At 54.0% G+C, this 57,671-nt stretch carries 50 protein-coding genes, 2 pseudogenes and 1 riboswitch (2 of these 53 only partly in view); of the genes and pseudogenes, 21 read left to right on the forward strand and 31 right to left on the reverse strand.

What is annotated here, in order from left to right:
* A protein-coding gene (gene dcuC / locus ABK821_RS08815; protein ID WP_343178002.1) for a C4-dicarboxylate transporter DcuC crosses the window boundary here: on the reverse strand, window positions 1-365 show its start. It extends 1,003 nt beyond the left edge of the window; the window shows 365 of its 1,368 coding nt (coding positions 1-365); the start codon lies at window positions 363-365; its stop codon lies beyond the left edge, outside the window.
* Between the two features lie 341 nt (window positions 366-706).
* Between dcuC and ABK821_RS08820 the strand changes: the two genes are divergently transcribed.
* The gene (locus ABK821_RS08820; protein WP_142502674.1) at window positions 707-1,600 is read left to right on the forward strand and encodes a MurR/RpiR family transcriptional regulator; all 894 of its coding nucleotides are present in this window, start codon (window positions 707-709) and stop codon (window positions 1,598-1,600) included.
* 37 nt (window positions 1,601-1,637) lie between these two features.
* On the opposite strand, the gene ABK821_RS08825 is transcribed toward ABK821_RS08820, so the two are convergent.
* Window positions 1,638-3,008: an adenylosuccinate lyase family protein gene (locus ABK821_RS08825; protein ID WP_343178001.1), complete on the reverse strand. Its 1,371-nt coding sequence runs from the start codon at window positions 3,006-3,008 to the stop codon at window positions 1,638-1,640.
* A gap of 413 nt (window positions 3,009-3,421) precedes the next feature.
* On the opposite strand from ABK821_RS08825, the gene ABK821_RS08830 reads away from it, so the two are divergent.
* Window positions 3,422-4,459 carry a porin gene (locus ABK821_RS08830; RefSeq protein WP_343178000.1) on the forward strand — a complete coding sequence of 346 codons (1,038 nt, stop codon included), beginning with the start codon at window positions 3,422-3,424 and terminating at the stop codon, window positions 4,457-4,459.
* Window positions 4,460-4,469: 10 nt separating this feature from the next.
* The gene (locus tag ABK821_RS08835; protein WP_343177999.1) at window positions 4,470-5,246 is read left to right on the forward strand and encodes a DUF4886 domain-containing protein; all 777 of its coding nucleotides are present in this window, start codon (window positions 4,470-4,472) and stop codon (window positions 5,244-5,246) included.
* Window positions 5,247-5,536: 290 nt separating this feature from the next.
* Here the strand turns inward: ABK821_RS08835 and citG are convergent, their stop codons facing one another.
* From citG to ABK821_RS08870, 7 genes are all read right to left on the reverse strand, one after another.
* Window positions 5,537-6,364, reverse strand: a complete 828-nt coding sequence (gene citG, locus ABK821_RS08840) for a triphosphoribosyl-dephospho-CoA synthase CitG (protein ID WP_343177998.1) — start codon at window positions 6,362-6,364, stop codon at window positions 5,537-5,539.
* A 64-nt stretch (window positions 6,365-6,428) separates the two neighbouring features.
* A complete protein-coding gene (citF, locus tag ABK821_RS08845) occupies window positions 6,429-7,952 on the reverse strand; it encodes a citrate lyase subunit alpha (protein WP_138362549.1) in 1,524 nt (507 codons plus the stop codon).
* Window positions 7,953-7,962: 10 nt separating this feature from the next.
* Window positions 7,963-8,838 carry a citrate (pro-3S)-lyase subunit beta gene (citE, locus tag ABK821_RS08850; protein WP_138362548.1) on the reverse strand — a complete coding sequence of 292 codons (876 nt, stop codon included), beginning with the start codon at window positions 8,836-8,838 and terminating at the stop codon, window positions 7,963-7,965.
* A complete protein-coding gene (gene citD, locus ABK821_RS08855; RefSeq protein ID WP_138362547.1) occupies window positions 8,835-9,128 on the reverse strand; it encodes a citrate lyase acyl carrier protein in 294 nt (97 codons plus the stop codon). The genes citE and citD overlap by 4 nt, the downstream gene beginning before the upstream one ends.
* Window positions 9,129-9,145: 17 nt before the next feature.
* Window positions 9,146-10,165 (reverse strand): [citrate (pro-3S)-lyase] ligase, encoded by a 1,020-nt coding sequence (gene citC / locus ABK821_RS08860; RefSeq protein WP_308560612.1) that lies wholly within the window; start codon window positions 10,163-10,165, stop codon window positions 9,146-9,148.
* A gap of 16 nt (window positions 10,166-10,181) precedes the next feature.
* Window positions 10,182-11,045: a fumarylacetoacetate hydrolase family protein gene (locus tag ABK821_RS08865; RefSeq protein ID WP_138362545.1), complete on the reverse strand. Its 864-nt coding sequence runs from the start codon at window positions 11,043-11,045 to the stop codon at window positions 10,182-10,184.
* 21 nt (window positions 11,046-11,066) lie between these two features.
* Window positions 11,067-12,431, reverse strand: coding sequence for a 2-hydroxycarboxylate transporter family protein (locus ABK821_RS08870; RefSeq protein WP_138362544.1), 1,365 nt, complete (start codon window positions 12,429-12,431; stop codon window positions 11,067-11,069).
* A 336-nt stretch (window positions 12,432-12,767) separates the two neighbouring features.
* Here ABK821_RS08870 and ABK821_RS08875 point away from each other — a divergent pair, with 336 nt between their 5' ends.
* Both ABK821_RS08875 and ABK821_RS08880 read left to right on the forward strand, forming a co-directional pair.
* A complete protein-coding gene (locus ABK821_RS08875; RefSeq protein ID WP_142502681.1) occupies window positions 12,768-14,405 on the forward strand; it encodes a sensor histidine kinase in 1,638 nt (545 codons plus the stop codon).
* Complete coding sequence (locus ABK821_RS08880; protein ID WP_343177997.1) at window positions 14,395-15,087, forward strand: response regulator; 693 nt, start codon at window positions 14,395-14,397, stop codon at window positions 15,085-15,087. The genes ABK821_RS08875 and ABK821_RS08880 overlap by 11 nt, the downstream gene beginning before the upstream one ends.
* A 78-nt stretch (window positions 15,088-15,165) precedes the next feature.
* Here the strand turns inward: ABK821_RS08880 and ABK821_RS08885 are convergent, their stop codons facing one another.
* Window positions 15,166-16,851 (reverse strand): family 43 glycosylhydrolase, encoded by a 1,686-nt coding sequence (locus ABK821_RS08885; protein WP_343177995.1) that lies wholly within the window; start codon window positions 16,849-16,851, stop codon window positions 15,166-15,168.
* A 406-nt stretch (window positions 16,852-17,257) separates the two neighbouring features.
* On the opposite strand from ABK821_RS08885, the gene ABK821_RS08890 reads away from it, so the two are divergent.
* Both ABK821_RS08890 and ABK821_RS08895 read left to right on the forward strand, forming a co-directional pair.
* Window positions 17,258-18,613: an EAL domain-containing protein gene (locus tag ABK821_RS08890; RefSeq protein ID WP_343177994.1), complete on the forward strand. Its 1,356-nt coding sequence runs from the start codon at window positions 17,258-17,260 to the stop codon at window positions 18,611-18,613.
* A gap of 680 nt (window positions 18,614-19,293) precedes the next feature.
* Window positions 19,294-21,378: a TonB-dependent receptor gene (locus tag ABK821_RS08895; RefSeq protein WP_343177993.1), complete on the forward strand. Its 2,085-nt coding sequence runs from the start codon at window positions 19,294-19,296 to the stop codon at window positions 21,376-21,378.
* 120 nt (window positions 21,379-21,498) lie between these two features.
* Here the strand turns inward: ABK821_RS08895 and ABK821_RS08900 are convergent, their stop codons facing one another.
* The 3 genes and pseudogenes from ABK821_RS08900 to ABK821_RS08910 form a co-directional block, all read right to left on the reverse strand.
* On the reverse strand, window positions 21,499-22,680 hold the full coding sequence (locus tag ABK821_RS08900) for a PLP-dependent aminotransferase family protein (RefSeq protein ID WP_138362538.1): 1,182 nt from the start codon (window positions 22,678-22,680) through the stop codon (window positions 21,499-21,501).
* Between the two features lie 110 nt (window positions 22,681-22,790).
* Window positions 22,791-24,668, reverse strand: coding sequence for a bifunctional glutathionylspermidine amidase/synthase (gene gss, locus ABK821_RS08905; RefSeq protein WP_308560608.1), 1,878 nt, complete (start codon window positions 24,666-24,668; stop codon window positions 22,791-22,793).
* 75 nt (window positions 24,669-24,743) lie between these two features.
* A pseudogene (locus ABK821_RS08910) lies at window positions 24,744-24,875 on the reverse strand (hypothetical protein).
* Here ABK821_RS08910 and ABK821_RS08915 point away from each other — a divergent pair.
* Together ABK821_RS08915 and yghU are read left to right on the forward strand one after the other, a co-directional pair.
* Complete coding sequence (locus tag ABK821_RS08915) at window positions 24,875-25,435, forward strand: thioredoxin (protein ID WP_308560606.1); 561 nt, start codon at window positions 24,875-24,877, stop codon at window positions 25,433-25,435. The pseudogene ABK821_RS08910 and the gene ABK821_RS08915 sit on opposite strands and share 1 nt — an antisense overlap.
* Before the next feature lie 627 nt (window positions 25,436-26,062).
* Window positions 26,063-26,929 (forward strand): glutathione-dependent disulfide-bond oxidoreductase, encoded by an 867-nt coding sequence (gene yghU, locus ABK821_RS08920; RefSeq protein ID WP_142502686.1) that lies wholly within the window; start codon window positions 26,063-26,065, stop codon window positions 26,927-26,929.
* A gap of 34 nt (window positions 26,930-26,963) precedes the next feature.
* Here the strand turns inward: yghU and ABK821_RS08925 are convergent, their stop codons facing one another.
* The 5 genes from ABK821_RS08925 to exbB all read right to left on the reverse strand — a co-directional run bounded on the left by ABK821_RS08925 (window position 26,964) and on the right by exbB (window position 30,154).
* On the reverse strand, window positions 26,964-27,257 hold the full coding sequence (locus tag ABK821_RS08925) for a DUF2623 family protein (protein ID WP_138362534.1): 294 nt from the start codon (window positions 27,255-27,257) through the stop codon (window positions 26,964-26,966).
* Between the two features lie 77 nt (window positions 27,258-27,334).
* Window positions 27,335-28,222, reverse strand: coding sequence for a YghX family hydrolase (gene yghX, locus ABK821_RS08930; protein WP_138362533.1), 888 nt, complete (start codon window positions 28,220-28,222; stop codon window positions 27,335-27,337).
* Between the two features lie 131 nt (window positions 28,223-28,353).
* Entirely contained in the window at window positions 28,354-28,848 is a 495-nt protein-coding gene (locus ABK821_RS08935; RefSeq protein WP_138362532.1) for a TIGR00645 family protein, read from the reverse strand.
* Between the two features lie 142 nt (window positions 28,849-28,990).
* Window positions 28,991-29,416 (reverse strand): TonB system transport protein ExbD, encoded by a 426-nt coding sequence (gene exbD, locus ABK821_RS08940; protein WP_138362531.1) that lies wholly within the window; start codon window positions 29,414-29,416, stop codon window positions 28,991-28,993.
* 6 nt (window positions 29,417-29,422) lie between these two features.
* Entirely contained in the window at window positions 29,423-30,154 is a 732-nt protein-coding gene (gene exbB / locus ABK821_RS08945) for a tol-pal system-associated acyl-CoA thioesterase (protein WP_395033923.1), read from the reverse strand.
* Window positions 30,155-30,404: 250 nt separating this feature from the next.
* Between exbB and metC the strand changes: the two genes are divergently transcribed.
* Both metC and yghB read left to right on the forward strand, forming a co-directional pair.
* Window positions 30,405-31,592, forward strand: a complete 1,188-nt coding sequence (gene metC, locus ABK821_RS08950; protein ID WP_138362529.1) for a cystathionine beta-lyase — start codon at window positions 30,405-30,407, stop codon at window positions 31,590-31,592.
* Between the two features lie 131 nt (window positions 31,593-31,723).
* Window positions 31,724-32,383 carry a DedA family general envelope maintenance protein YghB gene (gene yghB, locus ABK821_RS08955; protein ID WP_138362528.1) on the forward strand — a complete coding sequence of 220 codons (660 nt, stop codon included), beginning with the start codon at window positions 31,724-31,726 and terminating at the stop codon, window positions 32,381-32,383.
* A 43-nt stretch (window positions 32,384-32,426) separates the two neighbouring features.
* Here the strand turns inward: yghB and ABK821_RS08960 are convergent, their stop codons facing one another.
* Complete coding sequence (locus ABK821_RS08960) at window positions 32,427-33,326, reverse strand: AraC family transcriptional regulator (RefSeq protein WP_308560600.1); 900 nt, start codon at window positions 33,324-33,326, stop codon at window positions 32,427-32,429.
* Between the two features lie 197 nt (window positions 33,327-33,523).
* On the opposite strand from ABK821_RS08960, the gene yqhD reads away from it, so the two are divergent.
* A complete protein-coding gene (yqhD, locus tag ABK821_RS08965) occupies window positions 33,524-34,687 on the forward strand; it encodes an alcohol dehydrogenase (protein WP_308560599.1) in 1,164 nt (387 codons plus the stop codon).
* A 131-nt stretch (window positions 34,688-34,818) separates the two neighbouring features.
* Complete coding sequence (dkgA, locus tag ABK821_RS08970) at window positions 34,819-35,646, forward strand: 2,5-didehydrogluconate reductase DkgA (RefSeq protein WP_138362525.1); 828 nt, start codon at window positions 34,819-34,821, stop codon at window positions 35,644-35,646.
* 128 nt (window positions 35,647-35,774) lie between these two features.
* On the opposite strand, the pseudogene ABK821_RS08975 reads toward dkgA, so the two are convergent.
* The 5 genes and pseudogenes from ABK821_RS08975 to ABK821_RS08995 form a co-directional block, all read right to left on the reverse strand.
* Window positions 35,775-38,046: pseudogene (locus ABK821_RS08975) on the reverse strand (YgiQ family radical SAM protein); the annotation flags it as partial.
* A 4-nt stretch (window positions 38,047-38,050) separates the two neighbouring features.
* Window positions 38,051-39,463: a cell division protein FtsP gene (ftsP, locus tag ABK821_RS08980; protein WP_138362523.1), complete on the reverse strand. Its 1,413-nt coding sequence runs from the start codon at window positions 39,461-39,463 to the stop codon at window positions 38,051-38,053.
* 77 nt (window positions 39,464-39,540) lie between these two features.
* Window positions 39,541-40,278, reverse strand: coding sequence for a 1-acylglycerol-3-phosphate O-acyltransferase (plsC, locus tag ABK821_RS08985; RefSeq protein ID WP_138362522.1), 738 nt, complete (start codon window positions 40,276-40,278; stop codon window positions 39,541-39,543).
* A 183-nt stretch (window positions 40,279-40,461) separates the two neighbouring features.
* The gene (gene parC / locus ABK821_RS08990) at window positions 40,462-42,720 is read right to left on the reverse strand and encodes a DNA topoisomerase IV subunit A (protein WP_395033924.1); all 2,259 of its coding nucleotides are present in this window, start codon (window positions 42,718-42,720) and stop codon (window positions 40,462-40,464) included.
* 173 nt (window positions 42,721-42,893) lie between these two features.
* On the reverse strand, window positions 42,894-43,301 hold the full coding sequence (locus tag ABK821_RS08995) for a YgiW/YdeI family stress tolerance OB fold protein (protein ID WP_395033925.1): 408 nt from the start codon (window positions 43,299-43,301) through the stop codon (window positions 42,894-42,896).
* Window positions 43,302-43,452: 151 nt separating this feature from the next.
* On the opposite strand from ABK821_RS08995, the gene qseB reads away from it, so the two are divergent.
* The 4 genes from qseB to ABK821_RS09015 all read left to right on the forward strand — a co-directional run bounded on the left by qseB (window position 43,453) and on the right by ABK821_RS09015 (window position 46,561).
* Window positions 43,453-44,112 carry a quorum sensing response regulator transcription factor QseB gene (gene qseB / locus ABK821_RS09000; RefSeq protein WP_142502692.1) on the forward strand — a complete coding sequence of 220 codons (660 nt, stop codon included), beginning with the start codon at window positions 43,453-43,455 and terminating at the stop codon, window positions 44,110-44,112.
* Complete coding sequence (gene qseC, locus ABK821_RS09005) at window positions 44,109-45,458, forward strand: quorum sensing histidine kinase QseC (RefSeq protein WP_395033926.1); 1,350 nt, start codon at window positions 44,109-44,111, stop codon at window positions 45,456-45,458. Before qseB ends, qseC begins: the two co-directional genes overlap by 4 nt.
* 105 nt (window positions 45,459-45,563) lie before the next feature.
* Window positions 45,564-46,145: an NAD(P)H-dependent oxidoreductase gene (locus ABK821_RS09010; RefSeq protein ID WP_138362517.1), complete on the forward strand. Its 582-nt coding sequence runs from the start codon at window positions 45,564-45,566 to the stop codon at window positions 46,143-46,145.
* Window positions 46,146-46,246: 101 nt separating this feature from the next.
* On the forward strand, window positions 46,247-46,561 hold the full coding sequence (locus ABK821_RS09015) for a putative quinol monooxygenase (protein ID WP_138362516.1): 315 nt from the start codon (window positions 46,247-46,249) through the stop codon (window positions 46,559-46,561).
* A 44-nt stretch (window positions 46,562-46,605) separates the two neighbouring features.
* Here the strand turns inward: ABK821_RS09015 and parE are convergent, their stop codons facing one another.
* The 5 genes from parE to nudF are packed head-to-tail and all read right to left on the reverse strand — an operon-like array spanning window position 46,606 to window position 51,008.
* The gene (gene parE, locus ABK821_RS09020) at window positions 46,606-48,501 is read right to left on the reverse strand and encodes a DNA topoisomerase IV subunit B (RefSeq protein WP_138362515.1); all 1,896 of its coding nucleotides are present in this window, start codon (window positions 48,499-48,501) and stop codon (window positions 46,606-46,608) included.
* 28 nt (window positions 48,502-48,529) lie between these two features.
* Complete coding sequence (yqiA, locus tag ABK821_RS09025) at window positions 48,530-49,105, reverse strand: esterase YqiA (RefSeq protein ID WP_343177988.1); 576 nt, start codon at window positions 49,103-49,105, stop codon at window positions 48,530-48,532.
* Window positions 49,105-49,932 (reverse strand): 3',5'-cyclic-AMP phosphodiesterase, encoded by an 828-nt coding sequence (gene cpdA, locus ABK821_RS09030; RefSeq protein ID WP_395033927.1) that lies wholly within the window; start codon window positions 49,930-49,932, stop codon window positions 49,105-49,107. Before cpdA ends, yqiA begins: the two co-directional genes overlap by 1 nt.
* 24 nt (window positions 49,933-49,956) lie before the next feature.
* Window positions 49,957-50,379, reverse strand: coding sequence for a DUF1249 family protein (locus tag ABK821_RS09035; RefSeq protein ID WP_138362512.1), 423 nt, complete (start codon window positions 50,377-50,379; stop codon window positions 49,957-49,959).
* Window positions 50,376-51,008, reverse strand: coding sequence for an ADP-ribose diphosphatase (gene nudF, locus ABK821_RS09040; RefSeq protein ID WP_138362511.1), 633 nt, complete (start codon window positions 51,006-51,008; stop codon window positions 50,376-50,378). The genes ABK821_RS09035 and nudF overlap by 4 nt, the downstream gene beginning before the upstream one ends.
* Before the next feature lie 195 nt (window positions 51,009-51,203).
* Here nudF and tolC point away from each other — a divergent pair, with 195 nt between their 5' ends.
* The 3 genes from tolC (at window position 51,204) to ABK821_RS09055 (ending at window position 54,650) form a co-directional block, all read left to right on the forward strand.
* A complete protein-coding gene (gene tolC, locus ABK821_RS09045) occupies window positions 51,204-52,652 on the forward strand; it encodes an outer membrane channel protein TolC (RefSeq protein WP_138362510.1) in 1,449 nt (482 codons plus the stop codon).
* Window positions 52,653-52,821: 169 nt separating this feature from the next.
* Window positions 52,822-53,484 (forward strand): DUF1190 family protein, encoded by a 663-nt coding sequence (locus ABK821_RS09050; protein WP_343177987.1) that lies wholly within the window; start codon window positions 52,822-52,824, stop codon window positions 53,482-53,484.
* A 5-nt stretch (window positions 53,485-53,489) separates the two neighbouring features.
* Window positions 53,490-54,650: a glutathionylspermidine synthase family protein gene (locus ABK821_RS09055; RefSeq protein WP_343177986.1), complete on the forward strand. Its 1,161-nt coding sequence runs from the start codon at window positions 53,490-53,492 to the stop codon at window positions 54,648-54,650.
* Window positions 54,651-54,693: 43 nt separating this feature from the next.
* On the opposite strand, the gene ygiD is transcribed toward ABK821_RS09055, so the two are convergent.
* Together ygiD and ribB are read right to left on the reverse strand one after the other, a co-directional pair.
* Window positions 54,694-55,485 carry a 4,5-DOPA dioxygenase extradiol gene (gene ygiD / locus ABK821_RS09060; RefSeq protein ID WP_138362507.1) on the reverse strand — a complete coding sequence of 264 codons (792 nt, stop codon included), beginning with the start codon at window positions 55,483-55,485 and terminating at the stop codon, window positions 54,694-54,696.
* Window positions 55,486-56,407: 922 nt separating this feature from the next.
* Window positions 56,408-57,061 carry a 3,4-dihydroxy-2-butanone-4-phosphate synthase gene (gene ribB / locus ABK821_RS09065; protein ID WP_138362506.1) on the reverse strand — a complete coding sequence of 218 codons (654 nt, stop codon included), beginning with the start codon at window positions 57,059-57,061 and terminating at the stop codon, window positions 56,408-56,410.
* 105 nt (window positions 57,062-57,166) lie between these two features.
* A riboswitch (FMN riboswitch) is annotated at window positions 57,167-57,318 on the reverse strand.
* 120 nt (window positions 57,319-57,438) lie between these two features.
* Here ribB and ubiK point away from each other — a divergent pair.
* On the forward strand, window positions 57,439-57,671 hold the 5' portion of the coding sequence (gene ubiK, locus ABK821_RS09070) for a ubiquinone biosynthesis accessory factor UbiK (protein WP_138362505.1). The gene runs 49 nt beyond the window's last position; the window shows 233 of its 282 coding nt (coding positions 1-233); its start codon is at window positions 57,439-57,441; the stop codon falls past the right edge of the window.

Below are 57,671 nucleotides of genomic sequence, written 5' to 3' on the forward strand. Positions count from 1 at the left end.
CCCAGCGCCAGAATAAGATAAGGCGCTTTAATGACCTGCAAGGGACGAATACACATATTCACCATCGCATTCGAGGCTTTGATGTGATCCATATAACTGGCGAATCCTCCCGCCGCCATAATAATTAAGCCGATACCCGCGATTTGCGTGGTCAACGACGCTTTTGCAAAACTGAAAATATCCAGCCAGATTGACCCGGTCGATTTTACCTTACCATACAGAATACTGTTTTCTGGGTAAAACAGCGCGGTAACTGTTAATAATGCCAGTCCCGCGAATAATAACACAGTTTGCGGCTGGTAATTTTTTACAATTAACCATGCGGCAATCACTGTTATCACTATTGCTATAATAAATGCAGTCATAACAACAATCCCTATACCCTACAAATCAGAGATATCAGCCTTATGCAAGCAGCGTTTTCACCAACAGGTAAATACTGCCATCCATATTGCCATGAAAAAGCGTAAACATACGGTAATTAAATAATTGTGCTATCGACTTTATCGTAATAAACCACAGGGTTATAAAATAGGGGAAAGGTCTTTTCCCATAATTTTTTGTGAGTGAGATCGCATCTTATCAACATGATATGCGCGCTATCAGAAAATAAGCCATTTTGCTAAATTACCCGCCACGGAATGATTGACGACAGAGGCATCTTTTCATATAACACTCTCAATATAAAATGTCACCGGGACTGCATATGTACAGGAAAAACACATTAAGTCTGGATGAGTATAATTCACTCACCCAAAATATTGGTGACCTGACCGAGTCTGAATGTCGGCTTAATGACTATATTAATAAACACTTCAGCGAATTACCTTATCATGGGATTGTCGATCTTTCCCAGAATGCCGCAGTGAGCAAAGCAACCATCGGACGCTTTTTGAATAAAATCGGCTTTACCGGCTATGCGGCTTTCAGAAGAGCGCTGGATACCACGCTGTCAAAAAACAAAATCGCCGCGCCTTTTGAGAAAAATAGTCGCCAGCGACCTAAAAAAGCCCCCAAAACAGAACAGATTGTTGATACCTTCAATGATAAAGTCACTTCACTATTTAATGGTTTTAAACAGACCATCAGCATTGATAGTCTGAATAAATTCATCGAACTGGTACTCAACAGCCAGCGCCCTATTTATGTGGTTGGCCCTTCCTCCTCCCATGCGATGGCGCTGCATTTTTGTACGTTGTTAAAGTACTTTCGCAGCAACATCACGCTCCTCTCCACCGACATCAGCGAGCTGCCCAAGAGCCTGATAAACATTGAACCAGATGATGTTCTGATCGTCTTCTCCTACTATCGCTTTAACCGGGTCGCGCTCAATATCGCGAAATGGTTCAGAAAGAAAAATGCGACCGTCGTGCTGATCACCAACTCTGATGCCAATCCTTACGGTAAATTCTGCGATCTTCAGTTTGTCCTGCCAAGCGACGTGGAGTCCATTTTTCAAAGCCGAATTCTCGGTTTCTTTTTTATCGAACTGATTCTGCATCTGGCTTATGAGAAGAGTGACAATGAAGGCAACTTTGCCCAACTGGAAGCGTTGTTTCTCTTCTTTGAGACATTTTCCGCTTCTTCACATACTACCTGACCAGCAAAGTCGGGAGGGACGCTCCCGACATAAAGCGCTACGCAATATTGATGACTTTCATTTCATCAAACCGCGCGAGGGTCTCAGCTATCAGCGCATCGTTGCAACCAATATAAGACAACGGCTCGCAGGCATCGGCAATTTCTTCTGCGGATAACGACGCCCGAATTTCCGGGCTGGCGTGGACAATGTCGATAAGACTTTGCTCACCATTCTCCTGACTGAGCAGCGCTTTAACTAAATTATAAGCGGGTTCTCGCCCTATTTTGTTCGCCAGACTCATCGTAATCGATTCCGACATAATGAAAGATTTCGAGCAGTCAAAATTAGCGCGCATTCGGTCTTCATTCACAATAAGGTGGGAAAGCAGGTTTTTGGCCCGGCTAAGGCTGACCGATAAGGCGTTCGACGCCTCGGGGAGAATCGTCCAGTTCAATACTCTCATCGACGCCGCGCGCACATCCTGCTGATCCAGCATCGCAGGTGCGCCGGAGGCGTACATCCAGCCCATCCTCGCCAGCGTCTGAATCATATTGCTGGCGCGCGGATTAGCCTTGTGCGGCATGGTGCTGGAGCCCCCGCCGCCCTCGCCTTCAAGCACTTCCGCGATGGGGGTGCGTCCCAGGGTTTCCACGTCATTCGCCAGGCGGCAGAGCGTACCGTGAATCAGCGCAAAGCATTGAACCACTTCAACAATGGCATCCTGGCTGGCATTGTTTATACCACAGGGAACGTTTAGCCCCAGCGCCCGCATCAACCGCTCACGCGTCGCCATTCCCTGAGAACCGACGGAGGCAAGGTTCCCCACCGCGCCGCCAAACAGACCCGTAATCGCCCGGGGATAGAGCTGTTGCAGCCGGTTCAGATGCCGATTCACCTCCGCCAGATAGCCGGAGACATGCAGCCCCCAGGTCGTGGCGGAGGCATCAACCGAATTGGTGCGCGCAACCATAACGGTGCGGGCATGCTTTAAGGCCATGCCCTTCATCTCTTCCCCTGCCTCAATCAGTTGCTGATATACCCGTTGCAGCGTCTGCTGTAATCGCATCGCCACGCCGGAGTCCAGCAGATCCTGGGTGGTACATCCCCAGTGGAGATAACGGCTAACCAGCGGAGAGCCAGCAGCCGAAATCTGGTCGATCAAGGGTTTAATCGCCATGCCCACCGTTTGCGTTCCCTGAGCTAAGGCAGGCCAGTTTATCTCAATATTCTGACATGCCTGTTCGATTTCAATCGCCGCCTGTTCAGGAATAATGCCCAGTTCGCTCTGCACGCGCGCTACCGTTGCTTCAAACGTCAACCAGCAGCGAAGCAGATTGTCGTCAGACCAGATTTCCCGCATCCGGCTCTCGGTAAAGAGCGATGAATAGAGGTCAGAATCAAATACTGTTGTTTGCTTACCGTACATACTGCGACTCTCCGGCAATATAAAGCATATTAATATAAAAGGTCGTGAATGAATCTTGCGGGATCGGCCAACCGATTAACAGGGGAAAATAAAATTCCCATTCATAAAATACGTCATGAGAATTTTATTTTCCCTTTTTAACACCTGGAAAACACAAAAATGAGATAGCTATCACAATGAGTGACTTTGTCAGTACAGAGCATATTTTGTTTTGCCTTAGCTTTTCGCGAATAATCATCGTTAAATTTAACAGCAGATAAAACAGGGCATCATTATGCGCGAAAAGTCACATTTTGTAATGAGAAAAAATAATTCCCATATCATGACCATCCTTTTATCCAGAACAATTCTCTCTGTGATAAACCACTCACTCGAACAGACAAATAAGCTAACTATTGCTTTCTGGGGAAGCTATGAAAATAAAAATGATTTCACTCATTTTACTGACGGGGATGACAACCTCGGCATATGCGATGAGTATCTATAATAAAGATGGAAATACGCTGGATATTTATGGCCGTGTGGAAGGTAAAATTGCCAGCGGAGAAAACTCTTATGCCGGAAGCGAAACACGAACGAATCTGGGTGGCCGTCTGGGGATTTACCTCACCCGGGATTTGGATTTTATCCCCGAGACAAAGATCGTGGGCCGTCTGGAATGGCAGGTGCGAACCGAAAAAAACGACAGCAATACCGGGGATAGCGATTTAAAAGCGCGCTACTCCTATATTGGTTTGTCCAATAAAACCTGGGGCGAACTGATTGTCGGCAGGACCAAAAACCCGTTGTATCAGGTCATGAAAATGACGGATAAGTATAAAAACTTTACGCCGAATATTTACAGTTACGGTATCACCACCTTCGATAACTCTTACCAGTACAACCGCCAGGACGGCACCGTACAATGGAACGCTAAATTTGCAGGCAATGAGATACAACTGGCGTGGGTCGCAGGTAATGGCCGTGATAATGATGCGCTGGATTATGGCGCGATGGCCAGCTACAGGAAAATGCTCAGACTGGGTGATTTCAGACTCACACCGGCAATTGCCGTCAGCCGCTATAAACGCCAGGATGGCGTAAAAACCACCGATGGTCGGAAGCAAAACGACCAGATCATGGCGGGTTTACAGCTCAGTTATAAGAACATTGAAGCCGCCGTCACCGCATTACGCACCTCCATTGCGCGCGATAACAAAAGCGACAATGACTTTAAAGGTATGGATACACTGCTGTCCTGGAAATACGGTAAATTTAAATTCCTTACCGGTTACAGTTTCCTGGATGAGGAAGATAAGTCCGTCTATGAAAAAGAAGACTGGCGTGTCGAAACTCAAATCACGTTAGCCAGTAACACCTGGTTATCATTTACTTACGATAAAGCTTTTGCCAATAAAAACCAAAAAGTCAATGATGACGCGATCATCGTTGGACTCCGCTATGACTTCTGACAGGTGAATGATGAAAAGAATAATGCAGTTATCCCTGGCCTCGACTTTTTTGTTCAGCAGTTTATGTGTGCATGCTGATGCGCTATTAGCGCCCTCACCCTATGCAAAAATAGAGGGGGATAATAAAATTGTCGCGCTGTATGGCAACTCCTTTACCTTCTATAACAACAATATTAATACCCGCTTACGGGATCTCACGCGCTCCTTACTGCCGAACCACGCGAAAGGGTATAAATATCGAGGGATCACTATCTCAAGCGGTCATTTAGGCTGGCAAATTAATAATCTCGCCTATCAAAATACGTTGCAAAAATGGGACGTTGTTATCTTACAAGGCAACTCCACGGAGACAATTTCGAAGAAAGAGAGTACCCGGCAGAACTTCATTGAATCCGCAACAAAAATGGCGGATATGGCGCATCAGGCGGGTTCAAAAGTCGTGTACTTTATGACCTGGGCAAAGCGCGATAAACCAGAGGATATACAGAAACTTGCTGAGTCTTATATTTCCATTGCGCAGAAAACAGGCGGCTATGTCGCCCCGGTCGGCCTGGCTTTCGAAAAGGCGCGTAAAACCCACCCGGAAATTAATCTCTATTATCAGGACGGCGTCCACCCATCCCTCGCAGGAACCTATTTAGCCGCCTGTGTGTTCTTTGCCACGCTGTATAACCAGTCGCCAGTGGGCGGGGCGCTACCTGTAGACACGGATATGACCCCAGCCACCGCAAAAGCATTGCAGCAGATCGCGTGGGAAACCGTCAGCGAATTTCAGAAATCGTCATAACATCTGTATGGTTGCCCGATAGCCAGGCTTATCGGGCCTGCACTCCCGTCATCCCCATCGCGCGGACCTGATAAAATCCGGCCCGCGCGCGGACTAACAACCCGACATCATTAACAGAAGGTTGCAGGGCAAACTGCCGTTATTTACCGGCATATTGCTAACACCGGCAGGAGCTCAATACTATCGCGGGCGTTACTCAGCCCACCATTCTCGGTGTTTCATCGCCTCACCCGCCCCGGGTGACATGCCTTCCGGTCTGTCAGGCTCTGAGCGATAAAACACTTGTCTGGTTACAGCCCGGCAAGTACCCAGGCGACTGCCAGCAAATCCGCGCTGCCGCCGGGGCTGAGTCGCCGGGCGATAAACGCATTATCCATTTCGCGCAACGCCGCGTTATCCCAGCCCATTGCCAGCAATCTCGTCGCGTAATCCTGCACATAACGCAGCCCGACAATGCCGCCACGCGATACCAGATTGCTGTCGCGGTTAGCGACCATCAGCCGCAGCAGCGCATTGTGCAGCCGTCGCTCTCCCTGCTCCTGATGCCAGAACGGCAATATCGCGCGACGCACCGTATTAAACCCCCGCTCAGCTTCACCGCGCGCTCCCGTCAGCCCATACTGGCGAAACTGTTTTTCCCCCGCCGTCGTCGCCTGCGGACGCCCGGCCAGTTCACGCGCCACCAGCCCACGGCAGATATCACTGACTTCCCGACAGAGCGCATCAGCGCTGACAAACCGCCCCTGCCCCTGCACACGTCCAGCCACGAAGCAGAGCAGGCCAAGAGAAAAAATACCGCCTTTATGGGTATTCACGCCTCCTGTTGCCGCAAACATCGCTTGCTCACAGGCGATGCCCATCGGACGCAGCAACCTCAGTTGGTCGCTGGCCGCCTTCTGCGCATAAGCCTCTCCGGCCCGGAAAAACTCCGTGAACCACGGCGTAATCGCGACAATGCTCTTTACAAACAGTGCATGATCCATATCACGATGCGAACCATTATTCTCCCTGTCCACCAGTCCCGGCTTTGGGGTTAAATCCAGCTCGATGCGCAGCGCCTGCGCAGCAAGCGCAGGCACATCAGTAGTAGAGGATTTAGTCGCGAGCAAACCAGCCATTAGTTAACCTCTCAACGTGAACCAGTCAGCCTGACGCCCGCTCCCACGGGCATCAGTGTGGTCATTAATTTTCCTCTTTGACCTCGCGGACAACGTCAATAACGCTGCCGTCACGATAGCGGATCACCCCGACGATACGGTCGGTAAAGGCGATCGGTTTCGGCTCGCCGGTCAGGGAGATAGCGCGCTGATACAGGGCTTCGATATCCACAATTTTCAGCCCGGCCGCCAGTAAACGTTCGCGGATATCCGGGCGCGCCGGATTGACGGCAATCCCGTGGTCGGTCACCAGCACGTCAATGCTTTCCCCTGGCGTCAGCAGCGTGGTTACGCGTTTTACCACTGTCGGAATACGGCTGCGCAGCAGCGGCGCGACCACAATCGTCAGGTTTGCCGCAGCGGCAACATCGCAGTGGCCGCCGGATGCGCCGCGCATGACGCCATCGGAACCGGTGATCACGTTAACGTTAAAGTCGACATCAATTTCCAGCGCGCTAAGGATCACCACATCCAGCTGATCGCAACTGGCGGCTTTACCTGCGGGGTTGGCGTAAACATTGGTGGAGATCTCGACGTGATTCGGGTTACGACGCAACGAAGCGGCCGCTTCGCCGTCGAAACACTGGGTATCAAGCAGCTTTTCGATTAGCCCTTTTTCATGCAGATCCACCAGGCTGCCGGTGATGCCGCCAAGGGCAAAACGGGCTTTCACGCCGTGGCGCTCCATCTTCTCTTCCATAAAACGCGTCGCCGCCGTGGCGGCCGCACCGGAACCGGTTTGCATGGAAAAGCCATCTTTGAAATAGCCCGAGTGCTCGATGACATCCGCCGCGTAACGGGCGATCATCAATTCACGCGGGTTACTGGTGACGCGCGCCGCGCCAACGCTGATTTTGGCCGGATCGCCGACGCTTTCCACCTGCACGATCAGATCGACCTGATCCTGCCGCAGGCTGGCTGGCATATTCGGGTATGGCACCAGCTCTTCGGTCAGCAACACCACTTTTTTGGCAAACTGCGCGTCCACCATCGCATAACCCAGCGAACCGCAGGCGGATTTCCCCTGCGTACCGTTGGCGTTACCAAACTCATCGCTGCACGGTACGCCAAGGAACGCGACATCAATGTTCAGCTCACCATCCTGCAACAGTTTCACACGCCCCCCGTGGGAGTGAATCTGAACCGGCTCCGCCATTAAACCGTGAGAGATCGCTTCCGCCAGCTTGCCGCGCATCCCGGAGGTGTAGATCCGCGAGATCACGCCGCTGCGGATATGCGCGATTAACGCATCATTGCAGGTCATCAGCGAGCTGGAAGCCAGCGTCAGGTTTTTCAATCCCAGCCGCGCCAGCGTCGCCACCACGTTATTGATCACCCGGTCCCCTTCGCGGAAAGCGTGGTGGAATGAAATAGTCATCCCATCTTTCAGGCCGCAACGCGCGATGGCGTCTTCCAGCGAGGCGCACAATTTACGCGTGTGTTTACTGTTTATGTCCGCCAGCCATGGCGTCGCGGTATGTGCGCTCTCAAAGGGTTTTAAATTACGCAGATGGGGAAAATTAACGTGAAGAAGCTCTGTTTGATTCATTGTTCAGTCCTTAACGACGCACGCCGGACGCAGCCGCACGTTCCAGCACCATCTGCGCGTGATTAATAATGGGGGCATCGATCATTTTGCCGTTCAGCGACACCACGCCGAGGCCGTTGCGTTCGCCCTCTTCTGCCGCTTCGATAACTAATTTAGCGTGGTCGACCTCTTGCCGGGTTGGTGCATAAGCGTTATGCAGCAGGTCGATCTGGCGCGGATTAATCAAAGATTTACCGTTAAAGCCCATCTTGCGCACCAGCTCGACTTCGCGCAGGAAACCCGCTTCGTCATTAACGTCTGACCACACCACGTCGAAAGCATCAATACCTGCGGCGCGGGCGGCGTGCAGCACGGCGCAACGGGCGTAAAACAGCTCCGTACCATCGCCGCGTTCGGTTTGCATATCCATCACGTAGTCGAAAGCGGCCAGCGCGATACCAATCAGGCGCTGAGAACTGCGGGCGATCGCCACCGCGTTTATGACACCGACAGCCGATTCAATCGCCGCCATCACGCGGGTGGAACCCACTTCACGACCGCAGGCCAGTTCAATACGTTCCAGATGGCGTTCCAGTTCGTAGATATCTTCCGGGGTATCGGTTTTCGGCAAACGCACCACATCCACGCCGGCACGCACCACCGCCTCCAGATCCGGCAAGCCAAATGGCGTATTCAGCGGGTTAATACGCACCACCGTTTCAATATCCTGATACATCGGGTGCTGCAATGCATGGAAGACCAGCAGACGCGCGGTATCTTTTTCACGCAGGGCGACCGCATCTTCCAGATCGAACATGATCGAATCCGGGCGATAGATAAAGGCGGTGGAGAGCATGGCGGCGTTAGCGCCTGGCAGGAATAGCATGCTACGACGAAGCTTTTTCATAGCAGTTTCCCCCAGTCGATTTCCGTGGCCTCAGATGCGCGCAGAATGGCGCTTTGCAGACGGGCGCGGATCACGCAATCCAGCGCGCCTTTGTCTTCAATGATGATTAAGCCCTGGTGGACATCCATCGCCCGCAGCGTGGCGTTCACCACCTGGCGGATCTGCTCGCCAAACTGCTTAATTACTTCGCTGCGCACGACGACATCAAGTTCGCCTTCCGCAGGGGCTATTTTTACCATCAGGTCGCTGGACTCCAGGGTCCCTGCCAGCGCCTCCCTAACAATTTTCATAATAATATTCCTGATTTTTAAGCAACTTCCGCGCTGTAATGGGATTCGAGATGCGCGAAAGTGGTATCCGGTACAATTTCCCGAATACGGGAAAACTGGTGTGTTTTCAGTAAACGCCGCACTTCCGATGCGGAGATGGCGCTGCCGGTGGCTTTGATGCGAGGGATCTCCACCACCTCCACGACGCCCGCCAGCAGTTGATGCATAGTCTGGTTGTACTGGCGGGTGATATCGCAGAACGGCTCGCTACCGATAAAGCGATGCGTAATGCCCAGCGCCGGGGCGATATAGTTGCGGAAGATAAGCAGATCGATCTCGCTCCATGCTTGCTGCACTTTTCCGGTCTCTTTCAGGAAATAGGCCGGAAAGGTGGCGCGGGAAATGATGTACTGCGAGCCTTCATGCACGGTGACATTCGTCAGATGCGCCACGCCTGCTTTCACCATCTTTAACCGGGCGGCAAAAGGGAAGAACGAAGCGTCTTCACGCACCACAAACAGATGCAGCCCGTCGCAGGATCGCGCCGCCTGTTCAACCAGATGGCGATGTCCAAGGGTAAAGGGGTTGGCGTTCATCACGATGGCGCCGATCCGTTTTCCCGGCAGGCGTTCAGCCTGCAAAGCGCGGCAGTAACGCTGAATTCCCGTGGGCGTGTTTTCCATCAGAATGGCGTTGTTGCCGCTCTGCGCAATCGGCCAGAAACCGCAGCGCTGAAAGCGCTCCCGGTTGCACGGGCGGGTACACAAGAACAGATGCAGATGACCGCGCGCCAGCGCCAGGTACTCGACTTCCGCCAGCAACTGCGCGCTGAGGTTTTCACCGCGCAGCTGTTCATCCACTGCCACACACTTGATAACGTTGGCGGCAAGGCCAGCACACCCCACCAGCCGGTTTCCCGACCAGGCTTCAACAAACGTGGTGATATCGCTGTCCATACCTAAACCACTGTCTGCCAGCAACGTGCGGACAGCGGCCAGCCGTTGAGTATTGCCGTTGACTTCCGCTACGCGGAAGTCGATGGGAGGTCGTGCTTGCATGGTGTAGCCTTCGTCCTTAGTGCGCCGTCGTCAGCGCGTGGGCTGGCGCATCGATAATCACATTGCTGAGGTGGCCAATATGTTCGATTTCCACTTCAATGCGATCGCCCGCTTTCATAAACAGCGGCGGATTGCGTTTTTTACCCACGCCGCCCGGCGAACCGGTGATAATCACATCCCCTGGCGTCAGACTGGTGAACGTGCTGATGTACTCGATAAGTTCGGCCACCTTGTGGATCATGCTGGCGGTGTTGTCATCCTGGACCATGCGGCCATTCAGCCAGGTGCGGATGGCGAGCGCATGCGGATCCGGGATCTCATCGGCGGTGGTCATCCATGGGCCGAACGCGCCGGTCTGCCGCCAGTTTTTACCGGCAGTAAACCAGGTGTGCTGCCAGTCGCGCGCCGAGCCATCCATATAGCAGCTGTAACCGGCCACATGGCTTAACGCCGTCTCGCGGGAGATGTCCTCGCCGCCTTTACCGATGATCACCGCCAGTTCGCCTTCGTAATCGAACTCACTGGAGTGACGCGGCTTCAGCACCGGCGCGTTGTGCCCGGTTTGCGAGTCGGCAAAGCGCACAAACAGCGTCGGCGCCGGGTTGTGTTGATCAAACTCTTTGCGCTTTTCGGCATAGTTCATACCCACGCAAAGAATTTTCCCTGGGTTTTCGATCACCGGCAGAAATTCGAGATCGTCAAAGCGGATATCCGGCGTTTCGCCAGCTAACCGTTGCGCCTCATTCAGCGCGCCGGCGGCGAGCAGTGATTTCAGATCGCCATAGTGGTTGCCAAGACGCTGCCCCAGATTGATCATGCCATCAGCCTTGACGATGCCGTAACTACGACTCCCCTGATGGATAAAGCTTGCGAGTTTCATATCAGTTCCTGTAATGCTTAATCAGACGAGGAAATTGCCAAGGATCAGCAGCGATACCGACACGTTGATCGCCCCACCAATGCGGGTAGCAATCTGTGCAAATGGCATCAGGCTCATGCGGTTGCCCGCGGTCAGAATGGCAACATCCCCTGTACCGCCCTGACCACTCTGGCAGCAGGAAACGATAGCCACATCAATAGGATGCATGCCGATCTTTTTACCTACGAAGAAGCCAGTCGCAACCAGTGCGGAAACGGTACTCACGATCACCAGCAGATTGTCGATGGTGAAAGCGTGAACCAGCTCTTCCCACGGCGTAATCGCCACGCCAACGGCGAAGAGAATGGGATAGGTGACCGAAGTCTGGAAGAATTTGTACACCACCTGAGAACCTTCCAGCAGACGCGGAGAGACGCCGTGCGCCAGCTTGATCAGCACAGCGACGAACAGCATGCCAACCGGCGCCGGGAGGCCAATCAATTTGTGGCCGAGCATACCAATCATATACAGCAGTACCGCCAGCAGCGCGCCCGCCGCGATAGTGGTGACGTCAGTTTTTCCAGAGTATGCCGGCGCCGCCGAAACCTGAGCGTCGCCGTTATCACGGTTCGGCATCAATTGGCCTTCCCCCGTCAGATGCGGGAAGCGTTTACCCAGTTGATTCAGGCAACCGGAGATAATGATGGCGGTCAGGCTGCCGAGCATCACCATCGGTAAGACACGCCCCAACGCAACGCCCTGATCCATATGCAGAATGGTGGCATAGCCAATGGACAGCGGAATCGCGCCTTCCCCCACGCCCCCGGCCATGATCGGCAGTATAATAAAGAAGAAGATCTGGAACGGCTCCATACCGAGCGCCAGGCCAACCCCCATACCCACCAGCATGCCGACAATTTCACCGCACAACATGGGGAAAAATATACGCAGGAAACCCTGAATCAGGGTGGTGCGGTTCATGCTCATGATGCTGCCGACAATGATGCAGCAGATATAGAGATAGAGGATGTTGGTGGATTTATAGAATTTGGTCGTGGATTCCACAACGACGTCCGGCAGTAGCCCATAATAGACCATCGCCGACGGAATGAAGGTCGCGCAGATCGCCGCCGCCCCCAGTTTACCGACAATGGGCAGGCGCTTACCAAACTCGCCGCAGGCAAAGCCAAAAAATGCCAGTGTGGCGACCATCACCACAATATCACTGGGCAGTTTGCCGCCAAGACAGTCGATGGCAATCAGCGCGCCAGCCAACAGGAATAACGGCAGCGGAATAATCCCGACCTTCCAGCTATCCATAATGTGCCACCACCTGTCCTTAAGTGATCTTTTTTGAATCGTCAGCGATTCAGAGGTAACAGAAAATGAATCGTCAGTTGTGCTCATAATTAAGCCCCTTGGTTATTTTGTACCGACAGAGTAAAGGGCTAAAGGCTCATTAAATGTGAGATTCGGCATAATAAATTTAGAGTTTTAATGGTACCTATGGCTTTTATGGTTTCTTTTATTTTATGTGATTTACACCTTAATTATTGTCGTGGTTTTTATGGTTTTTTAAAAAAGAAACACAAGTTAATAACATTCCCCAAAAAGAATATTTAACAGGTCATTTATTTAGCGCAAATGCTTGCTGTGCAAGGGATCACAGCTTTCCAGCAAACTACGTACAGCAGCAAAAAAAGATGGTACATTGGCGAATCGTTAGCTGCTGTGCGTACCGTCATGAGAGTATCTTTTCAAATTAAACTTTTTATTTCGCTGGTGTTGTTCTTCTCCGGCCTCTTCGTTCTATTGGGCGTTTATTATTATCAGGACATGAGTCGCCAGCTATACCAGGAAATGAGCGCCAGAGCAAAAATTCAGGCTGAGGAAATAGCGATTATTCCGAGCCTGCGCCAGAGCGTGGCGAAAAAAGATATTCCAGCCATCAGCCAATTTATGCAAAAGCTCGTAATACATAGCGATGCCAGTTTTATTGTCATTGGTGATAATAAAGGGCTGCATCTATTTCATTCCGTCGATCCTGACATGGTGGGGAAAAAACTGGTGGGCGGCGACAACGCGGACGTTTTACAGGGGAAAAGCATCACCACGATCCGTAAAGGCGGTTTAGGCATTTCCCTGCGCAGTAAAACGCCCATTTTTGACGATAACGGCCACGTGGTGGGTATTGTGTCGGTAGGATATCTGACCAGCTATCTCGACACCATTACCCTTGGCAAAGCGATCAATATCTTTATTGCGGCCATATTGCTGCTGATCGCACTGTTTGTCTTTTCGTGGTATTTCACCCGCGGGATTAAAAAGCAGATCTTCTCGCTGGAACCGCGCGAAATCGGCCTGCTGGTGCGCCAGCAAAAAGCGCTGATGGAGTCCATTTATGAAGGCGTGATCGCCGTCGACAGCGAGCTGCGCATTGAGGTGATCAACCAGGCCGCGCGCAAGCTTCTTGGCTTAAGCCAGCCTGCCCGCGCGCTGCGTGGGCAGGCCATTAATGAAGTAATCACCCCTGTGCCTTTTTTCACGCGCTCGCTGATGTTGCAAAACGACACTCACGATGAGATTTGCCGCTTCAACGCGTTAACGGTGATCGCCAGTCGGGTGCGCATTATGCTGGAAGAGACGTTACAGGGCTGGGTGATCACTTTCCGCGATCGCAACGAAATCGACACCCTGAGCGCGCAGCTCAGTCAGGTGAAACGCTATGTGGATAATCTGCGCATTATGCGCCATGAGCAGCTTAACCGCATGGCTACGCTCTCCGGCCTGCTGCATATGGCGCGTTACGACGAAGCAATACGCTATATCCAGGCGCACTCAGAGCATGCGCAAGAGCTGCTGGACTTTATCTCGTCGCGCTTTAGCTCGCCAACGTTATGTGGGCTACTGGTAGGTAAAGCGGCGCGCGCCCGTGAAAAAGGCGTCGAACTGGCGTTTGACCCGCTGTGCCGGATGGCGAAACCCTGCCGGTCACTGGGGGAAGCGGAACTGATTTCAAGTATCGGCAACCTGCTGGACAATGCCATTGAAGCAACCCAGAGCGCTGCCCCGCCGCACGCGCCGGTGGAAGTGCTGATCCTGCTCAATGAGCGAGAGCTGATCATTGAAGTGGCGGATCATGGCATCGGTATCGATCCGGCAATCCGTGAACGTATCTTTGAGCGCGGAATAACCACCAAACGCGGGGGCGATCATGGCATCGGCCTGTATCTGATCGCCAGCTATGTTACGCAGGCTGGTGGATCGATTGAAGTCTCCAGCAACGCGCCTCACGGGACGATTTTTTCTTTGTTTATACCTGAAACGGGCAACATACCGCGCCCCGTAACGACCCTGGAAGATCAGAACTATGCAACATGAATTAATAGACGTGCTGATAGTCGAAGATGAAAACGCGCTTGCGCAGCTTCATGCAGAACTGATCGGCAAACATCCACGCCTGCGGCTGGTCGGCATTGCCTCGTCGCTGGACGAAACGCGGGCATTACTGAGCAGCACGCACCCACAACTGGTGTTGCTGGATAACTACCTGCCGGACGGTAAAGGCATTACGTTGATTAGCGATCCGCTTATTGCCCACACCAACTGCTCGGTGATTTTTATTACCGCCGCCAGCGACATGGATACCTGTAGCCTGGCCATTCGCAATGGCGCATTCGACTACATTCTCAAACCCGTCTCCTGGAAGCGATTAAGCCAGTCGCTGGAACGTTTTGTACAGTTTGCCGAGCAGCAGCGGGTATGGAAAATCGTCGACCAGAAAAACGTCGACTCCCTCTATCAACTGCAGGCCAGGAACTACCGCCAGGATAACGGCAGCAAAGGGATTGAAGAGAATACGCTGGCGCTGGTGCAAAAGCTATTTACCGACGAGACGGAACGCTGCTTTTCCGTGGATGAAGTGGTTCATGAAACGGGGCTGAGTAAAACCACAACCCGTCGCTACCTGGAACACTGCGTGGATGCCGGTTTTCTGGTCGTCGAGATGCAATACGGCAAAATTGGCCATCCACGTCGTATGTACCGGCGGGTGATGACGTGAGTTGCCCGTCACGTCGTTATCCTCGCCGGCCAATAAAAATATGCCCCTGACAAAGCGCGCCAAGGAGACCACTCATCCTCACGGAACCCTGTCGTCCGGGCCAGTATACATTCTGACACCGTCATGATGCTGGTCACCGTCTTTTTTCAATACAGAATAACGGTTCATTGACGATCTGGCCGGCGCCACTACCGTGCCATAGCAGCCGTTAGTGGCTTCTGAACTGAGCGTGATGTCTGACACTGTTTTTGAATCAGACAGCGTGAATGGCTGTACTTGCGGTGTGAACGCAACACCGGTTGCCGGGATTCGCCGTCTGACCTCGCTGCCATCCGTGAAGCGAATATCGACATTCAGGGGCGCATTCAGTATCACGCCATTCTGTTTCAGCGGACCTTCATCATCCGTCCTCTGGAACAGGCTCAGCGTAAGCGCGCCGTGATAGCGGTTTAACGATGGCAGCGTCTGCTTCACGACGCTCCCATGTCTGATTTGACAGACCGGTTGCCAGGGCGCCGGCGCCGGCGGACTGACAGCCCGGTTGAGCGGGATATTCACCTGAGCAGGGCAGGTAAATTTCTCAATCTGATGTTTTGCGTTAAAGGTCACCGGAAACCAGTAGGTTGATGAAATGGCCTGGCTGTTGTCACCGTGAACCACCCGCCCTTTCGGCGCATAGCTCGCCGGACCGGTGCGGTATCCCCAGATGGCGCTGAGAATGACCGGGCCGGATAAGGAAGGCAGCGTGTCCGCCCCCTTGTTTTGCCCTGTGCAGCCATCCTGTGTCAGGAGCGAACCCATTTTCAGTTCGTCGCCGGTCTCGCCCTGTTCATTGGTCCATCCGGACGTGACCGACGAAGAGTACAGATAGCGGATCGGCACCTGGCAGTTGCCACAGGTCGGCCCACCGGTGATATACCAGTATCCGTTATGCGTGAATAAGCCGACGGCTTCAAAATCGGCCGCCTTGAGAATACGGGTCGCGCTCCCCGCGACGGTGCCGGTCAGTTCCGGGGTCAACGCCTGTATCCAGAGATCCCACAAAGGTTTATGGCCTCCCGGCGAGGTTTTATCGAACTGACCGGAAAACACATCCGTGACAATATAAGCCTTGCCTTCAGGCGAGATCGTAATATCAAAATCATGAGCAAGATGGGGGCCCGTTGCGATTTTCGGCTGGCTCCATGGCCCCGCGGGGGAATCGGCCAGAGCATAATAGAGCCCGCCGGTTCTGGCAAAATTATCGCCCGCCTTAAACCACATCACATATTTTTTCAGCGGCTGGCTCCACAGAACATGTGGTTTTGCAGCGCTTCCCCGAATGCCTTCCGGCTGATATAGCCCCTGAAATGTCCAGTTCGTCATATCCGGAGAAGAATACGCGGCCAGCCCGCACTGGCCGGCATTTTTCACGGGAGACAATTTTTCTGCCCCCCCTTTCCCCGGAATGCTGCCGCTGAACATCACCAGTTTTCCGCAGCCCCATTTTTCGGCATACATCCAGTATTGATCGTTAAAGTAGGCGACTGAGGCGGCATGTTCTTCCACCGCATTGCCGGCAACATCCAGATGCAGCACCGGCGCACCATATTTTAATGGCGCATGGGGGGACGGCGGTAAACCATCCTGGCCCTGAAGAACATCCCGTGGGGCGAAATTGAAGAGGGTTGCCTGGCCCGGAACGGTTGCGGGCAAACCTGATGAATCTGCGTGCGCGAGTGGGATGATAGACAACAACAAGCAAAGTACCGTTCCTTTGTGCATTACAGTTTCACCATATGAATAATATTACGCCCGGTAACCACCGGATTGATTGTGGCTATCCCTGGCTTACCTACGATAAGTGTATCTTTATCATGCTTTATATTTCCGAATGTCAGCGCCAGTGATATAAAACATTAACCGGGAGAGCAATCACTGGCCGGCAATTTTGTGGCCGCCCATAACGGGCTAAAAAACCACCGCCGGGCAGTACCGTGGCGAAGACGAACAGCGTGGGGCGACACGAATGCCCCCTGCCCAATGCCGGACAATCAGACGCAAATCTGCGTAATACGCGCGTTGTGGCGCGTCGGCATACTGAATATCTGCCGATGCAATCCGCGCATACGGAAAATACCGTGCTGTATGCCGGGATACCCTGACGAGAGCCCTTGCACAGGACGCTACCATGATGTTGAACCAAAAAGAACGGCAACCGGCGTATTTCTTTCTGCTGTGCCGGGCGGCATCCCTTGCGGGTACGTTCGTCGGGCTCGGCTGGCTACTGGTCTTTATACTGGTTGGCTACTGGTCTCTGGCATTTGCCCTTCTGGGACTGGGGGTGGCCATCCTGCCCTGCTGGCTGCTGGCCCGTCGGGGAAATTTTTCCGCCGGACTGCTGGCAGCCCAGTTGGTTTGTCTGCTTTTTGTCTGCCTCTTTAGCCTCCTTTTCGATATCCCGAATAAAGAGGTTCTCCGAACGACCCATCTCTATCTCCTGGTCATTGCCCTGGTCGGATATATCAATTACCAGAGAACCCCGTCACGCCAGCAGGCCGGGATGATCATAGCCAGCCTGCTGATGTTCGTGGTGTTCTGCAGCAGCAGGCTGGTCTTTCCGTTTGCCATCCCTATGCCGACAGCGTTCCGGGAGATCAGTTCATGGGTAAATGCCATGATGGTTACCGTCATGCTGGGTGGCGGAATGGCTGCCCTGCAGGCGGATTTTTCCCGTCAGACAGATATCGGAAGACAACTTCGTCGGGCACTGAAACAGAATGAATTTGTCCTCTACTATCAGTTACAGGTCAGCGCCGACGGTGGATTTACCGGCGCTGAAGCCTTACTGCGGTGGCAGCATCCCGAGAAAGGGCTACTCTCTCCCGATTTTTTCCTTCCGGATGCACAGCGAGCCGGTCTGATGCCGCTGATTGGCGAATGGGTGCTCCGGGAAGCCTGTTTCCGGCTTACACAATGGCAAAGCCGGCCGGAAATGGCGCGCCTGACTCTGGCCGTGAATTTTACGGCGGACCATATTCTGGAGACTGATTTTACGGAAAATGTCATCGAGACGGTGCTGTCCGCCGGGATCAATCCATCACAGCTTAAATTCGAACTGACGGAAAGCGTGTTTGCCACCGATATGCCGGTTGTGGTGACCACAATGGAGACTCTGGCTGCTTCAGGTTTCCGTTTTGCACTGGATGACTTTGGCACCGGCTTTTCTTCCCTGAGTTATCTTCGACAGTTGCCGCTGGAACAGATAAAAATTGACCGTAGCTTTGTAAAAGCCGTCCTGGGAGGAGAAAAAGGGAGAGTCATTGCCCGCAATATCATCCGGATGGGGCGAGAACTGCAGTTGCAGGTGCTGGCCGAAGGGATAGAAGAAGAAGCGCAGTGGTTGATCATGAAGACCCTCGGATGTGATGCCTTTCAGGGGTATTATTTCGCGCGGCCCCTAAGTGCGCCCGATTTTGAGAAAATGTTCAGCAGCGGAGAACAGCCTGAACGGTCTGACCTCGCTGACCAGCTTTTGCAGACATAAAAAAGCGCTCCTCCGCCTGATGCCGGTCAGTTAAGGGCCATTCACCGGTATTCATCCCAGACTTACCGCATGGGGATTGGGCGCATCAGGAAACCAGGCGAGAACGCAAACGCCCATCCAGGACGGGCCGCCTGGATGGCGGTCAGCGCTTCCGGGCGGCAAATGCAGCGGAAGACAACATCGATGACTCGCTGAACCGATCGGCATTCGCCTCTCCGCTACTAAAATTACCTGCACAACGTCCAAATACGCCATGCTCTGCGAGCACCATATTGCAAACCGGTTTCCATGCCACGACCATTCCGGCTGCCCGGCGTTCAGTAACGACTATCTGATTCCCTCCAGCCCCTCGCCATTACCGATTGCCCTTAAAAACACTTAGCAATATTTCATTACACCTTTTCATCCACTGATACGGAACGACGGCCCGTCAGTACCGCCTGCGGTCGCCGAAAAATCACAGATTTATGCTGAAAGCAGGCGCAATAGTGGCGCCGGACAAGAGAAATTATCCCGTCATCATTATTGCCGACGCCGCCAGGCGGCGATTTTAGCGGCTTCCCTTTGTTAAGAAATGTAAATGATATTTATTTGTATTTACATCATCAATTAGATCAATTCATAATAATAAATATTTATCAATAGGATATTACTTATAGGGAGTAAAAATGATTAAAAAAATGTTAATACCTCTTTTAGCGACGACAACCGCCCCTTCCGTGCTGGCAGCAGAAACGGACGACGTTATGGTAGTCACCGCCTCCGGGTATGAACAGAAACTGCGTGAAGCCGCTGCCAGTATTACGGTTATCAGTCAGCAGGAACTCAGCCAGCGCAATTACACCGACCTCGCCTCCGCCCTCAGTGACGTGGAAGGGGTAGACATCAACAGCACAACCGGTAAAACCGGGGGGCTTGATATCAGTATTCGCGGCATGTCCGGCAGTTACACGCTGATTCTGGTGGACGGGATACGCCAAAACGGAACCTCGGACGTTACGCCCAATGGTTTTGGCGCAATGAACACCAGCTTTATGCCTCCCATGTCCGCGATCGAACGTATCGAAATCATCCGTGGCCCCATGTCCACACTCTACGGCTCGGATGCGATGGGCGGTGTTGTGAATATCATCACCAAAAAAATCGCCCCGGAATGGTCCGGAACCGCCACTCTCGAACATACCTTCCAGGAAGATACGACCTACGGGGACAATTCAAAATTCTCACTCTATTCCAGCGGCGCGCTAATAGAGGACAAACTGGGGCTGGCCTTGCGCGGCAATATCTTCCGTCGCGAGGCATCGCATGTGGAATCTTCCACAACCGGCAGCGAACTCAGTAACCGTGGCCCGAACCCGGTCAAATCGGAAAACTATACCCTGGGCAGCAAGCTGCTCTGGCAGGTCGACGACAAGAACACACTCTGGCTGGACGGCGAAATTGCTAATCAGACATACGACAACAAGAATAACCAACTGGGTACTATTGGTTCTTCCGGAGGATATGAAGACACTCTGCGTTATCAGCGCCGAAAACTGACCCTTGGCAGCGATAATTACCTGAGTTTCGGTACTCTCAACTCAACGCTCTCCTGGAACAGAACCGAGAATAAAGGACGCCTGATCACGACATCCTCTGTTCCTGCCGCTTCCGGACTGGCCGGTGAAAAACGGGAGCTGAAAAATACCAATATCATTCTGGATTCAAAACTGGTCGCCCCGCTGGGGGACAGCCATCTGCTGACGGTAGGCGGCCAGTACTGGAATGCGCGCATGAAGGACGGCATTGTCCTTGCCAACGGTGGCGACGAATTTAAACAGGATTCATGGTCCTTATTCAGCGAGGACGAATGGCGTTTACTGGAGCCTCTGGCGCTGACCTACGGCGCCCGCTATGAATATCAGGAAACCTTTGGCAGTCATGTCAGCCCGAGGGCTTATCTGGTATGGGATGCCCTTGACGAGATCACCGTGAAAGGCGGCGTGAGTACCGGATATAAGACCCCCTCGCTGGCGCAACAGCACAATGGGATAAGCGGCGTGACCGGCCAGGGCACCATCAACACCATCGGCAATCCAAATCTCAAGCCAGAAGAAAGCGTCAATACCGAATTAGGCGTCTATTACGAAAACCACAGTGGATTCAGCGCCAATGCCACCCTGTTCCACAACCGCTTCAAAAATAAAATCAGCAGTGAAACAATTGACAGCTCGACCAGCACTTATACCAACGTGGGTAAATCAATTACCCAGGGTCTTGAGCTGGGTACCTCGGTCCCGCTGTGGTCTGATGACTGGTCGCTGAATATGAACTACACCTTCACCGACAGCGAGCAGAAAGACGGCAATAACAAAGGTGCGGCATTAACCAACACGCCAAAACATATGGCAAACGCCCGGTTAAACTGGAACGTAAACGAGAAGTTTTCTACGTGGCTGAAAGTGGAATACCGGAGTAAAACCGCACGCTTTACGCAAAACTACGACAACCTGAGCGCAGCCAATAAAGTGGTGTATGACAACCTTGGTGGCTATTTCAAATCCTGGACCGTCTACAACCTGGGCGGCTCTTATAAAGTCTCGAAAGACGTCACCCTGAACGGCGCGGTGAATAACCTGTTCGACAAGGACTTTACCCGGACGCATGTCTTCCCTGTGAACGGCGGCACCACCACGGCGGGCGATTACTTCACCTCATCCCAGAGCACCACGGGCTATGTGGTCCCAGGGCGTAACTACTGGGTTTCGGTTAATGTGAATTTCTGACGGAATCGATCCACGTTTCTCTCGCCCGCCGCCAGTAGCGACGGGCGAGAGATCGGTGATATCGTCGCGATCAATCAAAGACAGGATCTTCGCGCCGCCCGACGGCGCGAAACAGCGTCATTACAGCGACTTCGCCAGGCGCTCCACGGCGGTCATCAGGCCATCCTCTGACACCGTAGAGTAAGACAGACGCAACGTGCGCGTATCCGGGTCATCGTTATAGAAGGCTTCGCCGGGCACGTAGACCACGCCGTTTTCCAGCGTTTTCTTCATCCATTCCATCGTATCAAACGGATAACGGAAGCGAGCCCACAGGAACATGCCGCCTTTCGGGCGACTAAATTCAAGATGCTCTCCAAGGCGCGATTCCAGCGCATCGGCCAGCGCCACGCATTTCTTGCGATAATCTTCGCGGATCAGGGCAATCTGACTTTCCAGACGATTCATGCTCAGGTATTCCGCCGTGATCACCTGCGACAGCATATTGGTATGCAGATCCGCCGCCTGTTTGACGATCACCGTCTGCTGCGCCAGCCAGTCCGGCATCACGATCCAGCCGATACGCATACCCGGCGCGAGGATCTTAGAGAAGGTGGAGGTGTACACCACCTGATCCTCACATCCCAGCTCAACCGCGTAGTGATACAGCGGACGGCGAACTTCATCGGTGAAGCTGATTTCGCCATACGGATCATCTTCGATAATGACAAAATCGTGCTTCTTCGCCAGCTCAACCAGACGACGACGACGCGCTTCGCTGAGGGTTTTACCGCCGGGGTTGCCGAAGGTCGGCACCAGGTAAACGGCTTTCACGCGGGTGGTTTCCAGCAGGTCGGCCAGTTGTTCCACCAGCATGCCGTCATCATCGGTATCGACGCTGAGAATATTGGCCTGCGCCAGCTGGAATACCTGCAGCGCCGCCAGATAGGTCGGACGTTCAACGACGATCGCGTCGCCCGGATCGAGCAGCGTACGGGCGACGATATCCAGCGATTGTTGCGAACCGGAAGTGATATAGACATGACTTGCCGCACAGGCAACGCCGCGCGCCTGACACAGTTCGCTGACGGCCTGACGCAGCGGCGGATAACCTTCGGTCAAACCGTACTGGAACGCATCGTTAAAACGCCCGTTCATCACCTGCTGCACCGCGAGGTTCAGGCCTTCGGTATCAAACAGCTCCGGGGCCGGAATACCGCCGCCCAGAGAGATCACCCCGGGCAACTTGCTGTGCTTAAGGAGTTCGCGGACGGCAGAGGGCTTAAGCTCCCCCGCGCGGGCGGCGAGTCGCCGATCGTGCATACTATTTTCCTTTTCTGTCTTGTTGTTGTGATTTGTTATCTGTTTTTACCGAAACGCCCCGGTCACGCGATGTTCACCGGGAACGTTGCTTTTTGCGCCCGGATCCGGCGTTAGCGTGAATGACTATCGCTGTCTTTTATCACGATTAACGGTTCGATATCGCTCTCTTTTTTGACCACCAGCGAATCATCGCCGCGCAGACAAGTACCGCCATAGCTACCACCGACGGTAAAGGTGCAAACCTGGATATATTTGCCATCCACTTTAGGCAGACACCACAGCTGCTGATAAATATTTTTGCGATCGACAAACCGCCCGCTGGTTTTATCCAGCACTTCCTCCTGCGGACTAATCAGGTCGATATTATCGCCACAACGGCCTGAGATGGGCTTCACCGCATAGCCACTTTCCGCCAGTTTCTCGTTGACCACAAAATCGGTATCCAACAAATAGCGATGATTCGGAAACAGCGACCATAGCACCGGCAGAATCGCCTTGTTACCGGGGATGACCGTCCACAGCGGCTCAAACACTAAGACTTCCGGGCGCAGCAGGACATCAATCAGACGCACCTCATTATTGGGGTTGCCGGTACGGATCGGGACCGCCGCATACTCGTCGGCGCTGACTTCACGCACCTGCTCAATGGCGGTTTCCCACGCCCAGGTTTTCCATACGCAGTTGACCAGCCGACCATCAGCATCAATCAATTGCCCGGCGGCATCCCACCGCAGTTCATCAAGACCGTACACAATTTTGCTCTCAAAACCGGCCTCGGTCAGCGAACGCTGGATAAACATGGCATGATAATTCTCCTCCAGATCCCTGTCCTGCATAATATGCACGAAAGGCCGCGCCTGACTGTGCTTCCAGGCGCCGGTCAGCTCATCCAGCAGATTTTCCGCCGGGTTGTGTCCGCTACCGCAATACCCCTGTTTCAGCCACTGTTCGAGGATCAGGCCGCCCTCAGTATGGCAGGACGCGGAATCCGCATTGTATTCATAAACCTTAAGCCCGCGCGCATCCATACAGAAATCCATCCGACCGGTAATCATATGATGCCGACGGCGCTGCCACGAGAGGCGCAGACGCGGCCAGAGGATTTTCGGAATATCAAACAGCGCCAGCAGACTATCATCCTTCATCACCTTATCGGTGGCGTGCAGATACATCAAATGCAGCTCATTGGTCGCTTTGATAAGTTCCTGCTCTGCGCTTTCAGTCATGGTGAAATACTGATACGGATCTTTATTGATAACGTGGCCATTGGCTGCCACATAGGCTTTTTGCAATAAATCATGCTCATTAAGCCAGTTGCCGCGGAACTGGCCTTTATTCGGCAAACGCGCCCCTTTGATTGTCATCGCGTCACCCGGTACAACCGGCTGTGGGAGGCTATGCTCAGTATCGGCGGTTTGGATCATCCAGCCGAGTATTTCGGTATCGGCAAAGGTGTCTTTAATTGTGTAAATGCCGTTTTTCACCACCAGCGTCAGCTCGCGGGTCCACTGCTGGCCCTGCGGCAACGGCGAGTGAATCACATTCTGTTCAGCAACCCTGACCTTATTCCCCACCAGTTGGGTAATCACCGCCACGTGGCCGGTATGCTTAAATTCGCCCCCTTTCTGCCAAATCAGCAACGAACCGGCAACTGGCGGGCGACGGCAACCGTTGGCAAAAGCCTGTAACGGCAGAATATTGTCATTGACCACTTCGCGCAGAAAACGCAGGGAGAAGATTTCGTAGGCCATGCCGACATCGGTGAAAACAAAACCGTAGGTGAGGAACAAGAAACGGCGCGCAAACTCCACGCACTGCCACTTATGTCCCATATATTCATTACCGATATAGCTACGGAACGTGGCGTCATCCGGATAATCTTGCGGGTTTAAGCTACTGTAATTCGAAGAATAAATCGCTACGCCGCCCGGTGCGTAGCCTAATAGTGTACCAAACGGGGCGTCACTGCTTGTCGAACCTTTGCTCATTTAGCCTGACCTCAATTAATGCAGCCCGGGCAGTTGGCGGAACAAAACTCCCTCTTCTTATCCTGCCGCAGGCACTTACCAGACAGAGGTCGTATGATGATACCACTCATTCGATTCGCTAATCGTGCGCTTAAAGAAAATAAACCTGCACCTTCAGGCAAAAGTGATATCGTTATTTGAGATAAAAAAACCATCAGGAACCGACAATGAGCACACCTTCACATTTGACTGCCCAACCGCTGGTCTGGGGCCATGGCCCACGCACCTTCGAGGTCTTCCTTGAACCCACCTGCCCTTTCTCGGTGCGCGCCTTTAATAAGCTTGATGCACTGCTGGAAGAGGTCGGCGCGGATAACGTGACGGTTAAAATTCGCCTTCAGTCCCAGCCCTGGCACCTGTTTTCCGGTGTCATCGTGCGCTGTATTCTCGCCGCCTCCACGCTGCCCCACGGCCGCGAGCAGGCGCACAAAGTGCTTAAAGCCGTCGCTGACCATCGCGAGGAATTTGAGTTTACCGACCACTGTAGCGGGCCGAACATGGACGTCACGCCGCAGCAAATTATTGAGCGTATCGAACGCTATAGCCACGTTTCTCTGGCGGAGGCGTTTGCCCTTCCGGAACTGCAAAACGCGATCAAATGGCACTGCAAGTACGCCCGCCAGAACGGCATTCATGTGTCGCCGACCTTTATGGTTAACGGTCTGGTGCAGGCAGATCTCGGCAGCGGGGATGATATCAGCGTGTGGGCCGCGCGGATTATGGCGTAAACAGGCCAGCCCCGCGTCTGATGCGGGTGAGTTAAGGTGCCCAGCATTAGGGCTTTTGATAACTCTCAGCTTCCGGGCAGTCGCAGATTGAGCGCGGGCTCACCGCAGGGGGGTTGGGCGCATCAAGGAAACCTGGCGAGAACGCAGGCGCGCATCCAGGACGGCGGCCAGAGGGCGGGTCGAGACAGGGACAAAATTGCCGGGAGCAATTTTGAACAGCGCTTGCGCTGGCCCTGGAAGGGCGAGTCCCACCCGGTCCGTCAGATGAAGCCGGAGTGAAGCGGAGCGCGCAGCGGCAGGTTTCAGCGCCATGCCGGGGGTCCAGGGGGACGAGCGAAACGTCCCCCTGGCCGTTCACACGCAGCGGGTATAACGAACACCCTCAGATTGACAGTGAACGGAACAGGCCACTGACCAACATTCCCCGAAAAAGCATTCACTCTGGCAATGTAACAGTATAAAAACTCGATGATCCGCTTAACTGACTAACATGACTCCCGCCCCGGGAAAACAAAAAATACATATCTGGAACGGGGGAGCATAATGTGAATACGCCTCATACTGTTAACCCCATCTGATAGCACCTGCTACACTCCCTCAATGACTTCACGAAAAAGGCAGGTCAACATGTCAGAGAATAGCTACCAACCTCCTAAAGTATGGCAATGGAAGCAAAACAACGGCGGCACATTCGCCAATATCAACCGTCCCGTCTCCGGCGCCACGCATGACCAGGCGCTCCCCGTGGGCACACATCCTCTTCAGCTTTATTCGCTGGGGACGCCCAACGGCCAGAAAGTCACCATCATGCTGGAAGAGTTGCTGGCGTTAGGCATTAGCGGCGCGGAATATGACGCCTGGCTGATTCGCATCGGCGAAGGCGATCAGTTCTCCAGTGGTTTTGTCGACGTTAACCCTAACTCGAAAATCCCCGCCCTCCGGGACCACTCCACCACCCCGCCAACCCGCGTTTTTGAATCCGGCAACATCCTGCTCTACCTTGCGGAAAAGTTTGGTTTCTTCCTGCCGAAAGATCCGGCAGGCCGCACCGAAACCCTCAACTGGCTGTTCTGGCTGCAGGGCTCCGCCCCGTTCCTTGGCGGCGGATTCGGTCACTTTTTCAACTATGCGCCGGTAAAAATCGAATACGCGATCGATCGCTTTACGATGGAAGCCAAACGTCAACTTGACGTACTGGACAAGCAGCTCGCCCGTGGTCGTTTTGTCGCAGGGGAAGAGTACAGCATTGCCGATATGGCCATCTGGCCATGGTATGGCAACGTGGTGCTGGGGAATGTTTACAACGCCGCAGAATTCCTTGATACCAGCAGCTACAAAAACGTGCTGCGCTGGGCGCAGGATGTTGGCAATCGTCCGGCCGTTCAGCGTGGACGCATCGTTAACCGCACTTCCGGCCCGCTCAATGAGCAGCTCCACGAGCGCCATGCCGCCAGCGATTTCGAGACGCAAACTGAAGATAAGCGCCAGGCGTAGCCCCTTACCAGCCGGAGGCGTTTGCCTCCGGTTCTCAGCGTCCTGGCCGGTACTGGTATCCCGCCATAAAGTAGCGTACCGCGGTACACGAACTTCCCTCTCTAAAGAAGTCCATCACCATATCTTTGTCCAGACCATAACGACGAGTAAGTACCCCCGCTTCCCAGGCGCTAAGCTGACGGTCGCCGGTTTTTTCAAACATACGGTGTGAATAACCCAGAACAAATCCGCGTTTATAGTCAGAGCAAAAATTTTCCGCATATCTGGCGGAATCAGCATGTGACGCCTGCAGCCCTGCCATTAAGCCTTTACCAAAATGGTTTTCCATCGCACTCTCCTATCGATATATAAAAAATTATATAGCGATTTTTTGAGCAAGCGGTAGCGCTATTTCAGCCTCACGCGTTAGCGTAAATACTTCTCAAACCAGCCCAGCGTACGCTGCCAGGCCAGATCGGCGGCGGCCTGGTCATAACGCGGCGTGGAGTCGTTATGAAAACCATGGTTAACGCCCTGATAAATATAAGCCTCATAGACTTTATTATGTTCTTTGAGCGCCTTTTCATAGGCCGGCCATCCTTCATTGATTACACGATCCAGACCGGCATAATGCAGCAACAGCGGCGCGTTGATTTTATCGACTTCATTCAGCGGCGGCTGGCGACCGTAAAACGGTACCGCGCAGGCCAGCTCTGGAATGGCCACCGCAGCCGCATTACAGACGCCGCCACCGTAGCAAAAGCCGGTAATGCCGACTTTTCCCGTCGCCTGCGGATGCTTCGCCATAAATGCCACTGCGGCAAAAAAATCATTCATCAGCTTCACAGGATCGACGTTCTGCTGTAGCGCTCGCCCTTCATCATCATTGCCCGGATAGCCGCCGACGGAGCTCAGTCCATCCGGCGCCAGCGCAATATAGCCCGCTTTCGCGACCCGCCGGGCAACATCTTCAATATAGGGATTGAGGCCGCGGTTCTCATGTACCACCACCACTGCAGGCGCTTTATCGGTTATTTTCGTCGGCGTCACCAGATATGCCCGCACGTCACCGTGACCGTCAGGAGAAGGATAGTGAATATATTCCGGACGGATATCCGGGTCGGTAAACGCCACCTGCTGCGCCAGAGCATAGTTAGGCTTTAGCAGATTAAACAGCGCCAGCGCGGTCATCCCGCCTACCGCGTATTTCCCGGCTAGCTGAATAAACTCGCGTTTGCTGATTTTGCCGTGGGCATAGTAGTCATAATACGCCAGCAACTCTTGCGGAAAATCGTTGGCCGTCAGTCGTGTCATCGCGTTTCCTCCGTCATTAAGCTCCCCTTTAAGCAAAGCAGAAGCCCGGACATGCGCCAGCGTTGCGAAGCAGAAACCAGGGAAAAGGCAGAAGAAAACCCGACGACCGAAAGGCGTCGGGAGAGCAAAGATCAGTATTTCACTTTGCTCAGACGATCGAGATAACCCATCACAAAGGCCGACAGCACAAAGGTCAGGTGAATAATGACGTACCACATCAGTTTATTATCCGGGACATTTTGCGCATTCATAAAGACCCGCAGCAGATGAATGGAGGAGATCGCCACGATTGAAGCGGCAACCTTATTTTTCAGCGAAGTGGCATCCATTTTTCCCAGCCAGCTAAGCTTCTCTTTACCTTCGTTAATATCCAACTGTGAGACAAAATTTTCATAACCGGAAAACATCACCATGACCAGCAAACCGCCCACCAGGGTCATATCGACCAACGATAGCAGGGTCAGAATCATATCCGACTCACTGACGCTAAAAATATGCGGCAGTATGTGGACGATCTCCTGAAAAAATTTGATTGTCAGTGCAATCAACCCAAGCGAAAGGCCAAAATAGACCGGTGCTAACAACCAGCGCGAGGCGTAGATAGCATTTTCCAGAAAGCGTTCCATAAAATCCCGTTAGTGAATGAAAACGGACGGCATTATATCGCAACAGAACAACGGTATAGCAACAGATTCCCCACAGAAGCAGGCCGGGAAAAACGAAAAAGGCTGGCACAAGGCCAGCCTGGGGAGACGTACTGAAGGGGCGCTACTTCGCTTTTACGGTTTCTTCACCCACCAAACCGATCTTCAGATAACCGGCCTGATGCAGGATATCCATGACTTTCATCATCGTTTCGTAGTCCACGGTTTTATCCGCGCGGAAGAACACGGTAGTGTCTTTATCCCCTTCTGTCAGCGCATCCAGAGACGTTACCAGGCTCTCTTCGGTGATCGGATCGTTACCGAGGAACATCGTTTTATCGGCTTTCACCGACAGGTAAATCGGCTTTTCAGGACGCGGTTGCGGCTGACTTGACGAGGCCGGGAGATTAACTTTCACGTCAACGGTGGCCAGCGGCGCCGCCACCATAAAGATGATCAACAGCACCAGCATAACGTCAATAAACGGCGTCACGTTGATGTCATGCATTTCGCCGTTATCATCAAGGTTTTCGTTAAAATGCATCGCCATAAAGCATCAACCTACGCGGAGTTTCTGGGCGGTACGCACCGGTTTGACGCCGCTGGCACTCAGGTCAAGATCGCGGCTTTGCAGCAGCAGCACCTGGGCGGCGACATCGCCAAGAGAGGCTTTATAGCTGGCAATCATACGCGCAAAAACGTTATAGATAACCACCGCCGGAATCGCGGCAAACAGGCCAATCGCCGTTGCCAGCAGCGCTTCCGCAATCCCCGGAGCGACAACCGCCAGGTTGGTGGTCTGGGTCTGCGCGATACCGATAAAGCTGTTCATGATCCCCCAGACGGTACCAAACAGGCCGACAAACGGGGAAATCGAGCCGATAGTCGCCAGATAACCGTTACCACGGCCCATATAACGCCCCACCGCCGCAACGCGGCGTTCCAGCCGGAAGCCGGTACGTTCTTTAATGCCTTCGTTATCTTCAGAACCCGCGGAGAGCTCCAGCTCGTTCTGCGCTTCATTGATCAGCTGCGAAGTCAGGCTTTTGGCCGGGAAAGCGTTAGCGATATCGCTGGCCTGGTCGAGAGAGCGCGCTTCAGCAACCTGTTGCTGTTCACGCTTCAGGCGGCGCTTGCTGGCGAGGATCTCTGCACCTTTGCCGAAAAAGATAGCCCATGTCACTACCGACGCCAGAATCAGGCCGATCATCACTATCTTAACAACAATGTCGGCATGGTGGTACATACCCCAAACGGAGAGATCCGCCTGCATCAAATTATTACCCACACTCTATCTCCAGGACGTAAATCACAAAATCTGAGCACAATAATATCAAAACGACATTGAATTGATAGTGGTTCTCATTAGTATTTACACTGTGCAGCAAATCAGATTTCTTTTCCTTGCGCTGACATAGTAAAACGCTGCTGACCCCGGGATTGGTAAAATTTTTACCTGTATCCTCCATTGCCCGGTACACAATCAGGTATTCATGTTAGTTTAGACGTCCAGATGTATAAAAATAGGTTGTCAGAACATGACTGATAAGCATCTTGATACTACGCTGGTTCACGCCGGACGCAGCAAAAAATATACTCAAGGTTCAGTAAATAGCGTCATCCAGCGGGCGTCATCGCTGGTTTTCGACACCGTCGAAGCGAAAAAGCACGCCACGCGCAATCGGGCCAAAGGCGAACTGTTTTACGGTCGCCGCGGTACCCTGACCCACTTTTCACTGCAGGAAGCCATGTGCGAACTGGAAGGCGGCGCCGGCTGTGCCCTCTTCCCCTGCGGCGCGGCGGCGGTCGCCAATACGATTCTGGCCTTTGTCGAACAGGGCGACCATATATTGATGACCAACACCGCCTACGAGCCCAGCCAGGATTTTTGCACCAAAATTCTCGCCAGGCTTGGCGTAACCACCAGTTGGTTCGACCCGCTGATCGGCGGTGATATCGCCCGTCTGGTGCAGCCCAATACCCGCGTGGTGTTTCTGGAATCTCCCGGCTCGATCACTATGGAAGTGCATGACGTACCGGCGATCGTCGCGGCGGTACGCAGTGTCGCCCCCGAAGCGATTATCATGATCGACAACACCTGGGCGGCGGGGGTGCTGTTTAAAGCGCTGGATTTCGGCGTTGATATCTCTATTCAGGCGGGTACCAAATACCTGATTGGCCATTCGGACGGAATGGTCGGTACCGCGGTTGCCAATGAACGCTGTTGGGATCAGTTGCGGGAAAACGCCTATCTGATGGGGCAAATGCTTGATGCCGATACCGCCTATATGACCAGCCGCGGCCTGCGCACCTTAGCCGTTCGCCTGCGTCAGCACCATGAAAGCAGCCTGTATATTGCCGAATGGCTGGCGCAGCACCCGCAGGTGGCGCGCGTCAATCACCCGGCTCTGCCTGGCAGCAAAGGCCATCAATTCTGGAAGCGTGATTTTACCGGTAGCAGCGGACTGTTCTCTTTCGTGCTCAATAAAAGACTGACTGACGACGAGCTCTCCGCCTATCTGGACCACTTCAGCTTATTCAGCATGGCCTACTCCTGGGGCGGCTTTGAATCGCTGATTTTAGCCAACCAGCCGGAACAAATCGCCGCGATCCGCCCGGATGCTGACGTTGATTTCACTGGTACGCTGATTCGCGTACATATCGGGTTAGAAAATGTTACCGATCTACGGGATGATTTAGCGGCGGGCTTTGCGCGTATCGTGTAAAGTGCATCGGGTGGCAACAATAGCGGACGTTTTTAAAAGAGGCGCCCGCTTTAGTTGCGCCCGGGATCAAGGTGCTCAGGCCTCTTCAGGAGTACACTAAATAAAAAATACGGTACCACTTAGGAAAGTCCATGGTTGTCATTCAAGAAATTGTCGCCGCACTGTGGCAGCATGATTTTGCCGCATTGGCAAATCCCCACGTTGTGGGTGTTGTATATCTGGTCATGTTCGCAACCCTGTTTTTAGAAAACGGCCTGCTACCGGCCTCGTTTCTGCCGGGCGATAGTCTGCTACTGCTGGCCGGCGCACTGATAGCCAAAGGCGTGATGGGCTTTGTACCTACTGTCGCTATTTTAACCGCGGCGGCCAGCCTCGGTTGCTGGCTGAGCTACGCTCAGGGGCGCTGGCTGGGAAATACCGTCACCGTTAAGCGCTGGCTCGGCCATCTGCCGCATAAGTACCATCAGCGGGCAACCTGCATGTTTGACAGGCACGGCCTGCTGGCGCTGCTTGCCGGGCGTTTCCTGGCATTCGTTCGGACGTTGTTGCCGACGATGGCCGGGATTTCTGGGTTACCTAACCGCCGTTTTCAGTTCTTTAACTGGCTGAGCGCACTGCTGTGGGTGTGTGTGGTCACCGGTCTGGGCTATGCGCTCAGCATGATTCCTTTCGTTAAGCGCCATGAAGATCAGGTCATGACCTGCCTGATGATTCTGCCCATTGCGCTGCTGATTGCCGGGCTGCTCGGCACGGTTATCGTGGTGCTCAAAAAGAAATACTGCAACGCCTGAAACGTGACCGGGACGGCATCACTTCGCCGCCCGGCGTGGCTCATCACATTCCCTGAATCGTCCTGATCCGCGCCGCGTCTTCTCCCGGCGTCATGCCGAAGTAACGCTTAAACTCGCGGCTAAACTGCGACGCGCTTTCATAACCGACCTGCATCGCCGCGGCGCTGGCCTTCATGCCATCGTGGATCATCAGCATGCGCGCTTTATGCAAACGGTAGGTTTTCAGATATTGCAGCGGAGAGGTGCTGGTGACCGACTTAAAGTTATGATGGAACGCCGAGACGCTCATATTGGCTTCCGCCGCCAGTTGGTCGACGCTCAGGTTTTCAGTGTACTGACTTTCGATTCGCTTGAGCACCCGGCTAATCAGGCTGAAGTGAGTCTGCCGGCTGACCAGCGCCAGCAGCGCACCGCCGCAGGGGCCGGTCAGCACGTGATAAAGGATTTCACGCACAATCTGTTTGCCAAGAATACGCGCGTCCAGCGGGCGTTCCATGACATCCAGCAGGCGCTCCGCCGCACACAAAATCTCTTCGGAGAGAACCGCCGAGTTGATCCCGCTCGACGCGATCGGTGGCTGAAACTGCTCATCTTCCCCAATATCCATCAGCAACTCCTGGAGTTGCAGAATATCGACATTGAGCCGAATCCCTGCCAACGGGACTTCCGGCGTAGCAAAGGTTTCGCACTCGAACGGTAGCGGCACCGTGAGCAACAGATATTCATTAGCGTCATACCGGAATGTCCGTTCGTTAATATAACCAATTTTATGCCCGGAAAAGAGAAAAACGATCCCCGGCTGGTACATTACCGGCGTACGCGTTCCCGGCTGCGTACCGTACAACAGGCGAATATCCGGTAGCACACCACTGTGTATTTCTTCTTTATCTTTCAGATTATTAACTTTTTCTGTTAATAGTTGACATATCTCGGCGCGATTCATTTTTCATGCTTCTCCGAACGTTTTTCGACCTCCGCATTGTGCGCATTTCCGCGGTATTTCTCCAGCCTGAAGGAGAAATGGGCAAGACAACGGCAGGAATGTGCATTGAGACGAATGCCCCTGGGGACCACAATGTCCGTCATCTGGCAGAGATATCGTCTCTGCTGGCAGTTCCATTCTATTTGAGGGCACCAGCCATGAATAATTTCGACCTACATACCCCAACCCGCATTTTGTTCGGTAAGGGCGCGATTGACAATCTGCGCGCTCAAATCCCGGCGGATGCGCGCGTGCTTGTCACCTATGGCGGCGGTAGCGTGAAAAAAACCGGCGTGCTTGATCAAGTACTGAGCGCACTGAGTGATATGGACGTCCTGGAATTTGGCGGTATCGAGCCGAATCCATCCTACGAAACGCTGATGAACGCAGTAAAAATAGCGCGCGAGGAAAAGATCACGTTTTTACTGGCGGTCGGCGGCGGTTCCGTTCTCGACGGGACTAAATTCATTGCCGCCGCGGCGCACTATGACCCCAGCATCGATCCATGGGAAATCCTCGAAACCTACGGTGGAAAAATTACCCGCGCCATTCCCATGGGATCGGTACTGACGCTCCCGGCGACCGGTTCCGAATCCAATAAAGGCGCGGTAATCTCACGCAAAACCACCGGTGACAAACGCGCGTTTATGTCCCCCTTTGTACAACCGCTCTTCGCTATTCTGGATCCGGTATACACCTATACCCTGCCGCCGCGCCAGGTCGCCAACGGCGTGGTTGACGCCTTTGTCCATACCGTTGAGCAGTACGTCACGTATCCGGTTGACGGCAAAATCCAGGACCGCTTCGCCGAAGGCATTCTGCTGACGCTGATTGAAGAGGGTCCGAAGGCGCTGAAAGAGCCGGAAAACTACAACGTGCGCGCCAACATTATGTGGGCCGCGACCCAGGCGCTGAACGGCCTGATCGGCGCCGGTGTGCCGCAGGACTGGGCAACGCATATGCTGGGACATGAACTGACCGCAATGCACGGGCTCGATCACGGCCAGACGCTGGCTATCGTCCTGCCCGCCCTGTGGCATGAAAAACGCGACGCGAAGCGTGCCAAACTGCTGCAATACGCTGCCCGCGTCTGGAACATTACCGAAGGTTCTGACGCGCAACGGATCGACGCGGCTATCGCGGCGACGCGCAACTTCTTCGAGCAAATGGGCGTCCCGACTCGCCTTTCCGCCTACGGTCTGGATGGTAGCACTATCCCGGCGCTACTGGCTAAACTGGAAGAGCACGGCATGACCCACCTGGGTGAAAACCAGGATATTACGCTGGACGTCAGCCGCCGGATTTACGAAGCGGCCCGCTAAAATCGCCCCCTCTTTGCCTGAATGCACGGAAAGAGGAGATGTTTAGCTACCGTTTTTAGCTATTTCGTCCAGACTTAATGCTACGCCTCAGCGGAATTTATTCCGCTGAGTTTCATTAACAGGAGGAAGGCATGACACATCCAACCGTTATAAAACTACACGACGGCAACCTGATGCCGCAGTTAGGGCTCGGCGTGTGGAAAGCAGACAACGAGGAAGTCGTCTCCGCCATTCATAAGGCGCTGGAAGTCGGTTATCGCTTATTTGACACCGCCGCCGTATACCAAAACGAAACTGGCGTCGGCAATGCGCTAAGCAACGCTGGCGTCGCCCGCGATGAACTGTTCGTTACCACCAAATTGTGGAATGACGATCAAAAGCATCCTCATGAAGCGCTACAGGAAAGTCTGAAAAAACTCAAACTCGACTACGTCGATTTATATTTAATTCACTGGCCGGTTCCGGCGACTAACCATTACGTTGATGCCTGGAAAAGTTTAATTGCCCTCCAGCAGCAGGGGCTGGCAAAAAGCATCGGCGTCTGTAATTTCCAGGTTCATCATTTGCAAAAGCTGATTGATGAAACCGGCGTCACTCCGGTGGTGAATCAGATTGAGCTTCATCCTCTGTTGCAACAGCGTCAGCTTCACGCCTGGAACGCGATGCATAAAATCCAGACCGAGTCCTGGAGCCCGCTGGCCCAGGGGGGCGAAGGGGTATTTGATCAGAAAATCATCCACCAACTGGCGGATAAATACGGCAAAACGCCGGCGCAAATCGTCATTCGCTGGCATCTCGACAACGGCCTGGTGGTGATCCCCAAATCCGTGACGCCATCGCGTATCGCTGAGAACTTTAATGTCTGGGACTTCCGTCTCGACAAAGATGAGCTGAGTGAAATCGCGAAACTGGATCAGAACAAGCGCCTGGGGCCGGACCCGGATCAGTTCGGCGGTTAGACCGTAAAAAAGCCGAATGGCGCGTCGTTTATCCGGCCGATGGCCGACGATTTTGTCAGCCAGGTAAACGACGCCCCGCCGGTAATGCCGCAGGGTTAACGACTGGCGGCCTTACCGCGTTTTATGGGCTTCGTCGCCATCGCCCCGCCGTTCGATCGCGGGTGTCCTGCCGACGTATGCTTCGTCAGCGCCGGGCGGGTATTGCGGTTCTGGCGCCGCGCTTCACGCATCTCATCCAGCGTCGGAGACGGCACCAGACAGTCGCGACGCGAACCAATCAGATGCTTCTTGCCCATGCTTTCCAGCGCCTGGCGGATCAGCGGCCAGTTGGCCGGATCGTGATAGCGCAGCAGCGCTTTGTGCAAACGGCGCTGCTTGTCACCCTTCGGCACCACCACGTCCTCACTCTTATAGCCAATTTTACCCAGCGGGTTCTTACCGGTGTAATACATGGTGGTCGAGTTCGCCAACGGCGACGGATAGAAGTTCTGCACCTGATCCAGACGGAAACGATGACGCTTCAGCCACAGCGCCAGATTCACCATATCTTCGTCACGTGTACCGGGGTGGGCGGAGATAAAATAGGGGATCAGATACTGCTCCTTCCCGGCCTGTTTAGAGTAAAGATCAAACAGCTCTTTAAAGCGGTCATAGCTGCCCATTCCCGGCTTCATCATCTTCGACAGCGGTCCCGCTTCGGTATGTTCAGGGGCAATCTTCAGATAACCGCCCACATGATGGGTCGCCAGCTCTTTAATATAGCGCGGATCTTCAACGGCGATGTCGTAACGCACCCCGGAGGCTATCAGGATCTTTTTGATGCCTTTCAGATCGCGTGCCCGGCGATAGAGATTAATCGTCGGCTCATGGTTGGTATCCATATGCGGGCAGATATCGGGATAAACGCATGACAGACGGCGGCAGGTTTGCTCGGCGCGCGGCGACTTGCAGCGCAACATATACATGTTGGCCGTCGGCCCGCCGAGATCGGAAATCACGCCGGTAAAACCGGGAACTGTGTCGCGAATGGCTTCGATTTCATTAATAATCGAATCTTCGGAACGGCTCTGAATAATACGTCCCTCATGCTCGGTAATCGAGCAGAAGGAACACCCGCCAAAGCAGCCGCGCATGATATTAATGGAGAAACGAATCATCTCATAAGCCGGAATCCGCGCATCACCGTATGCTGGATGCGGAACGCGCTGATACGGCAGCGCAAAGACGCTATCCATCTCTTCGGTAGAGAGCGGAATGGCAGGCGGATTAATCCAGATATAGCGTTCACCGTGTTTCTGCATCAGCGCGCGGGCGCAGCCGGGGTTCGTTTCATGGTGCAAAATACGCGATGCATGAGCATAGAGCACCTTGTCGCCTTTGACCTTCTCAAAGGATGGCAGCAGGACGTAGGTTTTCTCCCACGGTTTCGGCCGCGGCGGCTGCACGGTGACGCGCTTCGCTTCCTGTTTTGGCGGCGCAACGGTTTTGTTATCAGAACAAGGTAAATCTTCGCCGTAAGGATGCGGAATCGGGTCAATTTTCCCCGGCGTATCCAGACGCGTGGAATCCACCCCGCTCCAGCCCGGCAGCGCATCTTTGACCATAATGGCGGTGTTGCGCACATCGCGGATATGCCCGATAGGCTCGCCAGCAGCCAGGCGGTGCGCCACTTCCACCAGCGGGCGTTCGCCGTTGCCGAACATCAGCATGTCCGCTTTCGAATCCACCAGCACCGAACGTCGTACAGTATCAGACCAGTAGTCATAATGCGCGGTACGGCGCAGGCTGGCTTCGATACCGCCGAGGATCACCGGCACATCCTTCCACGCCTCTTTACAGCGCTGGGTATATACCAGCGTCGCGCGATCCGGACGTTTTCCGGCAACGTTGCCCGCCGTATAGGCGTCGTCATGACGGAGCTTACGGTCGGCGGTGTAGCGGTTGATCATCGAATCCATGTTGCCAGCGGTTACGCCAAAAAACAGATTCGGTTTCCCCAGACGCATAAAATCGTTTTTAGTATTCCAGTCCGGCTGGGAAATAATCCCCACGCGAAAACCCTGAGATTCCAGCATACGCCCGCAAATCGCCATGCCGAAACTGGGATGATCGACGTAGGCATCGCCGGTCACCAGGATAATGTCGCAGCTATCCCAGCCAAGTTGATCCATCTCTTCTCGCGACATTGGCAAAAACGGCGCAGGGCCGAAGCAGGCAGCCCAGTACTGCGGCCAGGAAAAAAGGTCACGATCCGGTTGGATCAGGGATGTTGCGCTCATATGGCTTCCGGGAAAAATGATAAAAAAATAATCAAAAAGGGCGGCGATTATAAGCCGGAACGAGGAGAGAATGAAGGAGGTTTTTGCGCGCCCGGCCGGATGCGGCCGGGGCGAAATACATTACATTACGCTGCCGGGTTTACCAGAAGCTGGCCAATTGAGCCACGGTCAGCAAGCTCCAGCGTCTGACTTAAGTACTGGAACGGGAAGTGCGGCCATGAAGGCTGGGCATAGTACACTAAGAGTTCAACCTGCCCATCGATCCAGACGGTATCCTTCCAGCCGCGATCCTCCGGGAATGGCGCAGCGCCGTTGACGTTACGCACCTGGAACATCACGCCTTCAATATGGAACGACTGAGGCAGGTCGGCACGCACCGTCCAGCGCTCCCAGGTCCCCTGCTGCGCGGTAATATCAATCCGCCGCGGATCCCATAACTGCCCATTAATCCCCGGATCATCACCCAGGGTGATATCGCGGCTACGAATCGGTACGCCGGTCAAAATTTCCGTTGGCAGCAGACGCACCGGCAGACTATCCGTCACCAGCGGCAACAGCCCCGTCGGCCGCAAGGTCAGAATAAGCGTTGAAATCAGGATGCTCGATGGTTCGAAGAAGCCGCGAATACGATCGACAATACTGGCCGCTTCCCCACAGGTAATCGACACTTCCTCGCCGTCGGTCATATCGACGAGAATTTCCCGTCGCTCGCCGGGCGCCAGCGACAGCTGCTTCAGTGAGACAGGCGCCGGAAGCAACCCCTGATCGCCAGAGATCACGTGCAGCAGTCGACCATCGCTCATCTGTAGCTGGTAGCGACGAGAGTTGGAGGCATTCAATAAACGCAGACGCACCCAGCCGCGCGACACCTCAACGAACGGCCCCTGGACACCGTTCACCAGCAACGTATCGCCGACGAAGCCGCCGCTGCCGGGCTCGCTATATTCAGGCGTGCCGAAGTTATCCAGCCGCTTGTCCTGAATAATCACCGGGAAATCATCAACGCCGTAGTGGTTAGGGATCGGCAGGTTCTTACTCACTTCATCTTCCACCAGCCACATCCCGGCGAGGCCGTTATAGACCTGTCTGGCCATATGATTTGGCGTATTGGCCTGATACCACAGCGTCGCCGCGCTTTGCCGAATCGGCAGTACCGGGGCCCAGTCAGCATTCGGCGACATCATGCGCGCCGGGCCGCCGATCAACGGCCCAGGAACCTGCAAACCACGGACCGTCATCGCGACATTTTCAGTCAGACGGTTGCTGTATATCAGCTTCACATCGTCGCCATTCCAGACGCGAATGGTTGGCCCCATATAGCGGCCGTTGATGCCCCATACCGACGCGCGAGTGCCGGGAGTAAACGACCAGTGCGCGCGCTGCAGCGTCAAAAACAGCGGCTGACCACGACGGGATTCCAGCAGAGGAGGAATCGGTAGCGCAGGCTGCTGATCCGCAGCCTGTGCCTTCAGCGGCGCGGCGCCTGCGCACAGCGCTACGCCTGAAGCCTTAATAAACTGACGCCGACTGAGTGACATATTAACTCCATGAGATACTGACTAATTAACAAGGGAATTCGTTTCCCGCCAGCAATACGCGCGCGGCGTTTGCCGTGTTATATCTTTCCAGCTGCTTCACGCTCGGCAACTTCTTTGTCCAGATCAGCAATTTTGGCGGACATCAGTTCGCGACAGTGAGTCGCCAGCGCACGAACCCCCTCTTTCCCGTACTGGCTGGTATCCACCGGCGGCAGCATTTCCACAATAACCAGACCGTTATTCAGGCGATTGAGATTAATTTTATTCGATGTATTCGATACGCACACCGGAATAATCGGCACACCGGCCGCGATAGCCGCATGAAAAGCGCCGGTTTTAAAAGGCAGCAGGCCGCGACCACGGCTGCGGGTCCCTTCCGGAAACATCCAAAAAGAAATGTTGCGCTTTTTAAACGCGTTCACCACTTCCGCAATGGTGCCATGCGCTTTCGCCCGATTATTACGGTCAATTAACAGGTTCCCCGTCAACCAGTATAACTGACCGAAAAAAGGGATCCACGCCAGGCTCTTTTTCCCCACCGTCACGGTCGGCGGCTGCACAATATTCGATGCCGTCACCATATCATAGTTATTCTGGTGGTTAGCGATATAGATGGCGTTGCCGTAGCTTTCCGCATCGGCTGGCTTGCGCAGTTCTACCTTCAGGCCGAAAACCGGTGATAATTTACCAAACAGACGACCAAAGGTGGCAACATGTTTAGGATTACGCGGACTGAACAAACAATAAATACAACCGAAGATACACACCAAAATACAATAGATAACAACGATTATTAGTCGAAAAATAAATAGCATAGCTACCTCTGAAGCCCAAACCGCTTAGAATTATACTCGCTGCCTGGCAAATTATTGACGCCATAGCTTAATTCAGGCCAGCACCGGTTCCCCGGAGGGACATTGTTAATCGCAATGCCTGAATAAACAACGATTTTGCGGTAAATATTCGCCTCCCCGGCCTGACGGCCAGGAAGGCGCATCTTACTCTTCACTCTCGCCCGCGGAGGCGCGACGCGGTGAATCAATCTCTACCCGGTCGATTTTCTGCAATCCGCGCATCAATGAGCCGCGACGGCCACGCTCGCCGGTCACTTTTTGCAGCTCTTCCGGACGGAGTTTGATTTTCCGTTTGCCGACGTGAATAGTCAGCGTGCTTTGCGGCGGCAGAACAAACAGATGCGCCAGACCGTCCTGGCCCGCAGCCGCTTCCGCCGCCGGAATATTGATAATCTTGTTGCCTTTACCTTTCGACAACTGCGGCAGATCGCTGACCGGGAACATCAGCATCCGCCCGGCAGCGGTAATCGCCAGCAGCATATCGGATTCGTCTTCAATCACCAGCGGCGGCATTACGTGCGCATTATCGGGAAGGCTAAGCAACGTCTTACCGGCGCGATTGCGGGCAACCAGATCATTGAAGGTACAAATAAATCCGTATCCTGCGTCGGAAGCCAGCAGCAGTTTCTGCTCATCCGCTTCCATCAGCATATGTTCAACCGTCGCCCCCGGCGGCAGCGTCAATTTGCCGGTAAGCGGCTCGCCCTGACCGCGCGCCGAGGGTAGCGTAATCGGATCAATCGCATAACTGCGCCCGGTGGAGTCGATAAAGACCACCGGTTGATTGCTCTTCCCTTTCACCGCGGATTTAAAACTGTCGCCCGATTTATAGTTTAATCCCGGCGCATCAATATCGTGACCTTTGGCACTACGCACCCAGCCGCTCTGCGACAGTACAATCGTAACCGGCTCAGACGGCAGCATATCGTGATCGCTCATCGCTTTCGCTTCTTCGCGCTCGCGTAACGGCGAGCGGCGATCGTCGCCAAAGGCGTCGGCGTCAGCCTGCAGCTCTTTCTTCAGCAGATTATTCATCTTACGTTCAGACGCCAGAATAGCCTGCAAATGGTCACGCTCTTTTTCCAGATCACTCTGCTCACCGCGGATCTTCATCTCTTCCAGTCTGGCGAGATGGCGCAGTTTTAACTCCAGAATCGCTTCCGCCTGGGTTTCGCTGATACCGAAACGCGCCATCAGAGCCGGTTTCGGTTCATCTTCGTGGCGGATAATTTCGATAACTTCATCGATATTGAGGAACGCCACCAGCAAACCTTCAAGGATATGCAGGCGCTTGAGGACTTTTTCCAGGCGATAGTTAAGGCGACGACGCACGGTATCACGGCGGAAGGTCAGCCACTCAGCGAGGATTTCGCGCAGGTTTTTCACCGCCGGACGGTTATCAAGGCCGATCATATTGAGGTTGATACGATAGCTCTTTTCCAGATCGGTCGTCGCAAACAGGTGGTTCATCACCTGCTCCATATCCACGCGGTTAGAGCGCGGGACGATAACCAGACGGGTCGGATTTTCGTGATCCGATTCATCGCGCAGATCGTCAACCATCGGCAGCTTTTTATTGCGCATCTGGGCGGCGATCTGTTCCAGCACGCGAGCGCCGGAAACCTGATGCGGCAGTGCGCTAATCACCACCGCGCCATCCTCTTTCGTCCACACAGCCCGCATACGCACCGAACCGCGACCATTCTGGTAGATTTTACGAATTTCAGCGCGCGGGGTAACGATCTCCGCCTCGGTCGGGTAATCCGGGCCCTGCACAATATCCAGCAGTTCGTCCAGCGAGGTCTGTGGTTTTTCAATCAGCGCTATGGCGGCCTTAGCCACTTCACGCAGATTGTGCGGCGGAATATCCGTCGCCATCCCGACAGCAATACCGGTAGTGCCGTTCAGCAGAATATTTGGCAGACGCGCAGGCAGCATCTTCGGCTCCTGCAGGGTGCCGTCAAAGTTCGGTATCCAGTCAACGGTGCCCTGTCCCAACTCGCTCAGCAGCAGTTCAGCGTACTTCGACAAACGGGACTCGGTATAACGCATTGCGGCAAAGGATTTAGGATCGTCCGGCGCGCCCCAGTTCCCCTGGCCATCGACCAGAGGATAGCGGTAGGAAAAGGGTTGGGCCATTAAGACCATCGCTTCATAGCATGCGCTATCGCCGTGCGGATGGTATTTACCCAGCACGTCGCCGACGGTACGGGCGGACTTTTTGAACTTCGCGCTGGCGTTCAGCCCCAGTTCAGACATCGCATAGATGATGCGACGCTGAACCGGCTTCAGGCCATCGCCAATAAACGGCAACGCCCTGTCCATGATGACGTACATGGAGTAGTTCAGGTAAGCGTTTTCCGTAAATTCATGCAGCGCAAGGCGCTCTGCCATATCGCTCATTAATCGTGAATCCTCAATCTGCATACCGACCGATCGGACGGCAAAACTACCGGCGATAATACCCTATCTAACGCCCTGAGTCACAGGGCGTTAAACCGGTTGAGGATGCATATTTCGCCGGTTTTGGCTGCGCAAGCCCGACTTATGCCCCGGCATGGAATGGCGACGACAGGTTATTGCGCAATTTTACGAATCTGCTTAACGTCGATTTCCACCGAATTCCAGTCTTTATCGACTTCGCCCTGAATTTCGACCGTATCCTGCGGCGTCACAGTTACGCCATTCCAGCGTTTATGGTCGATATCGACGTTGACGGTACCGGAGCTGTCCTGAAATTTATACAGGTCGTCGGAAATACGCTCCACGATCTTGCCGCGCAGGGTGACCCAGGTATCGTCGCGCAGCGTTTTCGCATTGGCGACGGTGGTGATGCTGCCATTCGGGCCAATAACCCCGCCGTTTTGCGTGCTCGTCTGGCTGGATGGCGTCGAGCCTGGGCCGGAAAATCCGCCCTGTTCAACCGCCAGCACTGGCATGGAAATTAAAGCGATGATAGCGGTCATTGCGGCGATATTCTTCATGATATGTTCTCCCTTTATGTTTATGTCGCCGCTATTACACCGGGCAAAACTTAACAACTTCTTAAGCGGAAAAAATAAAATTTATTCCTGTACAATGCGCGCCGCAACACGCTTTACTGCTGAAATATCGGCGGGAAACAGGAGCAGACGAATGCGCATTTTACTGGTGGAAGATGACAAACTGATCGGTGACGGCATCAAAGCCGGGCTGGGCAAAATGGGCTTCAGCGTCGACTGGTTTACCCGCGGCGAGGCGGGGAAAAACGCGCTGTATAGCGCCCCCTATGACGCCATTATTCTGGACCTGACTCTCCCCGGCATAGATGGGCTGGATATTCTGCGCGAATGGCGCGACAAAGGCCGCCATGAACCGGTACTGATCCTGACCGCACGTGATGCGCTGAGTCAGCGGGTCGAAGGACTGCGCCTCGGGGCCGATGACTATCTTTGTAAACCTTTCGCGCTGATTGAAGTCTCCGCGCGACTGGAGGCGTTAATCCGTCGTGCCCACGGGCAAAGCTGCAGCGAATTGCGTCACGGGAAGGTTATTCTCGATCCCACCCGACTCACCGCCACGCTGAATGGCGAGAACCTGGCGTTAAAACCGAAGGAATTCGCCCTGCTGGAACTGCTTATGCGCAACGGCGGACGCGTATTACCGCGCACGCTGATCGAAGAAAAACTCTATAACTGGGATGACGATGTTTCCAGCAATGCGATAGAAGTGCACATACATCATCTGCGCCGCAAGCTCGGCAGCGGTTTTATTCGCACCGTTCACGGTATTGGTTACACCCTGGGGGAGGCATGAAAAAGCTGGCAAAACTCAGCTTACGCGTCCGTTTGACGCTGCTTTTTCTGCTATTGACCAGCGTCGCCTGGGGCATTGCCAGCGTGGTTGCCTGGCAACAAACTACCGATAAGCTGGATAAGCTGTTCGACACCCAGCAGTTACAGTTCGCCCGCCGCCTTAGCGCGATGAGTTTCGACGAACTGCAGCCCCTCACTCCCCGACTCCCGACCAAAAAGAAGATAAAGCACGGTCATCTTGACGATGACGCCCTGGCTTTCGCTATCTTTACCACCAACGGCAAAATGGTGCTTAACGATGGTGAAAATGGTCAGGATATTCTGTGGGGCGGCGACCGGGAGGGTTTCAGCAACGGCTATCTGCGCGACGATGACGACGAATGGCGCTTCCTGTGGCTGACCACCAGCGATGGCCGCCATCGTATCGCGGTGGGCCAGGAGTCGGATTACCGCCGCGAAATGGCGCTGGATATCGTCACTTCCCAGCTTACTCCCTGGCTGGTTGCCCTGCCGCTGATGTTTTTGCTGCTCATTGTGCTGCTCAGTCGGGAACTGGCGCCGCTGAAAAAGCTGGCCAGAACGCTGCGGAGTCGGGCGCCGGATTCCGCCGAAACGCTCAATAACGATAACGTCCCTAATGAAGTTCGCCCGCTGGTCGACGCGTTAAATCAGCTCTTCACCCGTACGCATGAAGCCATGATCCGCGAACGTCGCTTCACGTCCGATGCCGCCCATGAACTGCGCAGCCCGCTGGCGGCGCTAAAGGTGCAGACCGAAGTCGCTCAGCTCTCAATGGATGATCCTCAGGGACTGAATAAAGCGCTGGCGCAGCTCCATCACAGCATCGATCGGGCAAGCCGCCTGGTTGATCAGTTGCTGACGTTATCGCGCCTGGATTCGCTGGCGCAACTGGATGATGTCCGGCGTATCGCCTTTGATGAACTGCTGCGGTCGGCGGTGATGGAGATGTATCATCCCGCGCAGCAAGCCGGGATTGAGCTACGCCTGCACCTGAACGCCGTTAACGTCACGCGAAGCGGCCAGCCGCTGCTGCTGAGCCTGCTGGTGCGTAACCTCCTGGATAACGCCGTACGCTATAGCCCTGCCGGTAGCCAGGTCGATATCACCCTTGAGGCACGTGAATTTCACGTACGCGACAACGGCCCGGGTATCCGCCCCGAAGCCCTGGCGCGTATCGGCGAACGCTTTTATCGCCCGCCGGGACAGGCGCAGCCCGGCAGCGGTCTCGGGCTATCCATCGTAAAACGTATCGCCACGCTACACGGTATGACGACCAGCTTCGGCAACGCTCTGAACGACGGATTCGAAGCGCGGATTCGCTGGTAGCGACATTATTGCTAAAAATGCAAAAGATTTTGCACATTTTGCTCATTTACCGCCACGTTCGGGAGGATAAAATTATCGTCAAAATCGAAAAGTTGAGGATAAAAAATGAGCAACATCCTGATTATCAACGGCGCGAAAAAATTCGCCCACTCTAATGGCCAGTTGAACGACACGCTGACCGAGGTCGCGGATGGCTTTCTGCGCGATGCCGGACACGAAGTAAAAGTCGTCCGCGCCGAGAGCGCATACGATATCAAAGAGCAGGTGCGGAACTTTCTCTGGGCTGATGTGGTTATCTGGCAGATGCCGGGCTGGTGGATGGGCGCGCCGTGGACGGTGAAAAAGTACATTGATGACGTCTTCACCGAAGGGCATGGTTCTCTCTACGCCAGCGATGGCCGTACCCGCTCTGACGCCAGTAAGAAATATGGTTCCGGCGGCCTGATCCAGGGCAAAAAATACATGCTCTCTCTGACCTGGAACGCGCCAATGGAAGCCTTCACCGATAAAGATCAATTCTTCCACGGCGCTGGCGTCGATGGCGTTTATCTGCCGTTCCATAAAGCCAACCAGTTCCTGGGGATGAGCCCCCTGCCGACCTTCATCGCCAATGATGTGATCAAAACACCTGACGTTCCGCGTTATACGGCAGAATATCGCAAGCATCTGGCTGAAATTTTTGCTTAACTGTACGCCAACGCCTCTAAATAGTTTGGGCTGCCGACGCCACAAACGCCTCGGTAACCTGAAGTATGATGAGAATACACACAGAAGGAGTTGAGTTAATCATGTTGACAGTGATCGCTGAAATTCGCACTCGCCCGGGCCAGCACCATCGTCAGGCAGTGCTGGATCAGTTCGCAAAAATTACCCCAATAGTGCTACAGGAAGAAGGCTGCCACGGCTATGCGCCGCTGGTGGATCACGCCGCTGGCGTCAGTTTTCAGACCACGTCACCGGATTCTATCGTGATGGTCGAGAAGTGGGAAAGCGTCGCGCATCTTGAAGCGCACCTGCAGACTCCGCACATGAAAGCCTACGGCGAAGCCGTTAAAGGCGATGTGCTGGAGATGAACATTCGCATTCTGCAACCCGGTATTTAAGCCCCTCCAATAAATCGGCCGCTTTCCCGGCCGATTTTCTTCCGCTATCCGTCCAGCTCCGCCAGATCGCCCTTCTCCTGCAGCCAGTTACGCCGATCTTCAGAACGCTTCTTCGCTAACAGCATATCCATAACCGCGGTCGTCTGCTGCTCGTCTTCATCGTTAATCACCAACTGAACCAGACGACGCGTATTCGGATCCAGCGTAGTCTCACGCAACTGCATCGGATTCATCTCGCCCAGCCCTTTAAAGCGCTGCACGTTCGGTTTCCCCTTCTTGCGCTTCAGTTGTTCCAGCACGCCGGCTTTTTCTTCTTCCGTCAGCGCGTAGTAAACCTCTTTCCCGAGGTCGATACGGTACAGCGGCGGCAGCGCCACATAGACATGGCCGTGTTTTACCAGAGTACGGAAGTGTCTGACAAACAGCGCGCACAGCAGCGTAGCGATATGCAGCCCATCGGAGTCCGCATCCGCCAGAATACAAATTTTTCCGTAGCGCAGCTGGCTTAAATCATCGCTATCCGGATCGATGCCAATGGCGACCGAAATATCATGCACTTCCTGAGACGCCAGCACCTCATCAGAAGAGACTTCCCAGGTATTGAGGATCTTACCTTTCAGCGGCATGATCGCCTGATATTCGCGATCGCGCGCCTGTTTGGCGGAGCCGCCCGCCGAATCCCCTTCCACAAGGAACAGTTCGGTCCGGTTCAGATCCTGCGCGGTGCAGTCCGCCAGCTTGCCCGGCAACGCCGGACCGCTGGTCAGCTTTTTGCGCACTACTTTTTTCGCCGCACGCAGGCGGCGCTGGGCGCTGGAAATCGCCATCTCCGCCAGCAATTCTGCCGACTGGACGTTCTGATTTAACCACAGGCTGAAAGCGTCTTTAACCACCCCGGAAACAAAGGCAGCGCACTGGCGTGAAGAGAGGCGCTCTTTGGTCTGCCCGGCAAACTGCGGGTCCTGCATCTTCACCGAGAGCACGTAGGCGCAGCGATCCCAGATATCTTCCGCCGACAGCTTCACGCCACGCGGCAGAATATTACGGTATTCGCAAAACTCGCGCATGGCGTCCAGCAGCCCCTGACGCAGGCCGTTAACGTGGGTTCCGCCCTGCATCGTCGGGATCAGGTTAACGTAACTTTCGGTCAGCAGCTCGCCGCCTTCCGGCAACCACAGCAGCGCCCAGTCAACCGCTTCAGTATCGCCGGAGAAGTTGCCGACGAACGGTTTTTCCGGCAGCAGCGGCAGACCATTAACCGCTTCACAGAGATAGTCGTTAAGGCCGTCAGCGTAACACCAGCGCTGCTCGCTGTTGTTGACCTGGTCGCGGAAAACAATCTCTACGCCCGGACACAGAACGGCCTTGGCTTTTAGCAAATGCGAGAGACGCGAGACGGAAAAACGCGGGCTGTCAAAAAAACGTTCGTCCGGCCAGAAGCGCACGCTGGTGCCGGTATTGCGCTTACCGCAAGTACCTGTGACGTGAAGATCGTCTACTTTATCGCCGTTTTCAAACGCGATGTTATAAACCTGACCGTCGCGACGAACGTTAACTTCAACGCGTTTCGACAAAGCGTTGACCACCGAGATGCCGACTCCGTGAAGACCGCCGGAGAACTGGTAGTTCTTATTGGAGAATTTTCCCCCCGCGTGCAGGCGGCAAAGAATCAGCTCAACCGCCGGCACCCCTTCTTCAGGATGGATATCCACCGGCATTCCGCGCCCGTCGTCAATAACCTCCAGCGACTGGTCGGCATAAAGAATGACTTCCACGCGTTTGGCGTGGCCGGCCAGGGCCTCATCCACACTGTTATCAATAACTTCCTGACCAAGATGGTTTGGACGTGTTGTGTCGGTGTACATTCCCGGACGGCGGCGAACCGGCTCTAGCCCGGTGAGTACCTCAATGGCATCAGCGTTATATGAAGATTGCGTCATGGTGTATTCGTAGGTCGTTCTGAACCGCTCAGCGCAGGCCCAGAAAATCGATAATCTGAGTGAAATGATCTTCAAAGCCAACAAATGCGTGATTACCGCCCTCCTCTACCGTTTGACGGCAGGAGGCGAAATAATCAACGGCCTGGCGGTAATCAAGCACTTCATCACCCGTTTGCTGCAATAACCAGATTAAATCCGGCGCTTCCAGCGGGTCAATTTGCATGACTTTAAGATCGTAAATATGGCGAGACTCTAGCACATATTGCTGCCCTGTGTACGGATTCTCATTAGGGCCAAGAAAATTGTTCAACAGTTCAAACGGACGCACCGCCGGGTTGACCACCACCGCAGGCAGCATAAAACACTGCGACAGCCAGGTGGCGTAATATCCCCCCAGCGACGATCCCACTATGCCCAACGGCTCTCCGCCATGCTCCAGCACAATGGCCTCAAGATGCTCAGCCGCTTGCGCGGGGTAAACCGGGAGCTCCGGTATCACCATCGAAATATCAGGATAAGTCTGCGCCAGCCACGCCTTCAGCGCCGTCGCTTTTGCCGACCGCGGTGAACTGTTAAAACCGTGCAGATAGAGAAGCGTAGACATCAGTATCCTTCTGAAGCAATATCCGGATGAAATTTCACGCCTTCAAGGCGGCAAACTTCAGTGGTCAATGTGCCGTCGGGATGCAGATCCAGCCAGCGCCAGCCAGGCGAAACGGTATCCAGCGTAAAGTTCGCGCAATGCGGCTTAAACTGCACGCAGGTCGAAGGTGTCGCCATCATTCGCCGCCCGTTCCAGTCAAGATCCAGTTCCTGATGAATGTGACCACACAGCAAATGCTTAACGCGAGGAAAAGCGCTCAGTACGCAATCAAGCGCTCCGGCATTACGCAGACTATGCTGATCCAGCCAGCTACAGCCTGATGGCAGAGGATGATGATGCAGCAGCAGCAACGTATGGCGGTCAGGGGATTGCGCGAGCTTCTGCTCTAACCACTCCAGTTGGAAATCGCTCAGTTCGCCATGCGGCACGCCAAAAACCTGGCTATCCATCAGCAATATTTGCCAATGGTCGCCCAGTAATACGCGTTTAGCGGAGGAGATACCCAATTCCTGCAACGTGCTGTACATGGCTGGCTGAAAATCATGATTACCCGGTAGCCAGACGCAAGGTGCGACGAAACTCGCGATGCCTTCAGCAAAATGCCGATAGGCCGCGGCGGAATGATCTTGCGCCAGATCGCCTGTTGCGACAATCAGGTCGCATTCTCGCTGTGAGGCATGAATCGCATCCAGAACGGCCTGGTAGCTTTCCCAGGTATTGATGCCTAACAGCGTTTCGTGTTTTTCAGCAAACAGGTGAGTATCAGTAATTTGTAAGATCCTGACTCTGGCCTCACCAGCCAAAGGTAGGTTTAACAGGCTTTCCAAATGGTGTCCTTAGGTTTCACGACGCTAACAAACCGGAATCGCCATCGCTCCATGTGCTAAACAGTAACGCAGCCAGTCGGCCAGAAACTGATTAATTTGATGCTTTTCGTCGCGTTGATGCAACTTTTTATTAGGATAATCATATCTCGCTTTGAAGCGAAAGATCTGCTGACTCGAACACACTTCAGCAACCATTGCGTCGTGATAGAGCCGAACCGTCATTGACGGCAGACTCCAGTAGCTCACCGACGGCGCCGTCTGTTCAATCGCCACTAATGTAGTGTAGCGGGTTGACTCGACGATCGTTAATCGGTATTGCGCGCCGCCCACCTGATAACTCACCCTCTCGCCCGCCGCATCCGTTCGCGGCAGCAGGCGGCGCAGCTGAGCAAAGTTGGTTTCACACAGGCGCATCATTTCAGGAAAGTCAGGTGTATAACGCTTCATTTTGTCCACTCATTTCGTAAATTGTGATAATGCAACTGCAGCCACTGCAGCGAGATGACCGAAGCCGCGTTGTCGATCTTCCCCTCTTCTACCCACTGGTAAGCCTGTTCCCGGCTCACCACATGCACCCGAATATCTTCATTTTCCTCGACCAGACCATGAATGCCTTTTGCCGTCGTGGCATCCACTTCCCCTACCAGAATAGATAACCGCTCACTGGTGCCGCCAGGGCTGGCGAGATAGCTCAGAACCGGTTTAACCCGACCAACCGCAAGCCCGGCCTCCTCGACTGCTTCACGGCGGGCGACCTCTTCGGGGGACTCACCTTCTTCTATCATACCGGCGACCAGCTCGAGCAACCATGGACTCTCACTCGTATCATAGGCGGCAATACGGATCTGCTCGACAAGCACAACCTCATCACGCACCGGGTCAAAGGGTAGCAAGACAGCGGCGTGTCCGCGCTCGAAAATTTCTCGCGTGACTTCGCCGCTCATACTGCCGTTAAACAGGCGATGGCGGAAACGGTATAAATCGAGCGAAAAAAAACCGCGATAAAGCGTTTCACGTGCAATAATTTCTACATCGTTTTTCGAGAAGGTTATCCCTTGCTGATTAGGATTGCTCATTTAGGTATCCTGTAGAATATGGGGCCATGAATTTATAGAGCGTATGGCTGCCGTTTGATGGCCTGTATGTTAGATTGGTGCAAATTACCGCCGCATGGCACATAACGCCAACTTTTTACGGTAACAGACTCTATACAATCAGCATTTATTTTTTGAATTTGCTTAGCTTTAAGGGCTTCACAACAAGGAATGCAAATGAAGAAACTCTTTCCCATCCTTATGGGCCTGGGTCTGGCTGGCTTTAGCGCCATGAGTCAGGCAGAAAACCTGATACAGGTCTACCAACAGGCGCGTATCAGTAACCCTGACCTGCGTAAATCAGCAGCCGATCGTGATGCCGCATTCGAAAAAATCAACGAGGCGCGTAGCCCATTATTACCTCAACTCGGTCTGGGGGCGGATTATACCTATACCAGCGGCTTTCGGGATACTAAAGATCAGAACTCCAACGTCACCAGCGGCTCGCTGCAATTAACCCAGGTCCTGTTCGATATGTCGAAGTGGCACTCGCTGACGCTACAGGAAAAAACAGCCGGTATTCAGGACGTCACGTATCAGATGGACCAGCAAACGCTGATCCTGAACACCGCGACGGCCTATTTTAACGTTCTGTCCGCTATTGATACGCTCTCTTATATTGAAGCGCAGAAACAGGCCATTTACCGCCAGTTGGATCAGACCACTCAACGCTTTAATGTCGGTCTGGTCGCCATTACCGACGTCCAGAACGCCCGTTCACAATACGACTCCGTGCTGGCGAGTGAAGTCACCGCGCGTAACGACCTCGACAACGCCGTAGAAGCACTACGCCAGGTGACCGGCAACGACTACCCGGAGCTGGCTTCGCTGAACGTTGATGGTTTTAAAACGCACAAGCCGTCAGCGGTTAACACGCTGCTGAAAGAAGCGGAAAACCGCAACCTGTCGCTGTTGCAGGCCCGCCTGAATCAGGACCTGGCGCGCGAGGAAATTCGCCAGGCGCAGGATGGTCACCTGCCGACCCTGAGTCTGAGCGCGTCCACCGGGGTGTCGAATAACCGCTACAGCGGTTCAAGGAGCACGAGTAGTGACAACGACGCCGGGCAGAACCAAATTGGCCTGAGCTTCTCTCTGCCGCTGTATCAGGGTGGAATGGTCAACTCGCAGGTGAAACAAGCGCAGTACAATTTCGTTGGCGCCAGCGAGCAACTGGAGAGCGCGCACCGTAGCGTCGTGCAGACCGTTCGCTCTTCGTTTAATAACGTGAACGCCTCTATCAGCAGCATCAAGGCCTACAAACAGGCCGTGGTTTCCGCACAGAGTTCATTGGACGCCATGGAAGCTGGTTATTCCGTCGGTACTCGCACCATCGTTGATGTACTGGATGCGACCACTACGCTGTATAACGCCAAACAGCAGCTCTCCAGCGCACGTTATAACTACCTGATCAACGAACTGAACATCAAGTCAGCGCTCGGTACGCTTAATGAACAGGATCTGGTCGCGCTAAACAACACGCTCGGCAAACCTGTCCCGACGTCACCGGATAGCGTCGCGCCGGAAAACCCACAGCAGGATGCCAACGCCGATGGCTATAGCAACACCGCTGCAGCAAAACCGGTATCAGCACGTACCACCAGCGGTAGCAATCCGTTCCGCCACTAACCTGCGTCATGGGCGCTTCGCTTATCGAGCCGGGTAAGCGAAGCGTTAAACGTAAGGCAACGTAAAGATCCTCCGCTTTCCACGCCTCTTCGCTTCATTTTCCACCACTCATCCTCTATCCTGAGCGTTAACAAAACGCATACATACCACTGGGTCCAGGAAGACAAACATGAAACGGACAAAAAATATTAATCACGCCTCTTTCCGTAAAAGCTGGCGCGCGCGCCATTTAACACCTGTCGCGCTTGCCGTGACAGCCGTATTTATGCTCGCCGGTTGTGAACAAAGCGATGAGACGGTTTCGCTGTATCAAAACGCCGATGACTGTTCCGCCGCTAACCCGAGCAAATCCGCAGAGTGCACCACCGCTTACAATAACGCGCTAAAAGAAGCTGAGCGTACCGCGCCGAAATACGCCACGCGTGAAGATTGCGTCGCCGAATTCGGCGAAGGCCAGTGTCAGCAAACGCCAGCTCAGGCGGGCGTAGCAACGGAAAACCAGGCGCAAAGCAGCGGTAGCTTCTGGATGCCGCTGATGGCGGGCTATATGATGGGCCGGATGATGGGCGGCGGAATGGCGGCTCAACAGCCGCTGTTCACCTCAAAAAACCCGGCCAGCCCGGCCTATGGTAAATATACCGACGCGAGCGGTAAGAACTACGGCGCAGCGCAGCCTGGCCGTAGCATGAACGTCCCGAAAACCGCGATGGCGCCCAAACCGGCCACCACCAGCACCGTGACCCGCGGCGGGTTCGGTGAGTCCGTGGCTAAACAGTCCACGATGCAGCGTAGCTCGGCAAGTTCGTCTTCTTCACGCTCAATGGGCGGCTAAGCGACATGGAAAGAATCAGCATTACCGAGCGCCCGGACTGGCGCGATAAGGCGACAGAATATGGCTTTAACTTTCATACTATGTACGGCGAGCCGTACTGGAGCGAAGAAGCCTATTACAAACTGACGCTGACGCAGGTTGATAAGCTGGAAGATGTCACCGCAGAGCTACATCAGATGTGCCTGCAGGCGGTGGAAAAAGTTATCGCCAGCGATGAGTTAATGGCGAAATTTCGCATCCCCAAACATACCTGGGGATTCGTGCGTCAGTCATGGAAAACCAGGCAGCCCTCGCTGTACTCGCGTCTCGATCTGGCATGGGACGGCGTAGGTGAACCGAAGCTGCTGGAGAATAACGCCGATACGCCGACATCCCTGTATGAAGCGGCTTTCTTCCAGTGGATCTGGATGGAAGATCAGCTCAATGCGGGCATGCTGCCACAGGGCAGCGACCAGTTCAATAGTCTGCAGGAGAAGCTGATCGCGCGCTTTGGCGAGCTGCGTGAACAGTTCGGTTTCCAGCTACTGCATATGGCCTGCTGCCGCGATACCCTTGAAGATCGCGGAACCGTACAATATCTGCAGGACTGTGCCGCAGAAGCGGGTATCGCAACAGAATTCCTGTACATAGAAGACATCGGCCTGGGCGAAAAAGGGCAGTTTACCGATCTGCAGGACCAGGTCATCGGTAATCTGTTCAAACTCTATCCGTGGGAGTATATGCTGCGTGAGATGTTCTCTACCAAGCTGGAAGATGCCGGTGTTCGCTGGCTGGAACCAGCGTGGAAGAGCATCATATCCAACAAAGCGCTACTGCCTCTGCTATGGGAGATGTTCCCGAACCACCCGAATCTGCTGGCGGCATATTTCAGCGAAGATGCACACCCGGAGATGGAAAAGTACGTTATCAAGCCAATCTTCTCCCGCGAAGGCGCAAACGTGTCAATCATAGAGAACGGCAACGTACTGGAAGCGGTAGAAGGGCCGTACGGAGAAGAAGGGACAATCGTCCAGGAATTCTACCCCCTGCCGAAGTTTGGCGATAACTACACGCTCATCGGCAGCTGGCTGATTAACGATCTGCCCGCCGGCATTGGCATTCGCGAAGACCGGGCGCTAATCACCCAGGATCTGTCGCGCTTTTATCCGCATATTTTCATCGAGTAACATTCCGCCCCGGCAGCATCATCTCTGCCGGGACTATCTCTGTTTACGCGCCAATCACCACTGACAGCATACTTAACGAGCCCATTTCTATTCCATCAACCGGAATGGTAATCGGTTCCTCGCCGTCCCATGCACCCAGCACGTACAGCAATGGCAGGAAGTGATCGGCCGTTGGATTAGACAACGCGGCCCCCTCATGGGTCATGTAATTCACCAGCGGATGCTCGGCCAGGGGACCTTTCCAGGTCAGATTCGCTTTCACGTAATCATTAAACGACTCCGCCCACGGATACGGCGTATTTTCCCCATGCCAGCGGGCCGTACGCAGGTTGTGTACCACGTTGCCGCTTGCCACCAGCATGATGCCTTCGTCACGAAGCTGAGCCAGTTTTTGCCCCATTTCAAAATGCCAGGCAGCCGGTTTCGTGCCATCAACGCTCAACTGTACCATCGGAATATCAGCCTCAGGATACATTTTAATCAGTACGCCCCAGGAACCATGGTCAAATCCCCACGCCTCTTTGTCCAGCGCCACGGGCACCGGCGCCAGTAATTCAACCAGCCGTTGCGCCAGCTCGGGGGATCCCGGAGCCGGATAGTGCATATCGTACAGCGCCTGCGGGAAGCCGCCAAAATCATGAATCGTTTTCGGCGCTTCCATCGCAGTGACCCCCGTACCACGGGTGAACCAGTGCGCCGAAATCACCACAATCGCTTTTGGACGTGGCAATGTTTCGCCCAGGTTTCGCCAGGCACGCGTATAGATATTATCTTCCAGCACGTTCATCGGGCTACCATGGCCTAAAAACAGCGCGGGCATTCGGGTACGGGACATAGTGATATCCTTAATTCAGAGAAATTCGATACCGTTACATTACGCGCTTTTCCCGCAGGATAAACTCAGATAAGCATGATGATGATCGTCAGAAAATTTGAATGTAAGAAACGGTAACGCGCCTGGCAGACGCCGCCACAGGTTCGCCGGGATGCTGATTGCGCTACCGGTTGAGGAACAAATACTGCGGATAACAGGACTCGCCTGCGGAGCACTCCGGGAGATGGCGACCGTGCGCAATGGCGATTATGGAATTAAGGCTTGCCGTTTTGCAAACCATAGGGACCAGATAAAAGACGAAAGTCCACATAAGAGCGTAATGCCGTTCACTTCAACAAATTATCGGTGTTGTCTTCGGTTTTATTTGCCTGCAGCAATCATATTATCGGTGGTTTAAACGAAAATCTGCTTCGGTTGATTCGCTTACTGAGCTGATACGGGCTGAAATGTAAAGGATATAACTTTTTTATGACTTTCAGCCTCTGAAAAGCCACTGACGAATAACGGACTCACCGCATGGGGGTTGGGCGCATCAGGGAAACCTGGCGAGAACGCAGGCGCGCATCCAGGACTGGCCGCCAGGACGGCGGCCAGAGGGTGGGCCGAGACAGGACGTCTCGTCCCGCCCGGTCCGCCAGATGAAGCCGGAGTGGAGCGGACCGCGCAGCGGCAGGTTTTCAGCGCCATGCCGGGGGTGCAGGGGGACGGGCGAAACGCCCCCCTGCCCGTTCACACGCTGTGGATATGAAAAATATCCTCGTATTACCCGTGAACGGAACAGGCCACCGAATCAAATGGGCGAAAACATGTTCGCCATAACCACCGATTAACAGAACCGCTCGGCAGCCATAAACACAACTAACCACCCTTAACTGACCAGCATTACACATATAAGTGGGCTGTTAGAGCAAATCACGCTGAATTAACTTGCTTTGCGCTCGTGTTCGCGGCGGTAAGCCACAAGATCTTCAATAGTGACGACTTCCATATTGTGTTGTTTAGCAAACTCGATGCACTGAGGAGCGCGAGCCATAGAGCCATCATCGTTAGTCAGTTCGCACAATACGCCTGCCGGCTTGAATCCCGCCAGCGTCACCAGATCAATGGTTGCCTCAGTATGGCCGCCACGGGTCAGTACGCCGCCTGGCTGCGCGCGCAGCGGGAAAACGTGACCAGGGCGGTTCAGGTCTGACGGTTTCGCGCCATCGGCAATCGCCGCGCGCACGGTGGTCACACGGTCGGCGGCAGATACGCCGGTGGTCACCCCTTCAGCCGCTTCGATAGTCACGGTAAAACCGGTACCGTAGGCGCTGGTGTTGTGCTCAACCATCATTGGCAGATCAAGCTGTTTACGGCGTTCTTCCGTCAGGCACAGACAGACAATGCCGCTGCCATGACGAATAGTCAGCGCCATCTGCTCAACGGTCATGGTTTCAGCGGCGAAAATCATATCGCCTTCGTTTTCACGATCTTCATCATCAAGCACCATCACACCGCGGCCTTCGCGCAGTGCGTCCAGCGCGTGTTCCACACGTTCAAAAGCGGTGCCAAAAGAGGAAAGCAGCGTCTGATTCATGGTAAAAAATCCTCATTAATTATATTGTTACCAGAATCAGGGCAGTCTTAGGAGTGCCGGTTTAGCGGCAAAAGTCAACGCAAGCGGGTAGAAACCCGACTGAGCCGTTACTCTCTCCCATCCGGACTCTAACCGTCGGCTCCGGAATTACACCGGATCTGCTGACCTTTCTGCTTTCGCAAAAAGCGCTCGCGGGCTTTCAACGCTATGGTTGATTTACCGCCGGTGGGGAATTTCGCCCCGCCCTGAGAATAAGCACGGTAACTATAGCGCTATAGACTAACGTCGGCAATGCATAAGCTTCAAACATTTATGGTTTATAGGCACCGAAGTTCGCACTACAATGAGCAGATAACCGACCAGAGCAGGAAACCGCCATGATTGACCCGAAAAAAATTGAACAAATCGCCCGTCAGGTTCACGAATCGATGCCGAAGGGGCTCCGCGATCTGGGGGAAGATGTGGAGAAAAAAATCCGTCAGGTGCTCCAGTCGCAGTTAACTCGCCTGGATCTGGTGAGCCGCGAAGAGTTCGATGTGCAAACACAGGTACTGCTGCGCACGCGTGAAAAGCTGGCGTTACTGGAACAACGTCTGAACGAGCTTGAGCA

Origin of the sequence: Klebsiella sp. KE9456, assembly GCF_043832615.1 — a bacterium.
GTDB classification, from domain to species: Bacteria; Pseudomonadota; Gammaproteobacteria; order Enterobacterales; family Enterobacteriaceae; genus Klebsiella; species Klebsiella indica.

Bases quoted from the DNA above. Each gene is read 5' to 3' on its own strand.
- ABK821_RS08820 (WP_142502674.1), top strand. From the start codon at position 707: ATGTACAGGAAAAACACATTAAGTCTGGATGAGTATAATTCACTCACC.
- ABK821_RS08825 (WP_343178001.1), bottom strand. From the start codon at position 3,008: ATGTACGGTAAGCAAACAACAGTATTTGATTCTGACCTCTATTCATCG.
- ABK821_RS08830 (WP_343178000.1), top strand. From the start codon at position 3,422: ATGAAAATAAAAATGATTTCACTCATTTTACTGACGGGGATGACAACC.
- ABK821_RS08835 (WP_343177999.1), top strand. From the start codon at position 4,470: ATGAAAAGAATAATGCAGTTATCCCTGGCCTCGACTTTTTTGTTCAGC.
- citG (WP_343177998.1), bottom strand. From the start codon at position 6,364: ATGGCTGGTTTGCTCGCGACTAAATCCTCTACTACTGATGTGCCTGCG.
- citF (WP_138362549.1), bottom strand. From the start codon at position 7,952: ATGAATCAAACAGAGCTTCTTCACGTTAATTTTCCCCATCTGCGTAAT.
- citE (WP_138362548.1), bottom strand. From the start codon at position 8,838: ATGAAAAAGCTTCGTCGTAGCATGCTATTCCTGCCAGGCGCTAACGCC.
- citD (WP_138362547.1), bottom strand. From the start codon at position 9,128: ATGAAAATTGTTAGGGAGGCGCTGGCAGGGACCCTGGAGTCCAGCGAC.
- citC (WP_308560612.1), bottom strand. From the start codon at position 10,165: ATGCAAGCACGACCTCCCATCGACTTCCGCGTAGCGGAAGTCAACGGC.
- ABK821_RS08865 (WP_138362545.1), bottom strand. From the start codon at position 11,045: ATGAAACTCGCAAGCTTTATCCATCAGGGGAGTCGTAGTTACGGCATC.
- ABK821_RS08870 (WP_138362544.1), bottom strand. From the start codon at position 12,431: ATGAGCACAACTGACGATTCATTTTCTGTTACCTCTGAATCGCTGACG.
- ABK821_RS08875 (WP_142502681.1), top strand. From the start codon at position 12,768: ATGAGAGTATCTTTTCAAATTAAACTTTTTATTTCGCTGGTGTTGTTC.
- ABK821_RS08880 (WP_343177997.1), top strand. From the start codon at position 14,395: ATGCAACATGAATTAATAGACGTGCTGATAGTCGAAGATGAAAACGCG.
- ABK821_RS08885 (WP_343177995.1), bottom strand. From the start codon at position 16,851: ATGCACAAAGGAACGGTACTTTGCTTGTTGTTGTCTATCATCCCACTC.
- ABK821_RS08890 (WP_343177994.1), top strand. From the start codon at position 17,258: ATGATGTTGAACCAAAAAGAACGGCAACCGGCGTATTTCTTTCTGCTG.
- ABK821_RS08895 (WP_343177993.1), top strand. From the start codon at position 19,294: ATGTTAATACCTCTTTTAGCGACGACAACCGCCCCTTCCGTGCTGGCA.
- ABK821_RS08900 (WP_138362538.1), bottom strand. From the start codon at position 22,680: ATGCACGATCGGCGACTCGCCGCCCGCGCGGGGGAGCTTAAGCCCTCT.
- gss (WP_308560608.1), bottom strand. From the start codon at position 24,668: ATGAGCAAAGGTTCGACAAGCAGTGACGCCCCGTTTGGTACACTATTA.
- ABK821_RS08915 (WP_308560606.1), top strand. From the start codon at position 24,875: ATGAGCACACCTTCACATTTGACTGCCCAACCGCTGGTCTGGGGCCAT.
- yghU (WP_142502686.1), top strand. From the start codon at position 26,063: ATGTCAGAGAATAGCTACCAACCTCCTAAAGTATGGCAATGGAAGCAA.
- ABK821_RS08925 (WP_138362534.1), bottom strand. From the start codon at position 27,257: ATGGAAAACCATTTTGGTAAAGGCTTAATGGCAGGGCTGCAGGCGTCA.
- yghX (WP_138362533.1), bottom strand. From the start codon at position 28,222: ATGACACGACTGACGGCCAACGATTTTCCGCAAGAGTTGCTGGCGTAT.
- ABK821_RS08935 (WP_138362532.1), bottom strand. From the start codon at position 28,848: ATGGAACGCTTTCTGGAAAATGCTATCTACGCCTCGCGCTGGTTGTTA.
- exbD (WP_138362531.1), bottom strand. From the start codon at position 29,416: ATGGCGATGCATTTTAACGAAAACCTTGATGATAACGGCGAAATGCAT.
- metC (WP_138362529.1), top strand. From the start codon at position 30,405: ATGACTGATAAGCATCTTGATACTACGCTGGTTCACGCCGGACGCAGC.
- yghB (WP_138362528.1), top strand. From the start codon at position 31,724: ATGGTTGTCATTCAAGAAATTGTCGCCGCACTGTGGCAGCATGATTTT.
- ABK821_RS08960 (WP_308560600.1), bottom strand. From the start codon at position 33,326: ATGAATCGCGCCGAGATATGTCAACTATTAACAGAAAAAGTTAATAAT.
- yqhD (WP_308560599.1), top strand. From the start codon at position 33,524: ATGAATAATTTCGACCTACATACCCCAACCCGCATTTTGTTCGGTAAG.
- dkgA (WP_138362525.1), top strand. From the start codon at position 34,819: ATGACACATCCAACCGTTATAAAACTACACGACGGCAACCTGATGCCG.
- ftsP (WP_138362523.1), bottom strand. From the start codon at position 39,463: ATGTCACTCAGTCGGCGTCAGTTTATTAAGGCTTCAGGCGTAGCGCTG.
- plsC (WP_138362522.1), bottom strand. From the start codon at position 40,278: ATGCTATTTATTTTTCGACTAATAATCGTTGTTATCTATTGTATTTTG.
- parC (WP_395033924.1), bottom strand. From the start codon at position 42,720: ATGAGCGATATGGCAGAGCGCCTTGCGCTGCATGAATTTACGGAAAAC.
- ABK821_RS08995 (WP_395033925.1), bottom strand. From the start codon at position 43,301: ATGAAGAATATCGCCGCAATGACCGCTATCATCGCTTTAATTTCCATG.
- qseB (WP_142502692.1), top strand. From the start codon at position 43,453: ATGCGCATTTTACTGGTGGAAGATGACAAACTGATCGGTGACGGCATC.
- qseC (WP_395033926.1), top strand. From the start codon at position 44,109: ATGAAAAAGCTGGCAAAACTCAGCTTACGCGTCCGTTTGACGCTGCTT.
- ABK821_RS09010 (WP_138362517.1), top strand. From the start codon at position 45,564: ATGAGCAACATCCTGATTATCAACGGCGCGAAAAAATTCGCCCACTCT.
- ABK821_RS09015 (WP_138362516.1), top strand. From the start codon at position 46,247: ATGTTGACAGTGATCGCTGAAATTCGCACTCGCCCGGGCCAGCACCAT.
- parE (WP_138362515.1), bottom strand. From the start codon at position 48,501: ATGACGCAATCTTCATATAACGCTGATGCCATTGAGGTACTCACCGGG.
- yqiA (WP_343177988.1), bottom strand. From the start codon at position 49,105: ATGTCTACGCTTCTCTATCTGCACGGTTTTAACAGTTCACCGCGGTCG.
- ABK821_RS09035 (WP_138362512.1), bottom strand. From the start codon at position 50,379: ATGAAGCGTTATACACCTGACTTTCCTGAAATGATGCGCCTGTGTGAA.
- nudF (WP_138362511.1), bottom strand. From the start codon at position 51,008: ATGAGCAATCCTAATCAGCAAGGGATAACCTTCTCGAAAAACGATGTA.
- tolC (WP_138362510.1), top strand. From the start codon at position 51,204: ATGAAGAAACTCTTTCCCATCCTTATGGGCCTGGGTCTGGCTGGCTTT.
- ABK821_RS09050 (WP_343177987.1), top strand. From the start codon at position 52,822: ATGAAACGGACAAAAAATATTAATCACGCCTCTTTCCGTAAAAGCTGG.
- ABK821_RS09055 (WP_343177986.1), top strand. From the start codon at position 53,490: ATGGAAAGAATCAGCATTACCGAGCGCCCGGACTGGCGCGATAAGGCG.
- ygiD (WP_138362507.1), bottom strand. From the start codon at position 55,485: ATGTCCCGTACCCGAATGCCCGCGCTGTTTTTAGGCCATGGTAGCCCG.
- ribB (WP_138362506.1), bottom strand. From the start codon at position 57,061: ATGAATCAGACGCTGCTTTCCTCTTTTGGCACCGCTTTTGAACGTGTG.